Genomic DNA, 57,671 nt, shown 5'->3' with positions numbered 1-57,671 from the left:
AGCGTCGTCGCCGCGATGTATTTGCGGGGCTTCAGATGGGGCTGATCGACATTGTCGTTGGTACGCATGCGCTCATTCAGGAGACGGTCTTCTTCCGCAGTCTCGGTCTGGTTGTAGTGGACGAGCAGCATCGCTTTGGTGTTAATCAGCGCAGCGTTTTGCGGCGCAAAGGAATGAATCCCGATGTGCTGACGATGACGGCGACGCCGATTCCGCGAACGCTGGCCATTACCGCTTTCGGGGATATGGATGTATCGACAATTCGCGAGCGTCCGCACGGGCGCAAGCCGATCAAAACGTATTGGGTCAAGCATAGCATGATGGACCGGGTGCTTGGCTTTATTCGCCGCGAGGTAGGAGAGGGCAGACAGGTCTATATGATATGCCCGCTCATTGAGGAATCGGAGAAGCTGGATGTGCAAAATGCCATTGACCAGTATATGCAGGTGCAGCAAGCCTTTCCCGATCTGAAAATCGGTCTGCTGCATGGGCGCCTAAGCGCGGCGGAGAAAGAGCAGGTCATGAGCTCCTTCGGTGCGAATGAGCTGCATGTACTCGTAGCTACGACCGTTGTTGAGGTAGGCGTCGATGTTCCGAATGCGACGCTGATGATCGTTATGGATGCGGAGCGGTTCGGCTTGTCACAGCTGCATCAGCTGCGGGGCCGGGTTGGCCGTGGCGCCCATCAATCCTATTGCGTGCTAGTCGCTGATCCCAAGTCGGAGACAGGGCGCGAGCGCATGAAGGTCATGACGGAAACAGATGACGGCTTTGAGGTGGCACGCCGTGACCTCGAAATCCGGGGGCCGGGCGATTTTTTCGGAACGAAGCAGAGCGGTCTGCCAGAATTTCGTGTCGCGGACATGGCGGCGGACTTCGAAGTGCTGGAAATGGCGCGGGACGACGCGGCTGAACTGTGCGCCCGCGACGATTTTTGGGACAATCCGGCTTATGCAAGAATACAGGCGAAGCTGAATCGTGATCAACTTTTTCAAGGAGAACAGCTCGATTAGGAAATATCCGGTAACCTTTGGCATATAGTTAAACGTGAAAACGGTATGCCAAGATGGAGGTGTCTGGAACATTGAGCTACCAAAAGTACGGTATTCGCCCGCAACTGGTCGAACGTATTAAAGGCAAGCTGAAAAATCCGCTTATGAAGGATCGCGTGCGCTTGCTGCTCGCTAACGTAACTAAATTCGACCTGCAGGATCGCGTCAAAGTCAGAAAGCTGGTGAAATCGACCGCCAGTATCCTGCAGGAGCCGCTTACGGATACGCAGGAGGAGCAGATCGTCGCTTTCGTTCTCGCCCAGAAGATCGACCCAAACAATACGTTTCACTTGCTCAAGCTTTGGGGCATGTTTCGCTGACCGTCTGCGGTCAGCTTTTTTTTGTGTGGGTTGCTTTTAGGAGGTGATCATGCTTCTTATGCAACTCTATTTATCTGTTATTTTTCCCATATTTCCCGTTTTTTGAACTGACTAGTTCTATCTGCGGCGAACGATTATAGGACAGACGCCAATTGCATTGCAATAGTAATCAGTAACTCACATTTGGGGTGATTTAGAGGTTTGGATGATTATCGTTTGCTAGTCTGGATAATCACTAGATTGGCTCTTTAGAGTTTTGCGGTGACAGCCGTTGAGTTGGATTAGCATTCGCCCATAGAATGGAATCATGTACAGAAAATGCAAGAGAAAGGGGCGATCAGATGGTTAACAGATTGTGGAACGTGTGCAGGAAATGGACAGCGCTGACACTTGCGGGTGCTATGCTACTCGCTGCTGTGCCGTTGCCGGCGGCTGCCAGTGATATGAAAGAATGGGAGGAAGCAGTCTCCCTTGGAACGTTGTCGGAACCGGAGATTTCCAGCGCAAGCGAAGAGATTGAGTTAAAGAGCTGGGCGCAAAAGGATTTCTCGTTGAAGATTGGCAATGTCATTGTAAATGTTACTGGTGCACTGTCAGCCGAATCCGCTTCATCCCTTACAATTCCAACGGGCCTAGTGTATTACGCTAAAAGTGAAAGCGCTTCAATAAGTCTGGATCTGAGCGGCAACGAGCTAGACGACTCAGACCTGACCAATCTGAGTACAGCTGTCGTATCCAAGCTTGCCATCGTGCCGGGCACGAACGAGCTTGTTGCCACGTTTGCAGATCAGACCACTTATCCGGCTGAATACCGTGTCCATGTGAAGGATCAGAGCGTGTTTGAGACACCGTCTAGCTCCAGCGACTACTCCTTCGATCTGGTCGCCGACCATGCCGGAGCGCTGGGCAGCCCGCCTGATGTGAAAGTGCAGCCGGCCATGCCCGCTGAAATCGACCCGGACAATACGTTGACGGTTGCTCCTCAAGGACAGCGGCTTATTGTCGGGCATGCGAACGGCAATGCGAATATCGGCTCCCTGAGCGGCATCAGCTATTACGTCTTCGACGCGAGAGAGGATGCAGCCACGATTGAAGCGGATATTCAGATTAAGTCAGTCGGCAATTCAAGCAATAAGGGCGTATTCTTCGGCATGTTCGACAGCGGGAATAGCATCTCGCGAATCGCAACCATTGGGATGAGGGGGAACAAAACCCTCCGAAATGTGTACAGCAAGAGCGGAAGCCCGAATACGCCAAGCGCGGGAAGCATGGACCTTGCTTATCAAATTGGCGATACGATTCGCATGGTCAATCAGAAGCGGGCTGGCGGCTGGTATTCGGAGGCAACTCTTAACAAGCAAACATACAGCGCTTTAATTGAATATAGGAATATTGCGCTGGATGGTGGAGCAGCGGCAAATCTGAAATACGGCTTCGCTTTCTCCAATGTCGAGGTGGTTATTCGAAATCTTGTGTTCAAGGATGAGCAAGGGAATGTGCTGTATGACCAGAACGATGCTTATGCCGCCATCGGTGAAGCACCGACGGCAACGGGGATTGCACAGCCCGTGCTGTCTGAGGACAGAACGCAAATCTCCTTATCCTGGAACGGCGATACGCCAAGTGCTGATGATGATGCAGCCTACGTCGTCGAAATGTCAACCGACGGCGGAGCAACCTACAAGATTATCGCCGACCAGTTGAAGGACAACTTCTACACAGCAGCTGTAGAGGGAAGCGGCCTCTATCAGTTCAAAGTGTACGGCATAGCAGGCACTATCCTTACGGAGCCGGTCATATCCGCCACGGTTGCAGTAGTCGAGCCACTGGAAGCCCCCGTCGCCACAATCGAGAGCGGCGACGGAAAGCTGACGCTTCATTGGAACAGCGTGAATGAGGCCGCCACATACGCCATCTACCGCAGATCTTCCGATCAGAGCGAATATGTTCTGCTGGCCAATGAATTAATGGCAACAACCTATACAGATACAGATGTCATTAATGAAACGCCATATTATTACTACGTAGTGGCGAATTCGGCGATCAATTCCAGCAACGGCTCGGTACCGGTATTGTCCGTGCCTTCTGCGGGGCATACGGGAGAATACGTATATGAAGACGCAGCGGCTGAACTATTCATCACGAAAAAATCGTATGACACGGTGTTTGCGGACAAAGCAACGCTTGAGGGTGTCGTCGACCGCAGCGGCACGCTGAGACTGCTTGTCAACAGTGTCGAGCAGGAACAGGTCAAGCTGAACCCGAAGGAAGCGTTCGCCTTCCGAGCCCTGCTGAAGCAGGGACGCAATGATGTTACCCTCCTCTTCACGGATCAGAGCGGGAATACGACCAGATCGTCCTTTAACTTTGTATATTTAACTCATTACGATGCGATTGTCGATGCCGCCTATCAGGGTCTGCAAGGAGGGCTGTCGGAGGAGCAGCCCGGTGTCAAGCTGTACAGCACTGTGCAAGCAGCCGTTGATGCCGTACCTGCCGATAATTCGGAACGCGCCGTTATTCTAATCAAGGAAGGCAGCTACGACGAGCACCTTAGAATTTCTGCGCCTAACATCAGCCTGATTGGCGAGGATCGGGATCAAGTCAATATCAACTTCTACGATCCGGTTCTGTCGCCGGAAGGTGGCAGCACCGCAGATAGGAATGCGGTATATATTCTGGAAAGCGCTGCGAACTTCTCCGCAGAGAATCTGACCTTTGAGAATACGTACCGCTACTTGGGGGATGGCTCCAAATCCAACGAATCAGCCGATGCGTTACGGGTAGATGCGGATCAGAGCACCTTTGTCCATGTGAAGCTGCTCGGCTATCAGGATACGCTGTATGCCAGCAAAAATCGTCAATATTATTACAAAAGCTACATTCTTGGCAATGTAGACTTTATTTACGGAGATGCGCAGGCGTTATTCAATGATTCGGATATCGTGTTCCGATACCATGCCACGAAGAACAGCGGCTACGTAACCGCTCCGAGAACGGCTGCCGACAAGCCATACGGTTATATTTTCAACAATAGCCGGATCATGGCCGAGGAAGGAGCCTCCGGCACGAAATATTTGCTCGCTCGGCCTTGGGGACCGGATGGAGCCGCGACGTTCATCAACATGTATATGAGCGGGATTGTGAACAAGCAAGCACCGTATACCGATATGAGCGGGAACTTGGCGGTAAAGGCCCGCTTTAATGAATACTACACCTATGGGGACGGCTTTGCGATTCATAGCGGACGACCACAAATTTCAAAGACCCAGGCGGAGAATATGCTCACGTCCTCCTTTCTTGGGTGGGACCCTTATGAGACGGTTATTGCAAGAGCACAAGGCGACTACGTTGGGAATATGACAACCGTCACAGAGGAGAAGTTCATCGAGTCTACCTATGTGTTTGACAAAGCTAACCCTAACTCCTCCGACGATACCGGACTTGGCCGCTATGCTCTGGAGGGCTACGCAGCGTCTAGGCAGGTAACGGGCGGCGGACTGCTGCTGGAAACATCGGAGAACTACCATAAGGTTGCAACTGCCGAGCAATTGCTAAGTGCACTCGCCAGAGCGAAGAATACAGGTAAGGCAACAGTCATTGAGCTGCTCGGCGATATTGCGCTTGGCTCCGAGGAAATCGGGGATGCAATTACGAAATACGGCAGACTCATTCAGCCGGCCCAGCATCAGCCGCTGCTGCATCCGACACTGAAAAAATCTGGCATTTCTACACTCCGGCTTGAGGGAATGAGCGGTCTCACGATTTTTTCTCAGAATGGAGCAAAGCTGACACACGTCAAGATAGAAATCAACAGCTCAAGCAATATCATTATTCGGAATCTGGTGTTCGACGAGCTGTGGGAGTGGGACGAGCAGACGGGCGGCGACTATGACCGCAATGATTGGGATTACATTACTGTTCAGGAGGGCAGTACAGGCATATGGATCGATCACAGCACCTTCTATAAAGCATATGACGGCATCGTTGACATGAAAAAAGCCGTAGACACAGACACAACCGATGTTACGATTTCGTGGAGTCGGTTTTTACCAGAAAGCGAAGGCTCGTTCTTCAACGATATGATGGTGCTGCTGGAGGCGAGTCCAGAGCAATATCCTTATTACAACAAGCTGCTGACCGAGTTCGGCATGACCAAGGAGCAAGCACGCTCCTTTGCGGCGGCGCAGAAGAAAACTCACCTCATCGGCGCTTCGGATACGGAAGCCAATCAAAGGAATTTAAGAATTACGCTGGCCAACAACTATTACCTGAACTCCATGGACCGGATGCCCCGGCTCCGTGCAGGCTCCGGTCATGTATACAACACGATTATGGACGCGTCCGCGCTGCTGACGCTTCGCCAGTCACTTGCAAGCGAACAAGCACAATCAAAGGTCGTCAGCAATGGTGCGATCTCGACCGTAGGCGCTTCTGTTCTAATTGAGAATTCCGATATTCGCGGTATTGTCAAAGCGCTGCTAAGCGGCAATGGGGCGAGTCCAGCCGGTTATATAGGCGCTGTCGACACGTTATACACTCTAAATGGGATTCCAGCAAGCTTGACAGTAACTGACGAGTCCCAGGCCAGACTTACGCTGGATGCGACCGCATTTAAGAGCAAGCTTCCTTATCGTTATCAGCTGTATGAAGCAGAGCAACTGAACAGACTAGTGCTTCCGTATGCAGGAGCTGGCAAGCTGAAGCTGCTGCCGGTGCAGTGGGCGAAAACCTCCTACAACGATTCCTCTGATCCGACCCAGCCGACTACGCCGTCGTCAGGCGGAGGCCAACACGGAAATGATCAAGGAAACGGCAGCAGCAATACATCCGTCGGCACGAGCGGCGGCGAGCAGCCATCCATCGCTCAGGTCAAGGCCGCTTTCGAGAAGCTGAGCGACGCAGAGCAGCAGAAGCTGGCGACCTCTATAGAGGAATTTCTGCCGTATACCTGGTCCTCCGAGCAAGGGTTAACGATCAAGCTGCTTGCCTCGTTGACGAATCATGCGTTTACGAACGAGGAGCTGGCCGTCATTGCCGCGAATCCGGTAGAAGCGCTGAAGGCGCTGGGTATCCATATTGAAGGCCGCTATCGCGTGCTCAAGCTCCCGTTCACAACGAGCGCCAGCTTCAAAGACGCAGATGATCGACATTGGGCGTTAGCCTCTATCCGTGAGGCCGCTAGGCTTGGCTTAGTAAGCGGCATGCCAAATGGCACGATTGCTCCGAACCAGCCGCTCCGAACAGCGGATGCTTTCACCTTCTTGGACCGCGTGCTTATGAGAAGCGGTCTGGTCGCTAGCTCGCTGCCAAGAAGTACGGTCGAGCGGTACGTAACAGACGAATCGCACTGGTCCTTCTACGCCACAGCCTCGATCGGCGCAAAGCTCAGCGAGCAGACGCTGAGGGCTGCCAGCAGTCTGGGAGAGGAGCCGATCACCAGAGAGCTGCTTGCGCAGGTGATCTACGAAACGACCGGAGGCAGTCTTGAGCCTGTCAGAGATGCGCAGACATTTGCCGACATTGCTAGCTCGCCATACCGGGAAGGCATTGAATATTCTGTGAGGGCGGGACTGCTTTACGGCGTCTCTGCGTCGACAATGGAGCCTGACCGAGCGCTGACAAGAGCTGAGATGATTGCGATTATAGTCAGACTAAGCGAGCGGCTGTCTTAACCCCCAAGAAGGCATCTGCCCTTCAAACTAATTTAAAAGGTACAACCACTCGAGAAGCAGGAGTAGGTTGTACCTTTTTCTTTCCCTCTATTAAGAGGTTTTTTTTGTGCAAAACCAAAATATACATAATCATCTGATAAAAATAATACAACGCTTACCAGCGGGCCTGGAAGCGGATGGAACAAAGAAGTTTTTATTGGAATAAACGAGCATTCTCAAAAGGAGTCATGAAAAGCCCGTTGCTCCTTTATGCGGGGAAGGGGCCGGCTACAAGATGGAATCATCGGTGGAGTCGTTGGCGGATACTGCTGTTCTTTTCCGGCAAGACTATCTTTTTAGCATAATTGCAGCTTTTGGAATAGGAAGTTAGCGATAAAGGATGGAGGAGAGCTCATGGGAGGCGCGAGCGGAAAGCTTGGGAGCGGTTTTAGAGCGTGGCTTCTGCGCTGCATCCAGTTGCCGGCAGATGCTTGGCAGTATGCGGTTGGCAAGTGGCATAGCTTTGGCGAGTCGCAAAAAATGGCTGCAGAAGCGCACCCGCTTGTTATGCAGCCTTCAATCGTCTCTAAGCTTGCAGCCTCATGGACGCAGCTTGAGCAGAAGCAGAAGCAGAAGCAGGAAGCTGGTAGCTCCAATGCTAATGCTAATGGCAATTTTGACGCTGCCGAGAGCATGGCTGCGGCTGCGGTTGCGGGCCCAGCCGATCATGTGCTGCTTGCCACGATCCGAGCAGACGCTGTTCATCTGAACCGCAACAATGTGACGAGAACGGAAGCTTATTTGGCGATTTATGAACGTTGTCCGGAGCTGCACTGGGCGCTGCTTGCCCATTTGGTTTCACGCAATGGCGGCTGGAATATGACCGATTTACAAGGGGAGTGGCTGCCTTACTTACTGGGCCGATCCGCCCGCGAGGCTGTATTCCGCTTTTTGGAGCGCGCGAATGCGTTGATCTTTCAGGATGCTTATCCGCAGCTGCTGCTGTATGAGGCAAGCTGCAAAGCGGGGCGTCCTTTGTTTCATTTGCTGCCGCAGTTGGGTGTGTCCCGCTTTATGGTCCCGGTTTGGCAAATGTTTTGGGAGAGCGGCGATTCCGCCGTTTTGACGGTTGCCCTTATTGTAAATGAGCAAAATTACATTGAAATCCGAATTGTGCAGCATCCTTTTTTCCGCAAGGAGGTGCTGGATACGGTTTTTTTCGGCTTGCAGTCATTATTGCAGCTTAATGCGGTTCTGTTTTGCTATCGGTCCGCGGGTGAGGAAATGAAGCTTGCGGGGCTTGTTTTGGAAAGCTTCGACAATCTGAAGGAACGAATCGAGTTTGGCAAACGGCTGTATGCGCTGCTTTTCGCTGTGCCGGAGGTGCATGACGGCGCCTTTGCTTTCGCGCAGGCCATCCGTCACACGGGTTCACGAGCGGATTATGCCGCTCATTTGTTTGCAGCGATCAGGCGTGATCCGCCACAGAGGCCTTATAAGGAGCGGCTATCGGGGAGACGGCTAACATCTGGTGCTGCTCCATTATTCAGCCCGGAGCTAAGCAGCGTCTGGCCAGATCGGGAGTTTGAGGCGCCTGAGCCTGGCGATTGGTTCCGGCAGGCAGCACAGGTGCTTCCCTATTTTCAAAAGCTGCCGCTGCCGCGTTCTTTTGAAATGACCAATGAATACAGCCTGCTGCTGAACAAAATTGAACTGGCTGTGCTGGCTTCTCAGCAGTGGAAGCCATAATTCATCGTGTGAACGAATGGTTGAAAGGGTGAAGCTGATCCTATAAAATGAGAAAGGAGCGGCCGCGAATTCCACACTGGGAATACATAGGCAAGCTAGGGGATGTAGAGGCTGGTTTTCTTTTCTTATATGTAAGCGTTTTCTTTATCTGTTCATAGGGAGGTACGGAAGGGCGGGTCTGCTTGAAAAAAATAAAAGTGAACTTATTGGCCAAATTTCTAATTTCATATGTGCTGGTATTGCTGCTGCCGATCGTCAGCATTCTGCTCTACTATTATCCTTATTCCACCAAAGCGGCCAAGGAGAAGGAAATGGAATGGAACGCCCATGTAACGGAGCAGTTCATGACCTCTCTTGATATTTTTACCCGCTATGTTTATGATCTGCCCTCGGAATTAATGCGCAATGGGGATATGAGAATGTACATGGCGATGGAGGACGATTATCGGCGTATCGTTATTGCCAATGAAATGCGCAAATATAATGCAACCGATGCTTTTATCTACAACACGCTGTTATACGTCAAAAATATCGGCTACCTGTTCGCCAAAACGGGCAGTGTCTACAGTGTAGATGATTTTGCTAATCGTGGCGTCGGCTATTATTATGAATCATGGCCTCATGATGAAATGTTTCAGGAGCTGGACAAGCTCACCTTGCCTTCGGTCAGACCGGCCGAAAATGTCATTGTTCCGGGCAATAATGGTATCAGGATGCTAACCTTTATGCTGCCGATGCCGCTGGGCGGGGAGCATTCGCCAGCTTCGGTGCTCATTCTTGTGAAAGAGGAAACGATTATTCGCATGATGAATTCGGTATCTGAATCGTATAATGGCGAGTTTTATATTTTTGACCAGAAGGGGAATAAGCTCGTTGCGTCCAAAGAAGCGGCATACAGCGAGAAGGACGATTTCCGCCAGATGGTTAAGCAGCTTGGTGCAGGCGAAGCAGGTTCAACCATTCAGACGATTGACGGCAAATCCTATATCGTCTCACATAATGTATCGGACAAAAATGGCTGGCAATATGTCAGCATGCTGCCCGTCACCGAATCTTTGCAGGATATTCGCTCCATCCAGTGGAACACGATACTTATTCTTCTGCTGATCCTAATGGTAGAGGGGATCGTTATTTATATTTCGATTCGCAAAAACTATCATCCGATCAAGCGGCTTGTAGGCTTTGCCACAGAGGTGTTCAAGCATAAGGACAGAGGGCCAGGCGGAATGAACGAAGTCGATACAATTCGCTACGCCTTGGACGAGCTTTCCTTAACGAATACGAGGCTGGATGAACGGGTGCAGAGATCGCTGCCGATTTTGCGTGATAATGTGTTGTTCGAGCTCGTCAGTGGACATTATGCTACTTGGGAAGCTTTTCATTCGCGAGGGGCGGATTACGGGGTATTTAAAAACCGCGCTGCGGTAACAGCTGCTGTCCTCTCTTTCGATGCCAGTAAGGGGGATATGGAGGAGGTATCCGAATTTTTGCGGCAGGAGGAACAGCAACTGCCTGAAACATTTGCGGGTCATTTCTTCGCAAGCATTTACAATCAGGAATGGATATTTGTCTGCTCGCATCATGAGGGAGTTGCCGTCAAGGCTTACTTGGCCAGCTTGCAGAGCCAACTGAAGGAGCAGTTGGGGCGAGAGGTGTTAATTGGCATCGGCTTGGCTGAGAGCGGGCTATCGCCTGAAGGCGTACATTTGTCCTATTTGCAGGCGGTACGTGCCGCTGAATATTTGCGTATTCGCCAGCAGGACGAGCTGCTGGCGTTTGGCGACATCGAAATTTCGCAAAATGGGATGGTTTCTTATTTTGCCGAGCTGCTGCAATCACTGGAGATGGCGATTCTCAAAAACGAGCCTAACGTCGTGCAATCCGTGCTTGAGAAAATCATCGACTATCTCGTTAGCAGTGGCATGCCACCGCATATGATCAGAACGGTTTATTCGAATACGATCAGCATTATTTTGGGCGGGCTGCAAAGGTTTCGTCACGATGACGGCAATTTGCTCAGGCTTATGGATGCAGCCTTCCAGCACCGCTACACAATTGAGCAGATGGTGGGCATTATGCGAGAAAGCAGCAGCAAGCTATGCGATATTATTCGCGAGACGCTGCCTGCTGCCCGCACCGCAACCCAAGAGGAAATTTTGGCCGTCATTGCGGAAAAGGGCTTTGACGCTGATTTTTCTCTGCAAACGTTCGCCGACCACTTCAGCATGTCGCAGTCGGGCTTCAGCTATCATTTCAAAAAAACAATTGGCCATAATTTTAAGGAGTATATCGATAGGCTGCGCATTCAGAAGTCGATCCAATTGCTTCGCAGCACAGGAGGGACACTGGACTCTATTGCCCAGCAGACAGGCTACTCGAATACATCAAGCTTTATTCGATCCTTCAAGAAAATGGTTGGCACAACTCCAGGTCAATATCGGGACTCTTGCAAATAAGTGTGACAAAGCTGCTGCTGTGCCGTCTGGGCATGGTGGCAGCTTTTTTTTGAAACATACTTCCAAAGGGAGCTGTCTGGCGTAGACCATTTTTCAGGTAGAACGTACACTTTTTGAGCATATGCAAAATTTCAAAAAAGGTACATGCTCACTTTGAAATCGCTTACAAAATCAGTTATAAAGCGTTTTCAAAAAGTGTTGATTGGTCAAAAACTGTTTGTATACAGGCCCGCAGCAGAACGGTTAGAGTAAGGGGGCCGAGACGATGCAGGCAGCAGGCTTGCTCCTTGAATCGTGAGCAAGCAGGATAAACGGGTCGGCAGACTAAATGAATAACGGGGGTAATGCGCATGAAGAAGCAGATCATTACGATGTTGTCGGTGCTGGTGGTCGGGACGACGCTCTTGACGGCATGTTCCGGCTCTAATGAAGGAAACGCTAGCGACCCGAACGGAAGCGCGGGGGAAAGCGGATCGAAGGTTAAGCTGACTGGCGTTATCGTCAAGCATCCGCTAACGAAGCCGCTTGCCGAGATGGAGTGGCTTCAGCAGATAGAGGAAGCGGCTGGTGTAGACATCCAGTGGCAAGAAATAACTGCGGATTGGGGGCAAAAGAAAGGAACGATGCTCGCTAGCGGTGACGTCCCAGATTTGTTCGTTGGCCCGAATGTGATTACAGATGCCGATTTTGCCCAATTTAAAGGTTTATTTCAGGACATGAGCGAGTTAGTTGAAGGCGCTCCCCATGTTCAGAAAATGTTCGAGGAGAAGCCGGAAACCAAACAAATTTCCACGCAGCGTGATGGTCAAATTTATGGACTGGCGAAGTATCAGCGATTTTGGCCGGATACGGTTAACAGACAATACATTAATCAGAAATGGCTGGACAATCTTGGCCTAGAGATGCCTACTACATGGGATGAGCTGTATGACGTGCTGGTAGCCTTCAAGGAGAAGGATGCAAACGGCAACGGAGATCCAAATGATGAAATTCCGATGGACTGGTCGGGCGGGATCGGCGGCTTCTTTAACCCGGCTGTGCTGCTAGGCGGTATGGGCATTACGCTGTCCTCCGATGTGAGCGGACAAGGCTACTTCGTTGAGGACGGCAAGGTGAAAAATTTTCTAACCGATGATCGTTATAAGGAGCTCGTTATATTTTTAAACAAGCTGTACAAGGCTGGGCTTATTAACCCTGAGGTATTCACTCACGATTATACGAAGCTGCAGGCTGTGGCCCGCGGGGAAGGCGATACGGCCAAGGTTGGCTTTACGTGGGGCTGGGTGGCATCAGATCGATTCGGGGAGCAGCTTGCTCCGCAGTATACGTCGATGTCGCCGCTTAAATCCTCTGCGAGCTATTCGGGGCCAGTATCCTGGAGCTATGACAGCTATACGCTGAATTATGGCGCCAATAATATTGTGATGTCCGCCAAAACGAAAAACAAGGAAGCAGCTATGCGCTTCATTAACGAGCTGTATAAGCCGGAAATTGGCATTCAAGTGCTGTTCGGGTCGATTGGTCCTAACATTGAGGACAAGGGCAATGGCTCTTATGCGGTGCTTCCGCCAAAGGATACGAAGATGGACCCCGGCACCTGGAAATGGACGTCCACTTGGGCAGATAATGGCGCTTTCTATATTTCAGATTCAATCGACTTGACGCTCGGCAAGGATATGCAGGAGGTGCTGACCCAGTCGGAGCCGCTTAAGGATGCTCTCGCGCAAGTAGATTCCCAGATCGATATTTATCCGGGCACCTTTGTTAAATATACGAATGAAGACAATAATGCGATGAGCCTAAACAATACGAATGTAATGAACCTGGCCAATACGACGTTCGCCAAATGGGTTACGAAAGGCGGAATTGAGGCGGAATGGGATGCTTATGTGAAGGAGAGCCAGAAGGCCGGCCTTGATAAAAATGTTGAAATGATGCAGAAGTACTACGATGAATTTGTAAGCAAGCTGTAAGAGGCAAGCGGTAACGCAGGCTTACTCATGAAAGGAGGCGCGGCGATGCGTTCAGTAATGAAGCTTGGCGCCGTCAAGCGTGACTATCAACTGTGGCTGATGATTTTGCCGGCGCTTGCGACTATCTTTATCTTTAATTACATTCCGATGTATGGCGTACAGCTGGCCTTTCGCGATTACGATTTCAGCAAGGGGCTGACTGGTGGAGAATGGAAGGGGCTATTCTACTTTAAGCAGTTCATTGAAAGCTATCTGTTCAGCGATCTAATGCGAAATACGTTTTTAATCAGTTTGGCTACGATTATAATCGGCTTTCCCGCTCCGATTATTCTCGCGCTGGTGCTGAACCAGATCCGCCGGAAATCGTTCAAAAATGTCATGCAGACGACCGTCTATTTGCCTCATTTTATTTCGGTTATCGTGCTTGTCGGCATGTTGAACGTGCTGCTTTCCCCTGAGACTGGCATCGTCGGCCATTTAATGAAAGCGATTGGGCTGGGGCATATCAATTTGCTTGCCTCAAGCAACACTTTTGTACCTACCTATGTTATTTCGGATATATGGCAGCATTGCGGCTGGAATAGCATTATTTATTTGGCGGCGCTCTCAAGTGTCGATCCCCAGCTCTATGATTCATCCAAAATAGACGGAACAAATCGCTGGCAGACGATACGTTATATCGATTTTCCAGCGCTGATGCCAACGATCGTCATTTTGTTCATTTTAAGCATGGGGGGCATTTTGAGTACAGGCTTTGAAAAAATATTTCTGATGCAAAATGCGCTGAATTTGCCCGTATCTGAGGTTATAGCGACCTACGTCTACAAAATGGGGATCGTGTCCAACCAATTCAGCTATGCTTCAGCTATTGGCTTGTTTAATACGATCATTAATTTTATATTTCTGTATACGATGAACGCTATCTCCAGACGCGTGTCCGACACGAGTCTGTTCTAGCCTGCGGCGGAAGGAGGGACTGCAATGGAAAGAATACGCCCGCGTCTTGGCGGCGGTGAAATTTTGTTTAGAATCGTGTTGGTCGTTGTTTGTGCCGTTATTTTCCTGACGGTTGCTTACCCGCTCTATTTTATTATTATCGCGTCGGTAAGCGACTCGACACTTGTCTCAACCGGTAAAGTGCTGCTGTTCCCCAAAGGAACGAGCTTCTTCGGCTACGGGGAAATTTTTAAGGATGAACGCATATGGACCGGCTACCGCAATACGCTTTTTTACACATCCGTGGGTACGCTAGTCAATTTGCTGTTCACGCTGCCTGCTGCCTACGTGCTGTCACGCAAGGAGTTTAAGGCGAGAAAATATATTATGTTTGCGTTCGTGTTTACGATGTTTTTCAATGGGGGACTCATTCCGACTTATTTGCTGATGAAGGACCTGCATCTCACGAATACGCCTTGGGTATTTATCGTACCGTTTAGCGTTAATGTGTTTTATTTAATTATCGCCCGTACCTTTTTTGAATCGACGCTGCCTCCGGAGCTTTATGAGGCCGCCGCAATTGACGGCTGCTCGCATTTTGTCTATTTTGTAAAGGTGGCGCTGCCGCTGTCCAAAGCTTTGATCTCGGTCATTGGCCTGTATTATTTGGTCGGGCATTGGAACGATTTTTTCACGGCGCTAATTTACATTCGGGACAATGAGCTGAAGCCGCTGCAAATTATTCTTCGCGACATTTTATTGTCGAACCAAGTGTTTGCGAGTGGAGCGGGGACAGGCGGCGACTCCGGTGGCTACGCGCAGAAATACGCCGATCAGATTAAGTATGGCGTCATTATCGTGTCTACGCTGCCGATTTTAGTGCTTTATCCGTTTTTGCAGAAGTATTTTGAGAAGGGCGTTATGATCGGTTCGATCAAAGGGTAAAAGCGGGGGACCACTGCGGCAGGCTGCTGCCCGGTGGTCCTTTTGCCTGTTATCCCCTTAGCTCAGAAGATGGAGTTCAAACCAGCCATAACGAACCAGATGGCTGGTTTTCATTTGTATACGAATCCATTTTTTTAATTCTCAATCTGGAATATTTTTTTAGATATAAGAAAAAGATAATGAGGGGAATTTTGTTTTTAAAGGAGGGAGTATACCTATGAAAATAAACAATAAAATTGCCATTTTTCTAGTGCTAAGCTTAAGTTTTCTGATCATCGGTTGCAGGGCGGACTCCAGCCGACAGATCAATCAACAAAGTGTCAAGTTCCATATCGCTGAAAATCAAAATGCCAAACCTGTCATATTTATCTTGGTTGATTCTTTAATGGACAAGCCTTTGCAAGAGGCGATTAAAGAAGGCCGTGCACCCGCAATGCAATATCTCCTTGAAAACGGGCAATATTTCCCGCAGGTTGTGAGTTCATTTCCCACGATGTCCGTTACGGTCGACAGCACATTATTAACGGGAACGTATGCAGACCGACATCATGTGCCCGGACTTGTTTGGTACAGCGACAAAGAGAAACGCATGATTTTCTACGGAAATGGTGCCAAAGAAGCGTTGAAGATAGATCAACTGCAAGTATTTATGGAAGCTGTTTATCAGTTAAACCAAGTTCACTTGAGCAAAAAAACAAAAACGATTCATGAAGAGTTGGCCGACAAAGGAAAAGAATCCGCTTCAATCAATGCTCTTGTTTTCAGAGGGAGAACGGAGCATGTCTTAAACGTGCCTCACTTCATAACGTACAGCAACCGTGTGCCAGAACAATTGATAGTAACAGGACCTAAATGGTTTTCCTATGCAGCTCTTGCACAACTGGATCCGAACAATAGCTGGAACACTCTTTTGTGGAAAAAATACGGGATGAATAATGAGTTTTCCGCTCAAGACACTGCTTTTCTGATTAATCAAAAAAAACTTCCAAACGTAACCATCGCATACTTCCCGGAGAATGATCATTCGGTGCATAAAAAGGGCCCAGCTCAGTTGGGTGGAATTGAAAAAGCGGATCAAGCGCTGCAAGTCGTGCTTAACGCATACGGTTCGTGGGAGCAGGCTGTAAAAAATGCTATATGGATCGTCATGGGTGACAGTGCGCAAAGCGCTGTTTATGATGATCGGCAGGCAGCAACTGTTGAATTGATGCCGCTTTTGAACGATTACCGCATCGCAAAATTAAATCAACCTGTAAAAACCGAGGACCAAATTGTGATTTCCACTAATGAACGGATGGCTTATGTCTATGCGATTGATGCAAAAGTGGAGTTATCCGATGTCGTGAAGCTTTTGCAAAATGAGGACAAACTCGATATCATTGCCATGAAAGACGATAAAAATATCCTTGTTACATCGGGGAAAAATGGTAACACTTTTTCTTATCGTCCCGGAGGAAATCTCAGCGATGAATATGGGCAGTCGTGGACATTATCGGGCGAACCGGGAGACCTTGTGGATATTACGATAAATAACAAACGGATCAAGTATGGAATATATCCTGACGTTTTGGCGAGGTTATACGGGGCAATGCATTCTCATGAAGGAAGATACGTTGTCGTCACGGTCCAACCCGGATATGAACTCGTCAGTGAAAGTTCCACTACCCACATCGGAGGGGGATCTCATGGTTCACTGCATGAAAAAGATTCCCTTGTCCCATTAATCATTTCCGGAACGAATACACGGCCCAAAACACTGCGGATCGTTGATATCAAAGACTGGATTCTGCAATTGGTGAATGGGTAAGCTTTAAACTAATAAAACATAGCATCAATCATATTGTTTATGTTTATCCAAACAAAATCATTGCCTTGAGCGAGTCTGACGTTTTTTTGCTGCTGATCAATTTTTGTTACTACTCCTGTTAATTCCAAATTGTCAAATTCTCCGAATAAAACCAAGGTAACCTTCTTCCTGAACAGCATTGATTCAGCGATGATTCTGAATAGCCGTTCTGTTTCTTGATCATCCAATTGTGGACGTGAGTTCTTTCGCAAATTCTGCTGGTGTAGGATGTAAGCTTCCTTGTGCTGTGGAAGCATCATGCGGCTAGATTCCCAGAGCCCGTTCTTTTCAAGTTTTTTGCTCATTTGTAGTGCCCCCCGATTTTTATGGATCTATCCGCTGCTTGCCCTGCGGCAGTAAGGGATGAAGCTCTTACAATGGCGGTGCTTCCGTATCGATTTTTGATGCTGTCTGTCACTTTCTCCAGTGCTCTAAGCTTGATCTGATCATCAAAGAGGGTGAGCTGATAGCTTTGATCGTCCATGAGCTGGCTGATGGTCACACCGACCCGGCGTACAGGCATGCCATCCCAATATTTATAAAAGAGCTGCTTCACCGCTTCAAAAACCGTTTTGGTATGGTTTGTGGGATCGAGAAGCTTCATTTGGCGCGAAAATCCGGTAGGCGCTTCGTAGGGACTGCACATGCAGTTGACCGTGACGACATGGCCCATATATTTTTTGCGACGACAATCGCCGCAAACTTCCTCGGTCAGCTCTAATAAAACGGTATCTACCTCCCATGGCTCCATATAATCTCTGGGCAAAGTCATCATATGGCCAACCGATTTTGGCGGGGTGTTGAAGGTTTCAGGTGTAACCGGGCTGTCATCGATGCCGTTGGCCGTTCGCCACAGCACCTCGGCATGAATATCGGATTGCTTGCCAAAGCGAAAGCGAAGCCGATCCTTGAGACGCGGAAGCGGCGTTCTGGCAATATCGCCTATTGTATGCATGCCAAGACGAGTGAAATGGGTGGTCATGCGTGAGCCGACTCCAAACATTTTATGGACCGGCTGCGGCCACAGCAAAGCTTCGACTTCTGTTTTAGGGAGGGTAAAGATACCATCCTTATTCTTTTTTGCCCAGATGTCCGTGGCCATTTTAGCAAGCATTTTATTGGAGCTTATGCCTACCCTTATCCATACGCCTGTCTGCAGGAGAACCTTCTGTTGAAGGGCTTTGGCTATCGTAACAGGGTCTCCGAAAAGAGGGAGGCTTGCCGTAATGTCCAGAAACTGCTCATCAATGCTGAAAATTTCAACCAGATTCGTAAACTCCTGATAAATGCCCGTAATCATTATAGAGGCATCGATATAATGCTGCATGCGGGGGCGCAGGACGACAAGCTCCGGACATTTATTTAAAGCGATTCCGAGCCGTTCGGCTGTCGTTATGCCGTATTGCTTGGCAATGGGGCAAGCCGCTAAAATAATGCCCGATCGGCGCTCAACAGAGCCAGCCACAACAACGGGTTTATTTTTACACTCCGGATGGCTGGCTTTTTCAATGCTTGCGTAAAAACTTTGACAATCTGCGAGCAATATAACCCTTTCAGCTGTTTCCCTCATTCCAACCGCCTCCGCATATTCATCAGCATGGTCATTAGCTCAGCTTTCACTAAGCTTCTCAGCATGGTGAAATGGTGGATATAACCGCGAACTTTATATTCAACATGGACCCCCCGCGCATTCATCTCGGTGTTTAACGCTTTAATATTCCGTTCTTTCATTTGTTTCTTAATGCTTTGCAGTTCAAGATAGATGCTTTGTTCCATTTCATTGAGATAAAAAAGGATATGATTATAAATAATTTTGTTCCGATGCATTTTTAATTCGTTGATGTCCCTAGCTAACATTTCGAGAAGGATCGGCAGCAAGGTATGCTTTTTAATGATTAGCAAATCCTCTTCCGTTTCGATGATTGAATGGACACTCATAGCTACACCACCATGACGCGAACGTTTATTCGTATGCTGTATTATATACCGAATGTATGTTCTCTATGCAAGGTTTCGCAGGCAGGTAATTTCGACCAGCTTGGATTCTGCTTCGGGAAGTGAGAGGGGCTAACGTTTTGCGGGGTGGTTATAATAATGAAGCTTGTCCAATAAGGCAGAAGATGCGATGATAAATAAATCACATGCTTACATAAGGAGTTAGAACAAAATGAAACAGGCATCATTGCTGCAAGACAAAAAACAACGCAAATTGCTGTTCAGCGCCGGGCTCAGCTGGATGTTCGATGCGATGGATGTCGGCATGCTGTCCTTTATCGTGGCTGCCCTGAGCGTAGAATGGGGGCTTGGCACCGAGCAGATCGGACAGCTGACTGCAATTAATTCCATCGGCATGGCGGTGGGAGCGGCAGCGGCGGGGGCGCTGGCGGACCGCTACGGACGCCGGACGATTTTGCTGTGGACGCTGCTCATTTTCTCGGCGGCGAGCGGCCTGTCCGCGTTGGCGGGCACCTTTACCGTGCTGTGCCTCTTGCGTTTCGTAGGCGGCTTTGGACTCGGCGGCGAGCTGCCCGTCGCTTCGACGCTTGTGTCCGAGTCGGTTCCCGTGAAGGACAGAGGGAGAGCGATTGTGCTTCTGGAAAGCTTCTGGGCAGGCGGATGGATTGTCGCTGCGCTCGTCTCGTATTTTATTATACCGGCCTATGGCTGGCGAGCGGCGTTTATTATTGGAGCGGTTCCAGCACTGTACGCGCTGTATCTGCGCAGAGCAATAGAGGATTCACCGCGATATGTGGCGCAAAAGGGGAAAGTTTTGCCACTGCGCGAGCGGCTGGCGGCGATTTGGTCGCCGAAGCATCGCCGCTCCACGATCATGCTGTGGCTGCTGTGGCTAACGGTCGTTTTCTCGTATTACGGCATGTTTCTGTGGCTGCCGACCGTGATGGTGCTGAAAGGCTTCGGGCTGGTCAAAAGCTTTCAATATGTGCTGCTCATTACACTGGCACAGCTTCCGGGCTATTTTACAGCGGCCTATTTCATCGAGAAGCTGGGGCGCAAATTTGTGCTGGTCACCTATTTGCTGCTGACGGCGGTAAGTGCCATCTGGTTCGGCAGCGCGACGACAGAAGGTATGCTGCTTGCTGCCGGAGCTTGCCTGTCTTTCTTCAACCTTGGCGCTTGGGGAGCGATGTATGCTTACACGCCGGAGCAATATCCGACGGCGGTTCGCGCAACGGGAGCAGGCTTTGCCGCTTCCTTTGGCCGGATCGGGGGCATCATTGGCCCTTACATGGTGGGGATGCTCGTGGCAGGCGGCACATCGATTCAAACGGTGTTCATTATTTTCTTTGTGGCGATCGTATGCGGTGCGCTGGCGGTTGCTTTTCTAGGTAAAGAAACAAAAGGGATTGATCCTGATCTTTAAGCGAGCAAGAGCCAAGAAAAGCACCGTTCTCTAAACGAAAAAAAAGCCCCTCTCCTGAGCTATAGCAGTTTCGGCAAGCCGAACGCTGCTTGATCAGGGAGAGGGGTTCTTCTTTTGGAAAATATACAGCACGCAGCAGAATTTAGCGCACGCAGCTGTTATCTAAGCGGCGCGAAATGCTTCACTTGCTCCAAAATGCCTTCAATTTCTTGGACAACATCTGCCGAAAGCTCCAGCTCGACAGCTTTGACGTTTTCGACGATTTGCTGTGGACGGCTCGCGCCAATTAGAGCGGAGCTGATGCCCGGCAAGCGCAGTACCCATGCCAGCGCGAGCTGGGAAATGGAGACGCCAAGCTGGCTAGCCAGCCCGTCCAACTGTTCTACGCAGTCAAGGACATCGTCCCGTAAATAGCTTTTCAGCACATGGTTGATCGAATCATTGGCAGCGCGGCTATCTGTAGGCAATTGCTGGCCTTTTCTGTATTTTCCGGTCAGAATGCCTTGTGCCAGCGGCGAAAAGACGATCTGGCCAAGGCCTTCCCGCTCGCTGACAGGGATGACTTCCTGCTCGATATATCGCTCAAACATATTGTAGATCGGCTGGTTGGAAATGAGCGGACGCAGGTTCAGCCGCTTTGCAATGCCGGTCACATCAGCGATTTGAGCGGCGCTCCATTCACTGACAGCGGAATACAAAATTTTGCCTTGTGCCGTCAAATCGTCTAGCGCCCGCAGCGTCTCTTCCAGCGGAGCATTCTGATCATAGCGATGGCAAAAATAAATATCGATATAGTCCGTGCCCAGACGTTTCAAGCTGGCATCGCACTGCTCCATAATATGCTTGCGTGACAAGCCGCCATCATTGGGACCGTCACCCATATTGAAGAAGACCTTCGTCGAAAGCACATAGCTGGAACGCTCGAAAGGCCGCAGGGCAGCGCCGAGCGCCCGCTCGCCTTCGCCGCGGTTATAGGCATTGGAAGTGTCGAAGAAATTGATGCCGCTTTCAAAGGCTTGCTGAATGCAAGCGTCAGCCGCTTTCTGCTCGGTAGCTGTACCGTAGGTGAGCCAGCTTCCAAGACCGATTTCGCTTACTTTAATGCCGCTTGAACCAACGCGTCTGTATTTCATACCCTGATTCCTCCGTTTTCATTGAAAAAATAAATGCTCGTCTCTGGCAGCCGCCGTTATTGCTCCAGTGATTTTTGCGTAAAGATAGCCATGTACGTCACTTCGTCCGATACGGGGCAGAGGAGATGCTCCTCCAGCGAATTGAAATAAAGCGTATCCCCGGGATGCAGCGAATATTCAGTCGCACCAACCTTATACGTCATCTCGCCGCTGATCATATAAATAAATTCCTCGCCCTCATGGGAGAAGCCGTGCGGCTTGACCTCGCCTTTGCGGGCCGTAATCAAATAAGGCTGGACCAGCTTGTCTCTGCGCTCGCTGGCAAACGCGTAGAAGGAATACCCTCTGTCTGTCCGGAGCCAGCTGTCTTTATCGCTGTACTGCAGGCTAGAATTGAATACGGTCGCATTGGCGCTCTGCTCTTCAATAAGGTCGGACACCCGGACGCCTAAAGCTCCGGCAATTTTCATCAGTGTCGCCACCGGAGGAGCGGATAGATCGTTTTCAATTTTGGACAGGAGACTCTTCGTAAAGCCGCACTGTTTTGCAATTTCTTCCTGCGTTCGCTTCTGTTCCATGCGGATCAGCCGGATTCTTTTGCCGAGGCTCATCAGTCACACACCTTTATTTGTCATACTTGCCCTCTATCGTATCATAAAAGGACTGAGTTGAAAATGGTTCAATAAAGTTGTTGATAATTCAACTTGGTTGAATTAAAATAAACCTGCAATCACCTTGAGCTAAATGCTTGAAGTGTTGAGGTGTCAAGCAATTGAAGTGCGGAAAGCATGGAAGGCTTGCACGAAACAAGGAGGGACAGTATGGTTAAAGCGGCGGATTTAAATGAGGAGCAGCACGTGCTGGATATGGGCTGGGGCAAAATAGCATGGCTATATGGGCAAGAAATCGATCCTGCGGGCCAAATGACTTTTGGGCAGGTATACATTAATGCAGGCCAGGAAAATGGGCGTCATCGGCACCCAAACTGTGAGGAAATTATTTTTGTGCTGTCGGGCGAATGCGACCATTCGCTAGGGGATGAAATATATCATTTGAAGCCAGGCATGGCACTGCGTATTCCGCAAAATGTGCTGCATCATGCCAAGGTAACGAGCTGGGAGCCCTGCCGGATGATCATTGCGTATTCCGCAGTCGATCGGGAAACGGTAGGCGAGTAGAGCGGCCTTTCGAGCGTTGGGCGACCTAGTATGAGCAGAGCATAGACTTGTTAAAGCAGAAGGCAGAACGTAGAACGGACAATGCAGAACGTAGAAAGCAGGGGGGACGATAAGTGGGAATCCGGTATGCTTTTTCCCGGCCAACAGCGGGGACAGCGGAAGAGGAAACACTAATTCACAGCTATCAGGCTGCGGGCTACGAAGGCTTGCAGCTTAAATGGAATCAATATATGCCCCACGTGCAGGAGCCGGAGCGGTTTCTGGAACGCTGGGGACAGCGGCCGGGCCTCGCATCGGCGCTTATTACGGGAGGCACGCTGCTTAGCGAAGATAGCAAGGAAGAGCTGCGCCGCATTTTTCGCTTTGGGAAGCAGGTGGGCACGGAGCTAATTGTTTACTGCCACAGCGTCCCAAGGACGGGGCTGGACAAGGAAGCTATCGCTAGCTTTGCGCGTTTGTTCGCGGAGCTAGGCAAGGAGGCGCAGGACAGCGGACTCAAGCTGTCGCTGCATCATCATTATGATCAGCCGGTGATGCACCGTGCGGATTTTGATACCTTTTTCAGCGAGCTGCGGCCGGAGGACGGGGTTGGACTGACGGTCGATACGGCGCATCTGGTGAAGTCGGGCATTACCGATGTGGCGGAGGTTATTCGCAGCTTTGCGCCATTCATCAATAATTTTCATATGAAGGATTTTGCGGCTGGCGAATATCGGATTTTAGGAGAGGGCTCGATCGATTTTCAGCCGATTATGACGGAAGTACACCGTATAGGCTACGAGGGCTGGATATCGGCGGATGAGGAAAGCGGCGGTGAGATAGTGATGGGCATGCAGCAATGCTTGCCATTTATGAAATCAGGTATGGGGAGAGTGGCGGAATGAAAAAATATAAAATTGGATTTGTTGGTGCAGGGGCTGTCACGCGGCTGCATTTGAGAGGCTACGCCAATCATCAGGATCGCGTAGAGGTCGTTGCGATTTGCGACCCAAGCGAAGCGGCCGCTCAGGAGCGGGCGGATGAGTTCGGCATTGCGGGAAGATACACTGATCTTGCGGAAATGCTAGCGCATAGCGGGCTAGATGCCGCAGTGGTCTGTACGCCTTCGACGATACGTGGAAGCATCATGCGGCCGCTGCTGGAAGCGGGCATTCCGGTTTTTCTGGAAAAGCCTTTCGCCGACACATTTGCCGAGGCGCAGCAAATAGCAGAGCTTGCCAAGCAGCTGAACGTTCCAGTGTGCATTAATCAAAATTTCCGCAAGCATCATTCATTTGATTTTATTCGCGATTTGGTCAAGTCAGGCGCAATCGGCAAGCTGGAATCGATTCAATTTGATTCCTTGTTCTATCGGCAGGATGCAGGCTGGCGAGTGAATACGGAGCGTCACGCCTTATCCGTCATGGCCATTCATTGGTTTGATGGTATGCGCCGAATTGCGGATGCCAAGGCGGCTTCCATTTATTGCAGCGCCTACTCCTCGGAGGCGGTCGATTGTTTAGGGGAGACGGATGCAACCGTGCTGATGACGTTTGACAACGGCGTGCGCGCCCATTTTACCCAAAGCTTCTCCAGTCCGTTTCATAAAAATGATCTCGTCGTGCTTGGCAGCGAAGGCGTGCTCAGCACTTCGTCCAATACGATCGGGCTGTATCGCCGCGACCCGAGCGGAGAGCCGAACTGGAATCCGCAGCCGGTGCAGACATGGGAGCACGCGCTGCCGATTGAGGAGGCGATATTTGACGGCCTCAATCAGCTGCTCGTCTGGCTGGAGACTGGCGTGGAAGCCGAAAATAGTGCGTTTGACAATTTGCATACGGTTTCATTGCTGGCTGGGGCGTACGAGTCGGCAAAGAATAATCAGGTCGTTGCCTTTCAGGAAGGACTGCTAGGGTAGAGCAGGTAGAGCTTGCAACTGCAAAAGCTGCCCGAACTGAAAAGGCTGCAAAAGCAGAAAAGGCTGCAAAAAGACATCTATAGGAACTTGGTTATAATGGTAGTCAGTTAGGATTGTGGCCAGTTGAGGGGAAATAAATAAGGCGCGGGGTTTTCGCAGCAGCGAAAACCTCGTGCCTTATTTTGCCCGATAAGCCCTTCGAGTGTTGATTTGAAGAACAACCCATTTTGGCGGACACCCAATCCGCTATTTCCTCTAGCAAACGATTGAGGGGATGCCTCGCGGACACAGAAGCCCCTAATACTCCCCAAATCGCTGTTTTGCCGAGATATTGAGACCGATAAGGCATTTCCTGTCCGCCTACATACGTAAATCACAAAAAAAGCTAAAATAGCGGAACCCCAGTCCTCCAAAAAGGAGAGGTTCTACAAGGGGTCCAATCCGTGCTGACAAAATACGGAGGCTAAACGCATTTTCGCGGGCGAACCGTTACTGCTGAAAATGCTGCTGGCGGTAATGGAGCGGGCTCATGCCGGTCCAGCGTTTGAATTGCCTGCTGAAATGCGACAGCTGGGAATAGCCCAGCCGCAAACCAATTTCCTTCAGCGACAGCTCAGGCTGGCGAATGAGCACCTTAGCCTCCTGAAGCTTGAGCTCAGATAAAAACTGCCGTGGCGACAGGCCGTACACTTTGCGAAACACTTCAAGCCCATAGCCGGGGCTGATGCCCAGCGAGCCCATAATCTCTTCAATACGAAAAGTGCTCTCCGCCACCGGCTCCCCAGGAAGCTTATGCGGGTCAAAGTTCCCCTTGATCGCCTCGGCAATCGCTTTGGCATATTGAACGGATGCTGGCGGCATAGCTGCCAGCTCCTCCTCCGGCAAACAGATCGTACTGACTAATAGTCCGAACAGCTCAAACAAATCCGCTTGCAGCCGAAAGCGATCCGCCGTCGTATAACCGCCGCCCCGCCTAAGCATCGCAATCCATTGATTCAAAATAGGCAGCAGGCGCTCAGAATCAGCGCTTCCCGCGGGAAACAGCAGGCGGCCATTACGAATCATTTCTTGGCGAAAAGCCGGATCGTCCACATTAAAGTGGGCGCAAAAATAAGCCATGCCCTCCTCCGAAACGCAGCGGCTCTTATGCTTAAAGCCGGGGGGAATAAGCAGAAAGTCGCCGGCGCCCAGCTGATATTTGCTTTCGCCAATGATCGTTTCCTGCGCACCCTCCTGAATAAAAATCATTTCAAAGCCAATATGGGATTCCAGCGGCATCTGCCAATGCTTGTCTACACGCTGTTCATGTGCGCCGAAAAACTTAATGTTCCAGTCGATGGCAGGCAGAAAGCGCACATTTTGAATCCACGGCGAGAGTGTCACTTCATCATCCATTAGGCAGACCACCTTTGATTTGGGTAAATTTCACGTTGTTTGGACAATCGGCGATTTATTCTATTTAATTTATACTAAGAGGGTAAGCTAAAGCAAGAAGCAAAAGTGATGAAACGATAGGGGTTGTCGATATGGGACAAACGGCAAAATGGTTTTCAAGCACACAAACAGCGAGCTGGACGGAGAAAAGCACGGAATCACGCGCCTTTTCACCTGCTCTATCTAACTTGGCGATAACTGAAAGCGTATACCAAACGGTGGAGGGCTTTGGCGGCTGCTTCAATGAGCTGGGCTTCACTGCACTGAGCCACTTATCGGAGGAAGAACGTGCTGCGGTCATGCACGAGCTGTTCCATCCAGAAGGCGAGCAGCGCTTCAGCATTTGCCGCATGCCTATTGGAGCCAGCGACTACGCGCTGGAGTGGTACAGCTTGAACGAAACGGACGGGGACGTGGCGATGGAGCATTTTTCTATTGAACGCGACCGCAAGTATTTGATTCCTTATATAAAAGAAGCGCTGGCGCTCAATCCGGAGCTGAAGCTGTTCGCTTCGCCATGGAGTCCGCCGACGTGGATGAAGACGCCGAAGGCTTATAATTACGGAACGCTGCGCTGGGAGAAGGAAATTCTCGAAGCCTATGCGCTGTATTTCGTCAAGTTCGTTCAGGCTTACCAAGAGGAAGGCATTACGATCCATCAGGTTCATGTGCAAAATGAAGTCGTTGCCGATCAGAAGTTTCCTTCCTGCGTATGGACGGGCGAGCAGCTTAGGGAGTTCATCCGCGATTATTTAGGACCTGCCTTCAAGCAGCATGGGCTGGATACGGAAATTTGGCTCGGAACGATTAATGCCCCCGACCCATGGCTGGAGCTGATGAAAGGGACAACGAACGATTATGACGCTTATGCAGGTCTCGTACTGAGCGACCCTGAAGCTTATAAATATATTAAAGGCGTCGGCTATCAATGGGCTGGCAAATATGCAATCGCCCGGACCTCGCAGAGCTACCCGGAGCTGCGTTATATGCAGACAGAAAATGAATGCGGAGATGGCAAAAACACATGGGCGTATGCCAAATATGTGTTCCATCTATACCAGCATTATTTCAGCAACGGCGTGAACAGCTACATTTACTGGAATATGGCGCTGGAGCCGAAAGGACGCAGCACATGGGGCTGGGAGCAAAATGCCATGATCACAGTTGAACCGGATACGAAGCGGGCGATAAACAATCCGGAATATTACGTGATGAAGCATTTCAGCCATTTTGTGGCATCAGGCTCGCAGCGTATTGGGCTGCAAGGTCCGTGGAGCGGCCATGCCATAGCCTTCAAACGTGAAGACGGCTCGAGGGTCATCGTGATCACGAATCCTTACACGGATACAAGAGAGCTAAGGCTGTCCGATGGCGAAGCAGAGCATGCTTTTGAGCTGGAACCGGAATCCTTTCACACGATTGTACTTGCTTAAAATATAATTTCAATGAACAAACGCCTTTGCGCTCAAGCATGGCGTTTGTTTTGTCGTTATAAAAGTAAAGAGCAGGGAGGAAAAGGGAATGAGGCTGCTGTCTAAAATATATCGTGCCATTTTACACCCGTTTCGGCGCAGCATACGAAATAAGCTGATATTAATTATGGTTGTTGTGTCGGCGCTGCCAATTGTAGCCGTAACTGCGCTTGCTGTGGATAATAACCGAAAGTCGATGGAGGCCGAGCTTATTGGGACGAATGTGTCCAATATGAAATGGACGAGCATTTATCTCGGGGAACAATTTTCGCAAATGAACAGTCTGTTATATTCTGTTCTCATTAACCCGAACCTGAGTGATTATATTGCCAGCGAGGAGGATTCTGGGTTGTCGAGCCAGTTTTCAGCGCAGCGCAACATTGAGGATGCAATGGCTTCGCTGTTTTATTCGGGCAATCATTATATTTCGGGCATTGAGCTCTATTTGAAAAGAAGCGGCAAGCTGTTTACGATGAATGCGTCCCAGAACCAAATTAAAACGCTGGAAAGCATACCTGATCCTTACAATGAGCTGTTTAACCAGCAAAAGGATTTTATGATTAAAAACAGCCCGGAAGGCGATCGTTTTCAGCTGATACGCAGCATCAATCGGTTCGAAAACCGCGAAATTCTCGGCGGCATTACGCTGGAGGTGCGCTGGGCGATTCTCGACCAGACGCTCTCGCTGCTTAATCCGGCCAAAGACCAGACCGTGCTTATTGCCGGCCCAGACGGAGAAATTTTGTACCGAATGGGCAGCGAAGCCCTTTCGCCCGAGCAGGTTGCGGAAATCGTGAAGGGCGGTACAGAGCCCGGCTATGAGCGCAAGGCGGATGAATATGTATTTTACAATACGATTGATCCGATGAAGCTGAAGCTTATCAAAATTATTCCAATGAGCGCTATTAACCAAAGCGCGCAAGCAACGATGCATTATGGAATATTGGTTGGAGCGATAACGGTTGCGGCGGCTATTATTATTGCCGTGCTGCTTGCTTGGCGCACAGCAAGGCCGATTGTGCTGCTTGCTCGCTCTATGCAAGGGCTGAGCCTTATTAAACAGGGAGATAAGCCGCTGAGTGGACGCATGGATGAAATTGGCTTGCTGGAGACCAAGTTTTATAATATGTCGCATCGCATTAGAGAGCATATTAAGAGCGAATACAGCATGAATTTGGAAAAAAAGACAGCGGAGCTCAAGGCGCTGCAGGCGCAAATCAATCCGCATTTTTTACAAAACACGCTGCAAATGATCGGCAGCATGCTGTTTTCCAAAAAGCCCGCTGAAAGCTACGAAACGATTCGCTCGCTCAGCGAAATGTTCCGTTATGTCATTCGCGAGCCGGATGCCCTGGCTACGCTGAAGCAGGAGCTGGAGCATATGAACAATTACATGGTCATTCAGCAGCAGCGTTTTCAATCACGGCTGCAGTACAGCTTAGAGGTGGACGAGCAGCTGCTGCAAAGCCGCATTCCCAAGCTGACGCTGCAGCCCATCGTGGAAAATGCGTTTATGCACGGGCTTGATTCGCAGGCTGGAGGCTGGGAGCTGGGCGTGAAGGTAGCTCAAGCTACATCCTCTGACGTCATTATTACAATCAGAGATAATGGCGTAGGGATGAGTGCTGAGCGGCTGAGGGAAGTACGCCAAAGGCTCAGCTATGCGGATGGAGAGGTTTGGACACATGGAGAGCGGATTGGGCTGGGCAATGTGGCCTCAAGGCTGCAAATGCATTTTGGCAAAGCGTATGGACTGACGATAGATAGTGAAGCCGGGGTTGGCACGCGTATAACCATTCATATACCTGGTGACATGCAAGGGGGAGAAATACATGATTAAAGTCATGTTGGTTGATGATGAAAGCTGGGGACGGGATATTGTAAGGACATTCGGCCGTTGGGAGGAGCATGGCATGGAGATTGTGGCCGAGGCGCAGGATGGGGAAGAGGCACTGCGGCTTGCGGAGAAGCAAATGCCGCAGGTCATTATTACCGATATGAGAATGCCCGGCATGGATGGCGTCAAGCTGCTGAATGAGCTGCATGAACGTTTGCCTCATATCCAAATTGTCGTCATTAGCGGCTATGATGACTTCAAATACATGCAGCATGCGATTCGCTGCCAAGCGGTAGATTATTTGCTCAAGCCGATTGATCCGAAGGAGCTGAACGCGGTACTTTCAAAATGTGCGTCGGGGCTCGCGGCTGCAAAGGAGAGCCGGCGCTTGCTAACGCTGGATCTCGAATGGCTGCTGTCGCTGACATCGCTGAAGCAGCGGCTGCGCGCTAGGTTCAATGAACTGGACCGCGAAGGTCTGCTGGAGCTTTTCGGAGAGCTGGCGAGTGATATGGAGAGCAGTGTCGCTGGCAAGCCGCTGCTGCTGGAGCGCGTCGTCCAAGAGCTGCTGCTCATGCTTAAGGAGCTTCTGCTGACTAATTCATTGGAGGCAAATGCGATAGATGGTGCCAGAGACGGGGCGGAGCTCGCCTCGAGCGCGAATGCAGTCGCTTTTCTGGCTGCCCGTTATGAGGATGCGCTGGAGCAGCTGATTCAGCAGCGAAAATTCAAGAAACGGCTTAATTTGGACGAGATCAGGAAGTATATGGAAGTGCGGTTTGCCGAGCCGATTTCACTGGAGCAGGTAGCTCGCGCTTTTTTCGTTAGCAAGGAGTACTTGAGTAAAACATTTAAACAGGAATACGGCTGCAATATGACCGATTATATGCTGCAGCTTCGCATGGAGAAGGCGCGGGAGTGGCTGCTTGATGAGAAATTGCCGATTAAAACCGTTGCAGAAATGGCAGGCTATGAAGATGTAACGTATTTTTACCGCGTATTTAAAAAGCATTTCGGCATTGCCCCAGGAGAAATGCGGCGTGGCAGCGAGAATTGATGCGGGCACATTGGACAGGTTAGACAAGCCGGGCAGGTTGGACAAATTGGACCACATTCAAATTGGTTTAAAAATGTCCAAGCGAACAGTCTAATTCTGTCCAATTAAACGCTTTCATAAATCAGATACAATGAAAGCGTAAACAAACAAGCTTACGGGAGGTCATTACAGATGAAAAAGAAGCTTTGGAAATCAGCGCTAAGCGCAGCATTAATTACAACACTGCTGGCAGGCTGCGGCTCGAACAGCGGTACGGCAACCGATAATGGCGGAGAAACGACAGGTGAAGGCGGCGCGAAAACGGTTAAGCTCAAAATGTTTATCCCTCAGCCAAGGCTCAAAGAAAGCTACGATAAATACATTGCGCAATTTGTAGCGAAGGAAAAAGCCGAGAAAAACATTGATGTCCAAATACAGCTTGAAATGCCGACAGCCGACACGGCTCCGCAAATTTTGAAAACAAGACTGGCATCCAATGATGCCCCGGACGTGTTCACCGTGCATGCGATTAATGAAATTCCTTCCTTTTACAAAGCAGGCTACTTAGAAGACTTGTCTGGACAGCCTTTTGTAGACAAGCTGCTCGATAGCGTGAAGCCTTCCGTTACGACAACAGACGGTAAAATCGTTGCCGTTCCTATGGAAACGCTGTCATGGGGATACATTTATAACAAAAAGATTTTTAAAGACCTTAGCTTGACGCCGCCAACCACTTTAACAGAAATGAAAGCGGTTATCGCGAAGCTGAAGGAAAACAATATAGCGCCATTCCTACTGTCCTACAAGGAATCATGGATTCCGCAGCTGTTCCTGCCGCTGGCAGTAGGTGCTATCTCGAATACAACAAATAAAGATTTCGTGGAAAAAATGAACAAGGATGAAGGCTCCTTCAGCGACATGAAATCGATGTTCGAGGTTATTGATCTGGTTAACCAGAACGGTACGGATAAAGCGATGGAGCTGGGCGGTGACGATGGTTCCGCCGCTTTCGCATCAGGCAAAGCGGCCATGTGGGTACAAGGGCCATGGTTTGCAGAATCGATTCTTAAAGCGAATCCAGATATGGAATTTGGCGTAGCTCCACTGCCGATCAATGATGATCCTAATGCAACGATGATCAACCTCAGTACATCTACTTCGCTCGTTGTATCGAAAAACAGTGCGAACAAGGAAGTGGCGCTGGACTTCGTCAACTACGTGCTGGATGACAAAGACTCTAATGCCTTTTTCGAAGAGCTTAAATTTAATCCGGTTGCCAAAAATCATTCGTTCTCCACCTATCCTTGGGTAGAGGATGCAATGACTTACGTTAAAGAAGGCAAATCGTATTTGGATCCTGCCGTTCCACAAGCGGTTAAGGACGAGTCAGGCAAAGCGCTGCAATCGTACTACGCTGGACAGCTGTCGCAGGACGGTGTTATAGCGGCACTCGACAAGGCATGGAAATCGTTTAACAAAGTTAATAAATAAATAAATAAAGAAAGAAGGAATGGCGGCAGGGCGGATAAGGCGCGAGGCGCGTCTCCCACCCTGCCATGCCTTCCCATCATCATCTTAGGAGAGGTGAGCAACCGTGCCAATGAAGGGTGTTTTAAAAAGATATGTATCGCTGCTGGCCTTCGTCGCGCCTGCATTTATTTTGTACGCCATTTTTCTGCTAATTCCGACTCTTGGCGGTATGTATTACAGCTTTACAGACTGGAATGGACTGAATACCAACTATCAATTTATCGGTCTCGAAAATTTTGTGGAGGCGCTGAAGGACGACCCGGATTTTGTCCACTCGCTGCTGTTCACATTAAAATATGTGCTGTATATGCTTGTGCTGCAAAATGTAATCGCGCTGCTGCTTGCTGTTCTCATTGAATCGCGGAGCAAAAGCAAAGGATTTTTCCGCACGATATTTTTCATGCCGAACATGATTAGTATTATTATTAGCGCCTTTATGTGGACATTCGTGTTCACTCAAGTACTGCCGCAGCTGGCGGAAAAAACAATGTTTACCTTCCTGGATCAATCCTGGGTTGGCGATCCTAAGTTTTCCTTCTATGCCATTCTGATTATCTCGCTATGGAATGGCGTCGGCTACATGATGATTATTTATTTGGCGGGTCTGCAAGGAGTGCCGCAAAGCTTGATGGAGGCGGCCATTATTGATGGAGCGAATCCGCTGCAGCGCTTTATGAAGGTTACGCTGCCGATGATTACACATGCGATCACGATTTGCTTCTTCTTGACGCTGAACGGGGCTTTTAAGGTGTTCGAGGTCGTATATGGCTTTACGGGCGGAGGTCCGGGCCGGTCGACGCAGGTGATTACGATGAATATTTATGAAGAGGCCTTTTCGAATAATTTCCGCTATGGCTATGCCAGTGCGAAATCGGTCATTTTATTCATTATCGTCTTGATTTTCACACTCATCCAAATTGCAGTCATGAAAAGAAAAGAGGTGGAGGCATGAGAAACAGAAGCGCGAGCTCGTTATTTATTACGCTGTTTCTTACGATCGGAGCCGCCATTTCCTTCTTCCCGATTTATATGGCCATTGCCAATTCATTTAAATCGCAGGGAGAAATGTTTCAATCCTTCGTAGCTTTGCCGTCAGCGCCGACCTTTGACAACTACGTGCAGGCTTTTCACAAAATCAATATGCTTAGCAGCACGCTGAATTCGGTAATTGTATCGGTGCTGGGCATCGGCGGCATCGTGTTCTGCGCGGCGCTAGCGGGCTATAAGCTGTCAAGGACACCAGGCAAGGCGAGCGCAGCGATCTTTTTCCTATTCGTCGCTTCGATGCTCGTGCCGTTTCACTCGATTATGATTCCGCTTACCCGCATGGCGAACAGCTTGTCTGTGCAGGGCACTACTTATGGCTTGGCACTCATTTACATTGGACTAGGCGTCAATATGGCCGTTTTTCTATACCACGGCTTCGTAAAATCGATTCCGCGCGAGCTGGAGGAAGCGGCTCATATGGACGGCTGCGGCGAGTTTCAGACGTTTTTCCGGATTATTTTTCCGCTGCTGCTGCCGATTACGGTGACGATTGCCATTCTCGATTTCCTCTGGATTTGGAATGACTTCCTGCTGCCGATGCTGATGCTGACGGATTCGGATCATTATACACTCATCTTGTCCACGAACACATTGTTTGGCGAATACAACAAGGAATGGACACTCATCCTCGCATCGCTTGTACTGACGGCGATTCCTGTTATTATTATATATGCATTCTTCCAGCGCTTTATTATGGAGGGCATTACAGAAGGAGCAGTGAAGGGCTAATGGATAAATTATTATACGGGGTTGCTTATTACGATGAATATATGCCTTACGACAGACTGAATGAAGATATTCGCATGATGAAGGAAGCGGGCATTAACGTAGTCCGCATTGCCGAATCGACTTGGAGCACGCATGAGCCGCAAAATGGCATATTCGATTTTAGCTCGGTAGACCGCGTGCTGGATGCCATGCATGAGGCGGGTATCCATGTTATCGTTGGAACGCCGACGTATGCGATTCCGACGTGGATGGTCAAGGAGCATCCAGATGTGCTTGCGGTAACGGCGGCGGGGCCAGGCAAATACGGCGCGCGTCAAATTATGGACATTACGCATCCGGTATACTTGTTCCATGCTGAGCGAATCATTCGCAAGCTAATTGAGCGCGTTAGCAAGCATCCGGCGGTTATCGGCTATCAAACAGATAATGAGACGAAGCATTACGGCACGGCTGGACCGAATGTACAGCTGCGTTTCGTCAAATATATGCGTGATACTTACGAGACGCTTGACCAGGTTAATGAACTGTTCGGTCTCGATTATTGGAGCAACCGCATTAACAGCTGGGAGGACTTTCCGTCCGTTGTCGGCACGATTAACGGCAGCCTGGGTGCGGAATTCGCCAAGTTTCAACGCGGGCTGGTCAATGAGTTTCTCGCATGGCAGGTAGGCCTTGTCAATGAATACAAGCAGCCAGGGCAGTTCGTGACGCAAAACTTCGATTTTGAATGGCGCGGATATTCCTTTGGCGTACAGCCTTCGGTCAATCATTTTGAAGCAGCGGTGCCATTCGATATTGCTGGCGTGGACATCTATCATCCGTCACAGGATGAGCTGACGGGCATTGAAATTTCCTTCGGCGGGGACATGACGCGTTCACTGAAGGGCAGCAACTATTTGGTGCTGGAAACGCAGGCGCAGGCATTCCCGCATTGGACGCCATATCCAGGGCAACTGCGGCTGCAGGCGTTCAGCCATGTGGCATCCGGAGCAGATATGGTCGCCTATTGGCACTGGCACTCGATCCATAACTCGTTCGAGACGTATTGGAAAGGGCTGCTCAGCCACGATTTTCTGCCTAATCCGGTTTATAACGAAGCCGGAACGATCGGACGGGATTTTGCCCGCCTAAGCGATGAACTGGTGCATTTGCGCAAGCAAAACAACGTTGCCGTTATGGTGAGCAATGAAGCGCTGACGGCGATGGAATGGTTCAAGCTGCCGGACGGCAAATTGTACAATGATGTTGTGCGCTGGCTGTATGATGAGCTTTACAAAATGAACATCGGCTGCGATTTCATTACGCCAGCTTGCGAGCGGCTGGATGATTACAAAGTGGTTGTTGTTCCGGCTTTGTATGCGGTACCGGATGCGACCCTTGAGCGGCTAAATGCTTTTGTGGAGCAGGGCGGACATGCCGTTTATTCGTTCAAAAGCGGCTTTGCGGACGAGCGGATTAAAGTACGGACCTCGCAGCAGCCAGGTATTATTGGTAAAGCTTGCGGTGTTGGCTATAGCCTGTTTATCGATCCGAAAAATGTAGGACTGAAGGGTGCAGCGCTTTCGGCAGCGCCAGGAAGCGTTACAAGCTGGATGGAGCTGTTGACTCCGCTCACAGGCGACGTCGAAGTGCTGGCGCATTACGACCATCCGCAGTGGGGCGAATATGCGGCCATTACCCGCAACCGTTACGGCAAAGGTACGGCGACGTACATCGGCTGCCTGACGGATGGAGCTTCTGCCCATGAGGTGCTGAAGGGCACCGTTCAAGAGGCGGGACTATGGGGTGAAGATCAGCAGGTCAGCTTCCCGATTATCGTGAAGCATGGGGTTAATCAGCAGGGAGCACAGCTGCGCTACTATTTCAACTACTCGGCTGAGCCGGTATCCTTCGTTTATCCACATGCTGCGGGGCAAGAATTGCTGGAGGGCCGTGCGGTTAGCAGCGGCGAGCAGCTTACGCTTGCGCCGTGGGGCGTGCAAATTATTAAAGCAGGTTAGGTAGAGAAAAGAAGTAAAGCTGGCGTGACGTCTTGGCATTTGCGAAGGCGTCACGCCTTTTATGGTTCGGGTTCTTTTTATGAAAAATGGTGTTTTGCCCGATGCCGACATTCCTCTTGTATTCATAAGATAGTGGAATAGGATAGCCATTATCCAAATATGAGAGAATGCGGAGGGAGCCATGAATAAGGTCGCCTTCATTACAGGTGTGACAGGACAAGACGGCATGTATTTAACCGAACTGCTGCTGGCGAAAGGATACATCGTTCACGGTTTGAGACGGCGCAGCTCGCTGGCGAATACGGGGCGAATCGACCGGATTGTGGACGAAGCGAATCGTGTAGAACAGCGGCTCCATCTACATTATGGGGATTTGACAGATTCAACGAACTTGGTAAGGCTGGTGCAGGACATTCAGCCGGATGAAATTTATAATTTGGCGGCGATGAGCCATGTGCATGTCAGCTTTGATATGCCGGAATATACGGCGAATGCCGATGGTATCGGTACTTTGCGCCTGCTCGAAGCCATAAGGCTGCTTGGTCTGACCGATAAAACGAAAATTTATCAGGCATCCACTTCGGAGCTGTACGGACTTGTGCAGGCGGTTCCGCAAAGCGAGACGACACCGTTTTATCCACGCAGCCCTTACGCGGTCGCCAAGCTGTATGGCTATTGGATTACGGTCAATTACCGGGAAGCCTACGGCATGTATGCCTGTAACGGCATCTTGTTCAACCACGAAAGCCCGGTACGTGGAGAAACGTTCGTCACACGAAAAATAACCCGTGCCGTCGCCCGCATTGCCTCTGGCCTTCAGCAGACGCTGGAGCTGGGCAACTTGTCGGCCCAGCGCGACTGGGGGCATGCGCGAGATTATGTAGAAGCGATGTGGCGCATTCTCCAGCAAAACGAGCCGGAGGATTATGTCATAGCCACTGGGCAGACAACAGAAGTGCGTGAGTTTGTGCGGCTCGCTTTTGCCGAGGCAGGCATCGAGGTTGCTTTTACCGGCGAAGGAGCGGAGGAGCTGGGCCATGTGGTCAGCTGCAAGCGTCCGGAATACCAGCTTCCAGTTGGCCAATTGGTTGTCCAGGTTAATCCGCGATATTACCGCCCGACCGAGGTGGAGCTATTGCTTGGCGACCCGGGAAAAGCGCAGGCGAAGCTTGGCTGGACCCCAGCCAGCAGTCTTGCTGATCTCGTCAAGGATATGGTCGCAGCCGATTTGGAGGAGACGCAGCGCGTAGCGGATTTGCGCAAGTTAGGCTATGATGTAAGTTTGGATTTGGAATAGATGTGACAATAGCCCGCCGGATCACTGCAGCAAGTCAGCAGCTTCCGGCGGGCTATTGATTTGAGGAGTCGATTAGAGGAGACTCAGATTTTTTTCAATTGGGTGATAAACAAGATGGCGTGTAATATCGCCAGGATGCTGCACGAGAAGCGGCCCCCAAGAAGGATTTGTATCATGCATCAGTTTGAGCAGTGAAAGCATGCGATCAAATACTAACTGGACATCCGCTTCGCTAGACAAGCCTTCGGTTAAGGCTGCCGCTACGATATGCGCAGCATAATAACCAGAGCGGAATTCGTCGGAAAGCGAGCCTGTAGTGCGCATCAAGATGCGCAATGAAGAGGTAATGCGTTCATCCTTGTTTCTCCAATTTTGAATTTCATCGAGCGAGTGATTTTCAAGACTTCTAAGTTTGGTTTTCATAATGGTCCAAGCGACTATTCGGGCAGAGCGCTTAGCTGTATCTGCATCAATTCGGCTGCCTCCTAATTGAATATCGGAAAGATCCTTGTCAGATTCTGCTTCAATGATTTTCTCCCAATCACCTGCTTGATCGAATTCAAGCAGACCAGAAGCATAAGCACCTAAATATCCACGTAAAATGTCAGCTGTATGAGGATCACCAGAAGGCCCTTCATTTCGCAGCAGGGCTTGTCCGGTAAAAGCGGCGTTCATGCCGCGAAAATAACCGACAAGACCAATGGCCGCAGCAGGTCCCAAATTTAAAATGCCTAGAACATCCGAAGCGGTTTCGTCCATGCGGGATGCCCAGTAATCGGGAAGGCCTTGGCCGATATTTTCTTGGGTCAGGCTGGTGCGAACAGCATCTGCCAGTTCCTCCAACAGCCCAACATCTGCGTGCAGAATATCGTGGCCACATACCTCATGAGGGATGCTGGACCATGCCAGCAAGCCAGCAGCCGCATGGGCAGGAGGAAGACTGACAATCGCAGCTTCCAAACCAAACACAGATGTAGCGTCGATAGGCCAAGTATAAGGGCCGGATTCGGGTTCTCCCCACTTTACCAAGGCCGGAATAACACTAAGATCCGGTGGCTTGATGCCTATCCGGTCACCTGCACTTAGATAACCGTCATAAAGATCGCTGACCATCTCCTGAAAGCCATCGCTTGCCAGTGCATGAAAGCCTTCGCCATTCTGGAGAATGCTATGGGCAATATCCAGCATGAGTCTGGCTGTATTATTTCTATTTGGGTCCCGTAGTAAAATTTCCATGAAGCCCTGCTGGCCCAGATTATCCAAGGTGCGAATAAACGGAACGGCAACCGCCTGTTGATACAGCATCGGGAGCTTGCTCTTTGCTGCCTCAAGTCTCCCTCTCAATTGATGATAATCCGTCGGATCAGGCGGCCCCTGGATGTTAGAAAGCACAGCTTTCTTCACATCCTGAATGCATGCAGGCAAATTGGTGATATCCGGTATTACATGGGTAGCCGTGCGGCTTCTTTCAAGTGTTGTTTGCATAGTTAGGTTACCTCCTGAAAGTTATAAGAGCCAAAAGTTCTTGAACCAGCCTTGAACAAGACGTGCATCAAAAGTAAAGGTTTAAGTGTCATAAACAGAAATCTTCTATTGACCTAAGTGTTAATCAAATGATGACCCTCAGGGCTCCATAGTCGTTTTTGAAAGGCTGTTCCGTTTTTAAAGCGGAGTTCATAAAGATCAGGGTTTGTCATTTGTTCTCCCTGTTGATCGGTGAAATCGGGCACGTAATGCTGAAGCAGCAGTGTTAAGGCCAACCGATGGCTGACTAGAAGAAATGTTTGAGCGTCACTTTTCAATAGTTCGTTTGTGAATGCAACAATACGTGTGGATACTTCTTGTGTGCTTTCTTCTTTGTCGATACCGGTTACTCCTTGCTCTCGAAGACGGTTTTCCGCTGGCTCTAGCATGAGGTTCAGCCGTTTTTCAATAATTTGCGCTGTTTGCCAAGCACGCAGATAAGGGCTGGAGATTAACTTCTCCATGTGCAGGCTGTCCATGCCTGCAAGAGCATCTGCCAGTTGTTCAGACTGAGTTACTCCGACTGGACTAAGGGGAGCATCTGGCTGGTTTCCAGTAGCGAGTCCATGTCGAACCAAATACAAGGTTACTTCATCCTGCATCAGCTAATGTCACCTTCTGAGTAAGATTTTAAGCTTCTGTTCCAGGCAGGAGAATTTCTGCCTCGACTATAATGTGTAATATTTCATAACTTAATCCATTCCATAATTTGTGAGATGGAAACGATAAGCAATGTACTTCTGATACTTTAGCTTTTGGGCAGGGTATCATTGTTATGAATGCTAGATAAGAAAAAGATATTCCCTACCTGCTAGGGAATTGAACGAACATTTCTGAACAAATAAGCTTCCGACCCCACCCGAAGTGTGGAGCCGGAAGCTTATTGTCTTGGAGCAGAATGGATGGGGGGTGGAGAGGGGCCAGCAATCAGCCGCTTTATAACAGGCTTTCCCGCAGGCAATCGCAAATGTAGGCGATATCCTGCTCGGTTAAGCCGCCGTAGGTCGGCACATTCAGTCCTTGCGCTGCAATGCGGTTTGCGACGGGAAATTCCTCGCTGCGCTGCATGCCTTGATACGGCGGGAGCACATGCATCGGATAAAAGAACGGACGCGTTTCAATGCCGCGTTCTTTCAGGCGCTCCATGAAAGCGCCGCGCTGCTCTTCGTTATAGCCGTTTAGCAGGATGCTGAACATCCAGTAAACGTTTTTCGCCCATGGCTGCTCGGCAGGCAGCGTGAAGGCGCTGTTTCCTTCGAGCTGCTTGCGGTAAAGCGAGGCGACGCGTATCCGTTCGCCGACATGCCAGTCGATGTTTTCCATTTGTGCGCAGCCAACCGCCGCTTGCAAGTTCGTCAGGCGATAGTTGTAGCCAATGACGGGAAACCAATATTTGCGGGCGGGATCGATGCCCTGTCCGCGCAGAAGCTGCATTTTGCGGGCAAGCTGCTCGTCATTGGTCGTAATCATGCCGCCTTCGCCCGTCGTTATAATTTTGTTGCCGAATAGGCTGAACGTTCCCGTATGGCCCAGCGAGCCGGTCCGCTTGCCCTTGTATTTTGCACCGGGTGCTTCCGCAGCGTCCTCCAGCACAAATAATCCATGCCGCTCCGCAACTTCTGATATAGCGTCCATATTGGCAGGATGCCCGTACAGATGGACGGGAATGATCCCCTTCGTGCGTGGCGTAATCAGCCCCTCCAGCAGCTCAGGGTCCATGTTCCACGTATCCGGCTCGCTGTCAACGAAGACGGGAGTGGCTCCGCAATACGTGACGGCATTTGCCGTGGCGATAAAAGTCAGCGTCGGGACGATGACCTCATCTCCTGGGCCTACCCCGTGAGCGAGCAGCGCCAAATGCAGAGCAGTTGTTCCATTGCTGCACGACACGGCAAATTTCGTCCCGCAAAAGTCCGCGAAAGCTTCCTCAAACGTATGAATATATTTGCCTGTCGAGGAAATCCACGTGGAATCTAGGCAATCCATGACGTATTTTTTCTCATTTCCATTAAAAATAGGAACGGCAACCGGATAAAATTTGTCGCCCAACATTATGCCTCCTCCGTGTTACGTTCGCTCTTGGTTCAAAAGACGCTTCACTGTGGCGGGAACGCCAGCAGCAAGCGTTTGGTCCGGAATATTCCGAATGACGGCCGCACCAGCGCCAATCATGCAGCCTGCTCCTATGCGGATGCCGTCGATGACGACAGTGCCTGTTCCGAGAAAAGAACCGTCGCCGACCGTTACACCGCCGGACAGCGTGGAGCCAGGCGCCAGATGGCAAGCCTCGCCAATCATGCAATCATGGTCAACCGATGCAGCCGTGTTAATGATGGTGAGGGAGCCAATTCGAGCATCCGGCTGGATGATGCCTCCCGGCATAACAGCAATGCCACAGCCAAGCGTGGCGCTGGGAGCAATATAAGCTAACGGGCTTATGGCATTAATCAGCTCGAAGCCAAGGCTTTGCACATGGCGGGCGACCCGCAGCCGCGTTGCATTATCGCCGATAGCGATAAAAGCATGGCGTACCCCCTGCTCCAGCAGCAGAGGAAGCATGGCATCGTCGCCAAGCACGGGGACATTCAAAACCTGCCCGCCTGGCTCGCGGCCGATGCAGCCAATGACCTTGTATGTCCGGCTGGTACGAAGAATATCAACGACAACTTTGGCATGTCCGCCGGCCCCAACAACAACGGTGCGATAAGGATTCGCAGAAACAGCATTCATGCCGTATAGGCTCCTTCAACAATAAAATGAGGGGGTGATGCAGCTACTCCCATCATATTCAAATGGCAGAAAATTGCTTCACTTGCAGCCGGGCAGTCGTCCATTTATTCAAATATAGTTGAAATCCCTAGCAGGCGGGGGCATGTGCCGTTGCTTTTTGTGAGCGGGACAATACGCTATGGAGAAGGCAGAGCGATTGGAGGCGTGATATGAAACGCAAAAGAGCTCGTAAACAAGGAACAGCGAAGCGCGGCTCGCATAGCCGCATATCGCGAAGAAAACGCGGCAATAGAGCGCGAGTCGGAAAAGTAGCAAGGACAAGAAGACGCAAAGGCAGACGGGGCGGCAGGAAACTGCGCGGATCGAAAAGAAGCAGGAACAGGCAGAAGGCAGCCGAGCAGGCTCAGCTTGTAATTGAGCCTCCAGCACCGGTCGAGCCGCCTCCAGCACCAATAGATACGGAGCAGTTAAAAGCAAATAATGCAGCGTTCCGTCAGGGGCTGCCTGCAGGAGCTCCAATTGTAGAGCTGCTGCGCCGGGTATTCCGGCTGGGAGATGAGGATTTTTTATGGGAGCTGTATCGTCAGGTGCTCCAGCGCGAGCCGGATCACGAAGGCTTTAACGGCCATCGCAGCCATCTGGCCAATGGCACGCCGCGGGCGGTTATTGCTGCGGCTCTTATCCAGAGTCCAGAGGCGGATGCTATTTTCTCCAGAGTGCCATCTGGAGAAGCGAATACGACAGCCCATCTGATTCAGCATTTGTTCCCCGCTGCGGATTTGGATTTTATTCACGGCATCCACGTACAAATAATGAATCGTGCGCCGGATAGCAATAAGGTAGGACGATACACGACGGCCTTGAAGCAAGGACTGCTGCGGCGCGCATGGATAGCGAGCCTTGTCATGTCGGAGGAGTTTGGACTGCTCATTGGGGCGCCGTATTTACCTCCGCTTGCGGCGAGTGCGGCCCGTATAAACAGCCGGCAAATCGGCATGTTCCTTTGCTTTGGGGTGCAAATTGCGATGGATGGCGAAGGCATCGGTCGTTTCATCGTCCGCTTGTCGGAAGGCTTGCTTGCGCTGGAGAATGATTTTACCCTTCATGTGGCGACAACGGAAGCGAATTTTGCCGAGGCTGCTGCTGTGTATGCCCCGCTGCGCGCGGCTTATGGTGATCGTTTGAAGCTGCACCGCACGGACAGCATGGATACGGTGAACCGCAGCGTGCCTGCGGACATATGGATTGTGCCATATGTTGGGATGGCGCTCGCGCAATATTTGGAAAAACCTTATATGGTTTGTCTGCATGATCTCGTATATTTGCATTTGCCTGAGCTGTACAGCGCGTATACCCAGCATTACCAATATATCCATTCTGTAGCGCAAAAGGTGACGGAAAAAGCGGCGAAGGTAGTCTTCGCTTCGGAGTTTACCCGCAATCATGAGGGATTGGAGTTTCTCGAGCTGGCTGTCCACAAAACGGCTGTCGTGCGCTTTGCAGCGCCGCATGAGGAATATGCGGTGTTTCAAACGCATAGCGAGGAGAAGTTCCGCAGCGCCTACAAGCTGGATGGTCCATATTTGACCTTCCCGTCGGTTGTAAGGCTGCATAAAAATCATGAGGGCCTCATCAAAGCTTTTGCGCTGTTCAAGCAGACGGAAGCAGGAAGAGCATCTGGCATGAAGCTTGTTTTTACAGATGATCTTGGGAACCGCCCGCGGCAGCAGGAAATTTTGGCAGCGCTGAGCGAAATTGCCGATCCTGTTATTTGCAGTTCAATCGTGTTTATGGGGCGCATAGCTTCAGTAGATTTACCTTCCCTATACCGCTATGCCGCAGGCACAATCGTTCCAACGCTCTTCGAGGGCAGCTGCCCATTCCCTATATTGGAGTCGCTGCTGATGAATACGCCGGTCGCCTTCGGAAGGCTGGAGGTGGTGAAGGAGGTTATTAGCGACATGAGCTGCTTCGCAACCTTCCATCCGCATAATATCCAGGAGATGGCGGACGCTATTGCACGGCTGTCACGGGAGGGAGAAGAGGTTGTCCCACGTCAGCAGGCCGCACTTAGCGGCGCGTTGAGCAGGAGATGGCTGGATGTCGCAGGAGATTATGCAAACGTCATTGAAGAGGTGCAAGCAGCTGCCGACTAGGGCAGCTGCTTGCCGTAATACCGCCAATACGTATCGCGAAAAACGTTCAAATAACGCTTTGCCACATCATCCCAGCTTTCCGCTGGATCATGAATGCCCGCCATGGCGGAGCTTTTGTATTCATCATAATTGGCAGTCAAATCTTCAAGCGCTTGAACGATGGAATCGGGGCTGTGGGGGTTGAACCAGGCGATTTTGGCACTATGCCGCGCCAGATGCTCTCGCATCACCGGAATGTCCGAGCAGAGCACCGGAGTACCGAGGCGAAGCGCTTCTTCGACCGGGTAGCTTCCGCCACCTTCCGAAAGGCTGGGCATAATGAGCGCCCAGGCATTTTTAATGAGTGCGGGAATATCCTCATCTCCTACAAAGCCGAGCGGGTAAAGATCACGATTGACGACAAGGCCTGTTCGGCGAATGGTGGAGATGAGCGTTGGAATCCAACTGTGCTGCGGCGTGCAATCCGGAAAAGGCTGCCGCAGCGTATCGGTTAAATAACCAGTGAGCACTAGCGGGCATTTGGTGCGCCCCTTCCAATGGGACAAGGCCTCGAGCAGATTGTTGTGGTTTTTATGCGGCGATGTATTGGATGGATAAATGATGTATTTGGACGGAATGCGGGCAGCGGTGGCAGGAGAGACCTGGCTTGCATATTGTGCGGCAATCGGTGTAATGGCATGGGGCACGACAGTAGCCGATTGATGGCGAGGGCCGAAATGAGCAATGAGGCGATTTTTCACATGCTCCGAAGAAACGACGACGGACGTGACGTGGTCCAGCCATTTTTTCGATAAAATCCAGTGGCCCTTAAGCTGCTCGCCATTTGTAAAAGGCGGGACATAATCGAACATCGTCGTATCGTGAAAGGTGCAGACGGTTGGACGATCAAGGGCGTGGTAGGGGTGGGTGTGCGGCCAGTAGTAATAGACGATGTCGATACCAGCGAGCAAATAGGAATTTTGGTCGGAATCGATGCTGTGCTGGGTGGTTACCATCTCAACCTTGCCTAATGCTTTCAGTTCCGCGACGTTGCGAATAAGGGAATCGGGCGAGAGGACGAGCCTGATCTGCTCCACATCTGGCTGCCTGGCCATAGCCGAAATCAAATTATGGAGCAGTCTCATCCCGCCGCCGATGGAAAAATGGACAGACCATACAAGAATTCGCATTGTTACAAACCTCCTGCCAAGGGCGAGGCTGTCTCCTGCCTAACAGGAAGGATGCCAGCCGTTGCTCCGTGAATTATGAAAAATGTTGCGCTTGCGAATTCAATATATGTGGGGGCACGGGCAGTTATTCGCAGCATCGGCGCAGGATTTGTGGGCAGCGGGCTAAAGGCCCGCTAGCTTAAGCACATGTTCAAGCTTATTTATATTAACGACAATATTATCCGTTCCGACGAAAGGCTTGGGTGGCTGCTCCACTTCGCATACGATTTCATAATAGTCTACGCCAGCATGTGCGCATAGCTTCCAGAAATAGGGGTCGACGAAGGTGGAAGGAGCAAGCTCCAAAAGAGCTGCGCCCGGCTCGCAGAAGGCAATGTTGATGCTGCCGCTCCCGAAGGGGGCGACAATATGCTGCGCTGACGAGAAAATTGCGATTTTCTCTGCGGTAGAGAGCGGAGTGAGCACGATTTCCCTGAAGCCCTTGCCTTTCAGAAAACGGAGAACCTCTTCCTCGTTGGCGACAAAGCGGGCCTGGGCATCCTTGCGGGTAATATAGAGGCGCTCGAAGCCTTTTTTGGCTTTTACGCGCCGGTCAGCTTTAAGCCGCTTGGCCATGAAATGCGACGCCCACGGCGGACATTTGCCGACCATCAGCGGCACCGCCGGCACGATCAGGCGGTCGGCAAGCAGATGAAAGTCCGCATCCTCGACCTGAATGCACTTATGGAGCGGAATGCCTAGCATGGCAAGCGATTCATAGTGAAAAGGGTGAAACAGCTTGCCGATGACATATTTGTCAATCGGAATGCCGCTTTTCTCCAGCAAATGGAGCCTCGGCAGCAGATCGAAAAACCAATGTCCGAAAATGTTTTGCGTACATGCCTTGATATGCGGCATGTTCCAGCCCCAAATGAGCGTGGCGACCGTTCCCTTGAAATGCTGCGGCTCCGGCAGCTGCGTGAAATCAATGAGCGGGCAGTCGAGCTCGACATCGCGCAGCCGCTTATTGTCCGGCGTAACAACATATGCGTTGCTCGTCACCAGCCTCCCGCCAGGAATGGCCGCTACAAAAGCTTCATCAAAGGCAGAAGCCGTCACCCAGCGTGGCTGATCGATGCCTTTGCCGGCGGGGAGCGTCAACGTTTCAGCCGGGTAAATGACCTGATAATAATAGGAAAGCAGATCGGGAGGGACAGCCGCTTGCTGCGCCCAATCTCTCGTTTTCTCATAAAATTGCTGAGGGATAGTGTAGATAGGGATCGCCTCCTTCAATCCGGATCATGCAGCGCACCTGGTGCGGCGTATCGTTCTGCACGCTGCATAATGCTTGAAATTGCTAAATATGCTTCCATCGCTAAGCGTAATGATCAGCAAGCTCCTGCTGCCGCCCAATGATCGGCTGGAAGCTGGCTGGGCAGCCTTTAGGAAACAGAACGCCCAAACCGTTGGAATGCTCGAAATGCAGGTGAGGCATCGCCGAAAGCTCCGCCCAGAGCCGGTAAACGCCAAAATCCGCGAGCCGAACCACGGTGTCATGAAATAAAATAATGCCACCCTCCGCAAGCTTGGGAAGCCAAGTCGTATAGTCATGCAGAACAGCTTCATAAACATGGTAGCCGTCAATATGCAGCAGTTGAATCGAACCGTCGGGAAAGGCGGCCAGCGCCTGGTCAAAGGTGCCGCGCAGCGGTGTTCCGATACCAGGAAATTCACGGGCGCTTACTGCATTGACCGCAGCGTACATCGAATCATCCAGCGTGCCATAAGCTCCGGTATGGGCATCGCCCATCCAAGTATCCACCGCATAACATGCGCTTTTCAACTTAGCATCCTTAATCGCTTGGCAAAAGCTGAAATAAGATGTACCGTACAGCGTTCCCAGCTCTACAATCAGGCTCGGGCGGGCAAAACGGACAAGATCATAAGCAAATTTTCGATGCCCGGACCAGGCTCCGCCAGCCATAAAGCTTGCGGGCAGCTCAGGTGCCGCATCTGCAATAAATTTCGGGTTGTAAAATGTCCAGTCCATAACATCCTCCTGCCTTGCAAAATAGAAGCATAACTACACTATCCTATGTGGAGCTTGCCAGATAGGATAGGGCAGTTGCGCCAAGTAAAAGCGCACATTTCTCCTTCTCATAAACGTACAGCCGCCGTTGCGTCCGCCTTATCCCTACATACAATGACAACATAAACGAATATATCCGAATGGATGCGAGGTGGAATAGGTTGAGGAGCCGCAGTAGAAAAAGCGGCCGTGCGGGGAAAAGAAGCCCGCGCAGCTCACAAGGCGGCATTCGCCGCCGCACAGCCAGACGCCTTGCGGCCCGCGGGCGCAGACATCGCAGGAGCCAGGCGAGGCGCGGAGGGGCGCTGCAGCCTGCCATTATCCGAGGGCAGTGTGCAAAAGCGCGAAATGGCGGGCTCGCAGCGGGTTTAACGGCGAGGCAGGAGCCTGAGCCAGCCGATGAGCTGCAGCAGTTGCAGCGGCTATGGCATAGCTACTGTCTGGCGACGGGCGGGGCAGCTTCCAAATCAGCATATTTGGCCTGTATGAAGGCCTTCATAGAAGGATATTTTTCCGCTACGGGAACCCCGGCGCCGAATTGGGTGCTGCTGCCGACGAACCAGGCAGTTGCGGCAGTGGTGATGGCGATGAATGAAGAGGAATCCATGGCCTCCATGATTCAACAATTGGAGAGGCTTCCTCTACATGAAATCGTCGTCGTGGTGAACGGCTCAACCGACACGACGGCCAGCAAAGTGCGGGAGAGCGGCAAAGCCGTGCTCATTCATTACGCTGGGGCACTCGGTCATGATGTGGGACGGGCGGTAGGCGCAAGAACCACGGTCTCGGATATTGTACTGTTCGTCGATGCGGATATTCCGGTTGCTGCGGAGCAATTGCTGCCTTTTATTGAGGCAGTCGCTGGAGGGACGGATATGGTGCTCAATAATTTATCTTCCTATATGGGGAATTTTTCAGGAAGAGATGAAGTCATGATGATGAAGGAGTTCGTGAACCGCTCGGTGAATCGGCCCGATCTTACCGTTAATTCCTTGACTGCCGTTCCGCATGCGCTCTCGCGTAAAGCGATTGAGGCTATTGGAGCAGCCCAACTGGCCGTTCCGCCAAAGGCGCAGGCGATTGCACTCCGATATGGCCTTAAGGTAGGTACAGCGAGCATGGTAGATGTCATTCGACATAATCGGCTGCGTCCGGGAAATGTAGGCATGGGCAATCATGTGGCGAGGCTCATCGTAGGCGACCATCTGGAGGCGCTGGAGTGGATGATGCAGGCGGGAAATGCCCGCCTGCAATATGCGGACGGAGTAAGGGATCGCAAAAGTGCTGGCCGAGGAGGGGAATAGATGCTGACCAGTATTATTATTCCGACCTACAACCGTTTGCCGCTGCTGCAGGAAGCGATTTATTCCATTCGCAGCAGTACACCGGAAGACCATGAACTAATCATCGTCGATAATGGCTCAACAGACGGAACGATTGAATATTTGCGCGAGCAGCAAATCACATTCATCGGCCTGCCGCGCAATCAAGGCTTTCCCGCCGCCTGCAATTGGGGGCTGCGTCTGGCCCGCGGTGATCAATTGGTGCTGCTGAACAATGATGTGCTGGTGGCACCTGGTTGGCTGGGCAAGCTGCGGCAGGCTTTAGGCAGCAGCAAGCAGATTGGCATCGTGGGGCCGATGTCCAACTTTGTAAGCGGCAAGCAGCAAATCGAAATGCGCGGCAATTATAAGGAGATGGCGGAGCAGCTTGCGGCAGAGTCCGCAGGCGATTATGAGGAGGTCAGCCGATTGGTTGGCTTTTGCCTGTTATTTTCGCGGGAGCTGATGGATCAAATTGGTCTGCTGGATGAGCGCTTCTCGCCAGGACATTATGAGGATGATGACTATTGCTACCGTGCGCGGCAAGCAGGGTACCGTCTGCTGATGGTTAAGGATACATTCGTCTTTCATCATGGCAGCGCAAGCTTCAAGCAGGAGGGCCAGGATGCTGTAGAGCGTCTGCTCGCCCGCAACCGGAAGCTGTTTACAGACAAATGGGGCGTGGACCCGCAGCAGTTTATTTAAAATATAGGAAAGGATATCGTAACGCTATTCTTTCTCTCTATTTCTCGGAATGAAACGCGCTGCGCCGCCAAAGGATGGCAACAGCCGTTTACGCTTGAAATATAGGAAAGGATAAGCTAACGTAATCCTTTCTCTATATTTCTACGCGAAACGGAAGCTTTGCCGCCAAAGGACAGCTTCAGCCGTTTACGCTTGAAATATAGGAAAGGATAAATTAACGCTATCCTGTCTCTATATTTCTCGGAATGAAACGCGCCGCGCCGCCAAAGGAAGGCGCGAGCCGTTTCACCTTGAAATATAGGAAAGTATAATTTAACGGTATCCTTTCTCTATATTTCTACGCGAAACGGAAGCTCTGCCACCAGAGGATGGCAAAGCCGTTTACGCTTGGCCCACACGCAAATTTTGCACCAATGCAGGAGGTGTTCAGCATGAAAATGGCGAGAAGACGAAAAACGGCCAGCCTTCCGTTTAAGCGGCGGAAGAGACGTGCTGTTTCAAAGAGGAAAAATCGCTCGGCAAAGTCCGCCAAGCCGCAGGCGGCTAAGGGACCGTATGAGGATGGTTATCAAATCGGTCATGAAGAAGGATACAGCAGAGGCTACGAAGATGGAACCAAGCAGGCAGAGGGACAAAGGGCAGACCACTCGCACAGCTGGGAGTCGGCCGAGAAGGCAGGCTACGAGAAAGGGCTGAAAATCGGACGCTACGAAGGCGGCGACGCCATCATCGATGAGCAGCTGCCGGAAGCTCATGTCCTCCCAGATACATCCGTAGCGCAGGTTATTGCATCAGGCATCGCTGCGCTAGGAGAACGCATCGTCCACCTTTTGACTGCGCAGCAGGTGGCTGAGCGATTGATGGAAGCGCTGGAGCAGCGCAAGCCGCTATCTATCGTGCGACTTGGAGATGGCGAGCTGTTGACGCTGGCACAGGAAACTGTGCTGCCAACTGAACAGGTTCGCCACGAGGGCGGTTTTTTAGAGTATGCCGGAGTGAAGGTGCCGGACATTGCCGCCCGCGACCGCTTGCTGGCAGCGGTAAAGCGGGCCGACATTGTCGGCATTCCAAAGCTGCGGCAGCCGAACTACCAACGGCTGGCTACGGCCGTTTTTCAAACGTATGGCATTGATTTTCGCAGTAAGGTGCTGACAGATTCGCTCGTCAATTACCGTTTGTATCAAGACGGACATTTGTCCCGCCTGATGAGAGGACGGAGAGTGCTTGTCATTGGGAATTTGGCGCAGCCGCTCGCCAAAGTGCTTGCTGAGAGCGGCGTAACGGTTGTGGGAGCTGTAGCCCAGGTTCAGGGAATCCATGATGTGGACCGGGCGATGGGGGAAATCAGACAGCATGATTTTGAACTGGCGTTAGTATCAGCAGGCATTGCGGCTGTCATCCTTGCGGATGCGATCGCAGCAGAAATGGGCAGGGCTGCGCTTGATTTCGGCCATATGGCTAATTCAATCGTCAAAGGGGAAGCACCGATTCAGGCTTAAATCGAAGGCAACCAATTTTATGTAGCCGTCCCGTGAGGGACGGTTGTTTTGCTTTAATGACCGCAGCAGCTTAGGAAGGAATAGTGCCAATCGTAGCAGTAAGCGACGAGTAAGTGATGTCTGCAGTAGTGCCTATCGCGATGACAATGCCCGATACTGTAACTTGCAGTGCGTACGTGTGATTGCCAGCCGCTAGACCGCCGTTGAAGTACGTGATCGGAATGGCTCTTTCTAAAGAGAACAATCCGAGCAGCGTAATCGCAAGCAAGTCGGAGCTTGTGACTGTAGCTACAATGACGCCATCTTGCAGCAGGTCGACTGTAATGGTTGGGTTGAGCGCTACAACCAGAAGAGCAGTAAAGTTAATGGATACATTAACGGTACCTTCAATAATCACCTGGTTGGAAGTGGCCGTTACCGGAACAATCAGAGTTGCGGCAGTGACAGCAGTAGCAGCAGTTGGGATAGAAGTCGGAACAGCACCTTGGATACCTACAACAGCAGAACCAGGGCCAGCAGGGCCAGTTAATCCCGTTAGACCAGTAGCACCCGTAGGTCCTGTTGGTCCGGTGGGACCAGTAGCACCAGTAAGTCCTGTAAGACCAGTTAGTCCAGTTAAACCAGTTAATCCAGTTTCACCCATAATTGATTCATCTCCTTTCAATCGTATACCACATCATATGTTGGTAGATAGAGATAGCAACGGTATTTGTCCAAGGATAATCGTATATTTTCTAAATTGATAGATTATACCGCGAAAAAAAGCACACACCTCCGCACTCCTCCTTCTATTGCAATACAGGCGGCGATAAATGCCCGATTTGCAGCAAGGGCAGGCAATTCGTCCACTATGAAAGCTCTAGCAAAGCATACGATGTTGAAGAGACGATACTATACTTTCGGAGCCGGCTATGGTAGGAAGGAGCTGCATATTGGCTACACGCACATGTATAATAGAAAGCTATTTATTTTGGGGTGAACCGGTATGAAGGCAGTCATTATGGCAGGAGGAAAAGGAACGCGCTTTTGGCCGAGAAGCACGACGGCAAAGCCGAAGCAGTTCCTTTCCTTAACATCTGGCGAGGCTACGATGCTGCAGGAAACGTACAGCCGTTTTCGCAGCTGCATGCCGGAGGAGGATGTATATGTAGCAGTAAGCCGCAACTATTTGCCGCTTGTTCGGGAGCAGCTGCCACAGCTTAGCGAGGAACAGCTCATTATTGAGCCGGAGCAGCGAGATACGGCGCCTTGCATTGCGCTGACGGCGAGCTTTTTTCAGAAACGGGGCTTAAATGAAGTGATTGTAACGGCTCCCTCGGATCAATATATTCCAGATGCTGCCGAGCTGATGGAGGCGCTGCGGGCAGCAGAGCAAGCGGCGCGCGATGAAGGCGTTGTTGTAACGATGGGAATTGTGCCGACAAGGGCAGAGACGGGATACGGCTATATTGAAGCGGGTGAGCATGAAGATGGCAAATATGGGCCAGGCATTAAGACGGTAAAAGCTTTTATCGAGAAACCGACGCTCTCGCGGGCGGAGGAACTGATTGCGATACCGAATATGTACTGGAACAGCGGTATTTTTATATGGAAGCCGTCAACTATTGCAGGCTACATGCAGCTGTACCAGCCGGATATGTGGCGTGTTTTTGAGCTTGAAGGGGAGCAGCTGGCACATGCGTATGTGCAGCTGCCAAAGCTTTCTATTGATTATGCACTGATTGAAAAGCTGGAACGCCTGTACACGCTGCCGATTGCTTTTACTTGGGACGATGTCGGCGTGTGGACCTCGCTTGAACGAATATTCGGGCAGGACAACGAGGGCAATATTTTGCTGGGCAGCGTCTATCCTACGGCAACGACCAACAGTATTGTTTATACGGAGCGGCAGCGGGTGCTGGTCATTGGCATTGATAATCTAATCGTCGTATCGACAGACGAGGGACTGTTGATTTGTCATAAAACACAGGAGCAGGCGGTAAAGCAAGCAATAGCCGCAATGGATGCTGATCGGGAAGGAGGCATGCCGTGAAAGCATTGATTACAGGCATAACCGGCTTTGCCGGAAGCCATTTGGCAGAGCATTTGCTGGCGCATCAAATGGAAGTGTCAGGCACCGTTAGGAAGACCAGCAGTATTAAGCATATCGCTCATTTGCTGCCGTCTGTTAAGTTATACGAATGCGAGCTGACTAATGAAGCCGATGTGGAAAAAATGATAGCGGACGTTAAGCCGGACATGATTTTTCATCTAGCAGCGCAAAGCTTCGTGCCAAAGTCTTGGGAATCGCCGCTGGCGACGATATACAACAATATTGCCGGGCAAATTCATTTGCTGGAAGCGGTACGAAAAGCAGGCCTTAACTGCAAGCTGCTGCTCGCCTGCTCCAGCGAGGAATATGGCCAGGTAGAAACGCAGGATATTCCGATTAAGGAAACGACGCCGCTGCGGCCGCTCAGTCCCTACGCCGTCAGCAAAATTACGCAAAATTATTTAGGCTACCAATATTATCGCAGCTATGGCATGCATATTGTATGCATGCGTACTTTCAACCATACAGGACCGCGGCGCGGCGAGCAGTTTGTAACCTCCAATTTTGCAAAGCAGATCGTCGAAATCGAGCGGGGACTGAAGCCGCCCGTTCTATATGTAGGCAATTTGGAGGCGAAGCGTGACTTTACCGATGTGCGCGATGTGGTGCGAGCGTACCGCTTGGCCATTGAAAAATGCGAGCCTGGAGAAGTGTATAATATTGCGTCGGGAAGCTCCCGGGCGATTAGGGAGATGCTGCAGACGCTCGTTGGTCTTAGCAGCAGCACCATTTCGATTCAGGAGGACCCGGCACGGCTGCGGCCTGCGGATGTACCCGAGCTGATTGGCGATTATTCTAAATTTCATCATCGTACAGGCTGGCGTCCGGAAATTCCCTTTGAGCAGACGATGCAGGATTTGCTGAGCTATTGGCGGGCGGAATTAGGTTAGGCTGCGCGCAGGATGACCCAAGCTTGCTGCATACCGCACGCGCTAGAAGAGCTTTTTAGTTCATACCCTCTAGACTGAAAATCGGACGATGGCTTAATCGTTGTCTGATAGAGGTTCAGAGGGTATTTTACGCTGCTGCTATGTTTTTGCTAAGGAGGCCTGAGAGAGAACGGCTGGAAAAAGCAAACTGCCCCAGCTTTCACGCCAGAGGCAGTCCGTGTTTCGTTTGATTTTCCAGTTATTATAGAAGCGCAAGCTCGGTCAGGCGTCCCCGGATCATGCTGCCAACCGCCTGCGGTGAATAGGAAGTGTGAATCGTATGCTGCCCCTTCGCTGCAATGGCTGCGCGCCACTCTGGCTCTTGCAGAAGCCTTTGCATATACAAGGCGGCATGATGCACATCGGGTTCGGCCCAAATTTGATACCCCTGATACGGTCCCCAATCGGTACCGACCTGAACCAGCTCATAATTGACGGGACAGGAGTTGGTCTCGTTCATAAAGTCGGTATTGCCGGACCAGTTCGTGCCGATGACCGGCTTACCCAAATACATTGCTTCTGCGAGGCCCAGTCCAAAGCCTTCGGCGCGATGCAGCGAGACAAAACAATCCGTGACACCCAGCAGCGAGTTGACTTCCACGCGGGAGAAAATACGATCAATAATATAAATATTGTTATGCTCGGCAGCGAGCTGACGCAGCGCCTCCATATCTTCCGGCCGGAAGTTCGTATTGTTGACCTTGAGTACGAGCCCGACCGTTGGATCATTTTTCGGAAAAGCGAGCCGGAAGGCTTCTACGACGGCTTGTGGATTTTTACGATTCGTATAGCTCTGTACATCATACATCATCGTGAACAGGAACTGGCCCTCTGGCAGGCCAAGCGATTCTCTCGTAACCTCTGGAGAAGTCTCCACCTCTACGCCATGAGGAATGATGACGACAGGGACGGGAGATTTCTGCACAACCGAATCAAGCACGAAGCGGCTGGATACCCATACCTCCTGCACCAGCTTGAACGCTGGAACAAACTCTTCGGGAAAATCAGGCAGCTCCCAGTGCCAATAGCCAATATTGTAGCGGTTGTGGAATAGGCTATGTCCAAAATGGTCCTTAGCCGGAGCCATATAATCCGCATTCATATGAAACAGGTTGGTGTTATAGGAGCGTTCCTCCGTTTTCTTATGCTCCCAGCTCATATCCGACATCCGGGTGGCGACCTGAAGCGGGAAGTTTAAAATGCCGAAAGGAATTTCGGCTCGTTCAATCGCTCGCGCTGCGAGTCTGGCCGATTCGCCAATGCCCATTTCCGCATGAATAAAACCGACAAGATTGATGCCCTGTGCGGTCCAAGGCTGCGGATCATGTACCTCTTCGGCAGCAGAATGCTCTTCTGCTTGGCGGGTCTGTTTGGCGTGTTGCGATAGGCTAGAGAAGGCGCGATTTTTTGTTTTTCGAAGGCTGCCGTTACTTTTTCGTCTGCGTTCAGCCCGCCGTTTAGCGCGCGGTTTGACCGCTTTGCGTTTACGGCGTTTGGCCAGCAGCGTTTTATTGGAAGAGCTGTGCTTCTTGCGTTTGGCGGACGTTTGATGTCGCTTGCGCTTAAGTGATTTGGCCACTTGTTTCCTTCCTTTCTCGTCATTTGCATGTGGAGAAATCGTTAGCGGATACGCGCTTGACTATATTGTATTCACGATGTACCTCAGATTCATGGACAATGACCTAATGGATAGTAAAAAGCGGCGTATGACTAGAAGCAGGGGCGGCAATAGAGGAGAGATGCCGATCGAGGGCGCGTTGCTTTCCGCAAAGAGCGCGGGACAGTGTGCGTAGGCCGTGCCGCAATAGAGGCTTGCTGCATAAGAAATAATAGATGGACAACTTGCGAAAAAGAAGGGGGAGGGAGCGATGGTGGCTATGACAAGACAGCAATTTATTGCGGCATTGGCGCCTGCCGTCCTACAAGTACGGCGCGAGGGCTCACCGATGCTGCCATCTGTACGGCTGGCGCAATATATTTTGGAAACCGGAGGTGTCATTCATTCCTGGTACAATTTAGGGGGCATTAAAGTAGGAGGAGGTTCGCCGAATGCCTACTGGCAGGGGCAAGCCGTCGTTAAAGGAACATGGGAGCATATCGATGGCCGAAATATAAATACGAGCGCGGCCTTTCGCGCATACAGCAGCGTGTATCATTTTATGAAGGATCAGGATCTGTTGTTTATGAAAACGCGATATGATCGGGTGAGGCTTGCGAAGACGCCAGAGGAACAGGCGCAAATGCTGCTGGCCTGCGGCTATGCAACCGATCCGGCTTATGCGGCCAAGCTGATTGCCATCATAAACAGCAATGGGCTGCGGCAATATGATGATCAGGCTGCGGCAGCTGTCAAGACGACGGTATTTCAGGGAGCGAAGACGGTTCCAATTTTACAAAATGGGATGGTGGAGTTAATTGGCTACGAGCGTAGCGGCACCGTATGGGTGCCGGCGAGAGCGCTTGGCAGCCGCCTCGGCGGGAAAATTGGCTGGACGGGTTCAAAAGTAACGGTGAATGGCCAGGAGCTGGAGTCGCTGCTGGATGAAGGAACGGGGTATGTAACGATACGTGCGCTGGCTGCTTCCATGAATAAAAAAATCGAATGGGAGCAAAGCACACGCACCGTGACGATTATATAAGGGCGAGGCAGCTATTTTTTGCGTTGGGAGGCTGCCCAGAAAGCAAGCACAATCAGCGGAATCGTTATAAACCACGGAATGTGAATGGCTCTGCCAGCAACAAAAGCGAAAATAAACAACAGCACGAAGCCGATTATAATATACAGACAGCCTCTTCCGAAAGTATTCATAAAACTGCGCACCTCCTACCATAAGGAACTCATCCCTTATCATACGAAGCAGTCTTTAGCTGGTTGCATGAAAAATAGGAGCTGCGCGAAATTATGCGTTACAGCCAGGTCGTTTTCTCGGAATAAGGCTTGCGCGCAGTAGCAGGCGCTTCTCCTTGCGGATAGCCGATGAAGACGGTGCCAATAATTTTTTTGCCCACTGGGGCTCCGATAAACTCAAACATCCGCTCGTCGTGAACGAGGCCGATGCCGCGTGTACGCCATACAAGACCAAGTCCCAGCGTTTCGGCGGTCAGCCACATGGAGTGAATGGCGCAGGCTGCAGCATATTCATTGTCCTTGGAGGAGGCTTCGTCTCCTTCAATGATATCGGCTGTTACGACTATGGCAAGCGGCGTCGTTTCCAGCACTTTGATTGATTCTTTTACTAAATGCGGCTTGGTAGGGAAACGCTCCTCCAGATAGGTGCGTGCCAATTGCTCATAACGCTGCTTCGCTTCGCCGCGAACGACATAAAAATGCCAAGGCTCCCGCAGGCGGTCGTTAGGGGCGAGGGTTGCAGCTTCCAGCAAAGCGGCAATCTTCTCTTCCTCTACTTCCTGTGGCAAATAGTTGCGCACTGCGCGTCTTTGTTTCAAAGCATCAAGCAAGGTAAGGGTAGTCATTATTATCTCTCTCCTTCTATATGGTGCTACAGCATCTTCTTCGTATAGCAGGCTGATCCGTTCTCTATAACTATACAGCGGAATAAGCGATGTGGAAAGGCTGAAACGGTTCTCGCTGCAAGATCCGCCCTCGGCATCATTCATTTTTCCATCTGTTGGAGTTGGGATATAATAGGGATAGAGTTACATAAGAAGGGGTTGAGCATAATGGGGAAAGCATTTGAAAAATTATTGCCGGAGCACGAGGAGTTTATCGGGCGACAGCATATGTTTTTTGTAGGATCGGCTCCGTTGACGTCAGAGGGCCATGTGAATATATCTCCGAAAGGCTACGATACTTTTCGCATATTGTCGAACCAGGAGGTCGCTTATCTCGATTTGACGGGGAGCGGCAATGAAACGAGTGCGCATGTGCTGGAAAATGGCAGGATGACGATTATGTTTGTAGCCATGGAGGGAAAGCCCGTTATTATGCGGCTATTCGGCACAGGAAACGTTATATTGCCAGGAACCGAGCGCTGGAATGAGCTGATTGGGCGGTTTGAGCTGCTGCCAGGCGCTAGGCAAATGATTGTGCTAAATATTCATAAGGTAACGACAGCGTGCGGTTTCAGCATCCCGTTTTATGACTATCAGGGCGAGCGGGAACAACTGAAGGATTGGGCGGAGAATATAGGTGATCAGAAGCTTGCAGCCTATCAAAATGAAAAAAACAGCTACAGCCTTGATCGGCTGCCTACCCCGCGCTTGGCATACAGAGGCAGACAACCGAATCGTAAGCGGCAAGCTGCCTGCTTGTTCATTCGTTATTGATTCATTCATTCGTATAAAGATTGTAACGGGAAAAAAGCTTCCAAATCAGCTCTCTGCGGCTGGACACTTCTGTTTTGGCAAAAATAGATTTGAGATGATCCTGCACCGTATACGAGGAAATATGCAGGGAGCTGGCCAGTTCCTTCGTGGATAGGCCCCGCCATAACCGTTCGACCAGCTGCTTCTCGCGCGAAGTCAGCGCGTAAGCTTCGGCAATGATTGGCAAAATATCGCCGGGCTTCGCAAGCTCGAACCAAACCGCAAGCTGTACCGAGCGATCAGCAGCC

General features: G+C 50.7%; 47 protein-coding genes (2 of these 47 cut by a window edge). 29 read left to right on the top strand and 18 right to left on the bottom strand.

Annotated features, from left to right (window positions below):
• The 9 genes from recG to ACSR9A_RS21695 form a co-directional block, all read left to right on the top strand.
• On the top strand, positions 1-1,013 hold the end of the coding sequence (gene recG, locus ACSR9A_RS21735; RefSeq protein WP_473760215.1) for an ATP-dependent DNA helicase RecG. It extends 1,039 nt beyond the left edge of the window; 1,013 of the gene's 2,052 nt are visible here — the last part of the coding sequence; its start codon lies beyond the left edge, outside the window; the stop codon is at positions 1,011-1,013.
• 71 nt (positions 1,014-1,084) lie between these two features.
• The gene (locus ACSR9A_RS21730) at positions 1,085-1,372 is read left to right on the top strand and encodes a stage VI sporulation protein F (RefSeq protein WP_338555831.1); all 288 of its coding nucleotides are present in this window, start codon (positions 1,085-1,087) and stop codon (positions 1,370-1,372) included.
• Between the two features lie 341 nt (positions 1,373-1,713).
• Positions 1,714-7,047, top strand: a complete 5,334-nt coding sequence (locus tag ACSR9A_RS21725; RefSeq protein ID WP_473759432.1) for a pectinesterase family protein — start codon at positions 1,714-1,716, stop codon at positions 7,045-7,047.
• A 393-nt stretch (positions 7,048-7,440) separates the two neighbouring features.
• Positions 7,441-8,775, top strand: coding sequence for a DUF2515 domain-containing protein (locus tag ACSR9A_RS21720; protein WP_473759431.1), 1,335 nt, complete (start codon positions 7,441-7,443; stop codon positions 8,773-8,775).
• Between the two features lie 182 nt (positions 8,776-8,957).
• Complete coding sequence (locus ACSR9A_RS21715; protein WP_473759430.1) at positions 8,958-11,231, top strand: helix-turn-helix domain-containing protein; 2,274 nt, start codon at positions 8,958-8,960, stop codon at positions 11,229-11,231.
• Positions 11,232-11,581: 350 nt separating this feature from the next.
• Entirely contained in the window at positions 11,582-13,204 is a 1,623-nt protein-coding gene (locus ACSR9A_RS21710) for an ABC transporter substrate-binding protein (protein WP_473759429.1), read from the top strand.
• 45 nt (positions 13,205-13,249) lie between these two features.
• Entirely contained in the window at positions 13,250-14,161 is a 912-nt protein-coding gene (locus ACSR9A_RS21705) for an ABC transporter permease (RefSeq protein ID WP_473759428.1), read from the top strand.
• Between the two features lie 24 nt (positions 14,162-14,185).
• Positions 14,186-15,085: a carbohydrate ABC transporter permease gene (locus ACSR9A_RS21700; protein WP_473759427.1), complete on the top strand. Its 900-nt coding sequence runs from the start codon at positions 14,186-14,188 to the stop codon at positions 15,083-15,085.
• Positions 15,086-15,302: 217 nt separating this feature from the next.
• Entirely contained in the window at positions 15,303-16,892 is a 1,590-nt protein-coding gene (locus ACSR9A_RS21695) for an alkaline phosphatase family protein (protein WP_473759426.1), read from the top strand.
• A gap of 8 nt (positions 16,893-16,900) precedes the next feature.
• Here ACSR9A_RS21695 and ACSR9A_RS21690 read toward each other — a convergent pair whose 3' ends face one another.
• From ACSR9A_RS21690 to ACSR9A_RS21680, 3 genes are read right to left on the bottom strand one after another with little or no spacing between them, the layout of a single operon-like run.
• Entirely contained in the window at positions 16,901-17,236 is a 336-nt protein-coding gene (locus ACSR9A_RS21690) for a YolD-like family protein (protein WP_473759425.1), read from the bottom strand.
• A complete protein-coding gene (locus tag ACSR9A_RS21685) occupies positions 17,233-18,501 on the bottom strand; it encodes a DNA polymerase IV (protein WP_473759424.1) in 1,269 nt (422 codons plus the stop codon). Before ACSR9A_RS21685 ends, ACSR9A_RS21690 begins: the two co-directional genes overlap by 4 nt.
• Positions 18,498-18,869, bottom strand: coding sequence for a YhjD family protein (locus ACSR9A_RS21680; protein ID WP_473759423.1), 372 nt, complete (start codon positions 18,867-18,869; stop codon positions 18,498-18,500). Before ACSR9A_RS21680 ends, ACSR9A_RS21685 begins: the two co-directional genes overlap by 4 nt.
• Before the next feature lie 229 nt (positions 18,870-19,098).
• Here ACSR9A_RS21680 and ACSR9A_RS21675 point away from each other — a divergent pair, with 229 nt between their 5' ends.
• Entirely contained in the window at positions 19,099-20,313 is a 1,215-nt protein-coding gene (locus ACSR9A_RS21675; RefSeq protein ID WP_473759422.1) for an MFS transporter, read from the top strand.
• Between the two features lie 158 nt (positions 20,314-20,471).
• On the opposite strand, the gene ACSR9A_RS21670 is transcribed toward ACSR9A_RS21675, so the two are convergent.
• Both ACSR9A_RS21670 and ACSR9A_RS21665 read right to left on the bottom strand, forming a co-directional pair.
• On the bottom strand, positions 20,472-21,446 hold the full coding sequence (locus ACSR9A_RS21670; protein ID WP_473759421.1) for an aldo/keto reductase family protein: 975 nt from the start codon (positions 21,444-21,446) through the stop codon (positions 20,472-20,474).
• Positions 21,447-21,502: 56 nt separating this feature from the next.
• Complete coding sequence (locus ACSR9A_RS21665; RefSeq protein WP_056038465.1) at positions 21,503-22,057, bottom strand: helix-turn-helix domain-containing protein; 555 nt, start codon at positions 22,055-22,057, stop codon at positions 21,503-21,505.
• A 210-nt stretch (positions 22,058-22,267) separates the two neighbouring features.
• Between ACSR9A_RS21665 and ACSR9A_RS21660 the strand changes: the two genes are divergently transcribed.
• The 3 genes from ACSR9A_RS21660 to ACSR9A_RS21650 all read left to right on the top strand — a co-directional run bounded on the left by ACSR9A_RS21660 (position 22,268) and on the right by ACSR9A_RS21650 (position 24,521).
• Entirely contained in the window at positions 22,268-22,624 is a 357-nt protein-coding gene (locus tag ACSR9A_RS21660) for a cupin domain-containing protein (RefSeq protein ID WP_473759420.1), read from the top strand.
• A 113-nt stretch (positions 22,625-22,737) separates the two neighbouring features.
• Positions 22,738-23,508, top strand: a complete 771-nt coding sequence (locus ACSR9A_RS21655; RefSeq protein WP_473759419.1) for a sugar phosphate isomerase/epimerase family protein — start codon at positions 22,738-22,740, stop codon at positions 23,506-23,508.
• Positions 23,505-24,521 carry a Gfo/Idh/MocA family protein gene (locus ACSR9A_RS21650; RefSeq protein WP_473759418.1) on the top strand — a complete coding sequence of 339 codons (1,017 nt, stop codon included), beginning with the start codon at positions 23,505-23,507 and terminating at the stop codon, positions 24,519-24,521. Before ACSR9A_RS21655 ends, ACSR9A_RS21650 begins: the two co-directional genes overlap by 4 nt.
• A gap of 489 nt (positions 24,522-25,010) precedes the next feature.
• Here ACSR9A_RS21650 and ACSR9A_RS21645 read toward each other — a convergent pair whose 3' ends face one another.
• Positions 25,011-25,916, bottom strand: a complete 906-nt coding sequence (locus tag ACSR9A_RS21645) for a helix-turn-helix domain-containing protein (protein ID WP_473759417.1) — start codon at positions 25,914-25,916, stop codon at positions 25,011-25,013.
• 131 nt (positions 25,917-26,047) lie between these two features.
• Here ACSR9A_RS21645 and ACSR9A_RS21640 point away from each other — a divergent pair, with 131 nt between their 5' ends.
• From ACSR9A_RS21640 to gmd, 8 genes are all read left to right on the top strand, one after another.
• Complete coding sequence (locus ACSR9A_RS21640) at positions 26,048-27,388, top strand: glycoside hydrolase family 30 protein (RefSeq protein WP_473759416.1); 1,341 nt, start codon at positions 26,048-26,050, stop codon at positions 27,386-27,388.
• A gap of 88 nt (positions 27,389-27,476) precedes the next feature.
• Positions 27,477-29,267 (top strand): sensor histidine kinase, encoded by a 1,791-nt coding sequence (locus ACSR9A_RS21635; RefSeq protein ID WP_473759415.1) that lies wholly within the window; start codon positions 27,477-27,479, stop codon positions 29,265-29,267.
• The gene (locus tag ACSR9A_RS21630) at positions 29,260-30,321 is read left to right on the top strand and encodes a response regulator transcription factor (RefSeq protein WP_473759414.1); all 1,062 of its coding nucleotides are present in this window, start codon (positions 29,260-29,262) and stop codon (positions 30,319-30,321) included. The genes ACSR9A_RS21635 and ACSR9A_RS21630 overlap by 8 nt, the downstream gene beginning before the upstream one ends.
• A gap of 171 nt (positions 30,322-30,492) precedes the next feature.
• On the top strand, positions 30,493-31,791 hold the full coding sequence (locus tag ACSR9A_RS21625; protein WP_473759413.1) for an ABC transporter substrate-binding protein: 1,299 nt from the start codon (positions 30,493-30,495) through the stop codon (positions 31,789-31,791).
• Positions 31,792-31,900: 109 nt separating this feature from the next.
• Positions 31,901-32,782 (top strand): carbohydrate ABC transporter permease, encoded by an 882-nt coding sequence (locus ACSR9A_RS21620; RefSeq protein ID WP_445933815.1) that lies wholly within the window; start codon positions 31,901-31,903, stop codon positions 32,780-32,782.
• The gene (locus ACSR9A_RS21615) at positions 32,779-33,606 is read left to right on the top strand and encodes a carbohydrate ABC transporter permease (protein WP_473759412.1); all 828 of its coding nucleotides are present in this window, start codon (positions 32,779-32,781) and stop codon (positions 33,604-33,606) included. Before ACSR9A_RS21620 ends, ACSR9A_RS21615 begins: the two co-directional genes overlap by 4 nt.
• Positions 33,606-35,606, top strand: coding sequence for a beta-galactosidase (locus ACSR9A_RS21610; protein ID WP_473759411.1), 2,001 nt, complete (start codon positions 33,606-33,608; stop codon positions 35,604-35,606). The genes ACSR9A_RS21615 and ACSR9A_RS21610 overlap by 1 nt, the downstream gene beginning before the upstream one ends.
• A 181-nt stretch (positions 35,607-35,787) precedes the next feature.
• A complete protein-coding gene (gmd, locus tag ACSR9A_RS21605) occupies positions 35,788-36,903 on the top strand; it encodes a GDP-mannose 4,6-dehydratase (protein WP_473759410.1) in 1,116 nt (371 codons plus the stop codon).
• A 72-nt stretch (positions 36,904-36,975) separates the two neighbouring features.
• On the opposite strand, the gene ACSR9A_RS21600 is transcribed toward gmd, so the two are convergent.
• From ACSR9A_RS21600 to ACSR9A_RS21585, 4 genes are all read right to left on the bottom strand, one after another.
• Positions 36,976-38,388, bottom strand: a complete 1,413-nt coding sequence (locus tag ACSR9A_RS21600; protein ID WP_473759409.1) for a hypothetical protein — start codon at positions 38,386-38,388, stop codon at positions 36,976-36,978.
• 113 nt (positions 38,389-38,501) lie between these two features.
• Complete coding sequence (locus ACSR9A_RS21595; RefSeq protein WP_473759408.1) at positions 38,502-39,029, bottom strand: histidine phosphatase family protein; 528 nt, start codon at positions 39,027-39,029, stop codon at positions 38,502-38,504.
• A 334-nt stretch (positions 39,030-39,363) separates the two neighbouring features.
• A complete protein-coding gene (locus ACSR9A_RS21590; protein ID WP_473759407.1) occupies positions 39,364-40,479 on the bottom strand; it encodes a DegT/DnrJ/EryC1/StrS family aminotransferase in 1,116 nt (371 codons plus the stop codon).
• Positions 40,480-40,494: 15 nt separating this feature from the next.
• Positions 40,495-41,157 (bottom strand): acetyltransferase, encoded by a 663-nt coding sequence (locus tag ACSR9A_RS21585; protein ID WP_473759406.1) that lies wholly within the window; start codon positions 41,155-41,157, stop codon positions 40,495-40,497.
• A 209-nt stretch (positions 41,158-41,366) separates the two neighbouring features.
• On the opposite strand from ACSR9A_RS21585, the gene ACSR9A_RS21580 reads away from it, so the two are divergent.
• Positions 41,367-43,313 carry a DUF4214 domain-containing protein gene (locus ACSR9A_RS21580; RefSeq protein WP_473759405.1) on the top strand — a complete coding sequence of 649 codons (1,947 nt, stop codon included), beginning with the start codon at positions 41,367-41,369 and terminating at the stop codon, positions 43,311-43,313.
• Here the strand turns inward: ACSR9A_RS21580 and ACSR9A_RS21575 are convergent.
• The 3 genes from ACSR9A_RS21575 to ACSR9A_RS21565 all read right to left on the bottom strand — a co-directional run bounded on the left by ACSR9A_RS21575 (position 43,310) and on the right by ACSR9A_RS21565 (position 46,511).
• Positions 43,310-44,482, bottom strand: coding sequence for a glycosyltransferase family 4 protein (locus ACSR9A_RS21575; RefSeq protein WP_473759404.1), 1,173 nt, complete (start codon positions 44,480-44,482; stop codon positions 43,310-43,312). The genes ACSR9A_RS21580 and ACSR9A_RS21575 overlap by 4 nt on opposite strands.
• 162 nt (positions 44,483-44,644) lie before the next feature.
• Positions 44,645-45,754, bottom strand: a complete 1,110-nt coding sequence (locus tag ACSR9A_RS21570; RefSeq protein ID WP_341282417.1) for a glycosyltransferase family 61 protein — start codon at positions 45,752-45,754, stop codon at positions 44,645-44,647.
• An 82-nt stretch (positions 45,755-45,836) separates the two neighbouring features.
• Positions 45,837-46,511: a class I SAM-dependent methyltransferase gene (locus ACSR9A_RS21565; protein WP_473759403.1), complete on the bottom strand. Its 675-nt coding sequence runs from the start codon at positions 46,509-46,511 to the stop codon at positions 45,837-45,839.
• Positions 46,512-46,711: 200 nt separating this feature from the next.
• Between ACSR9A_RS21565 and ACSR9A_RS21560 the strand changes: the two genes are divergently transcribed.
• From ACSR9A_RS21560 to ACSR9A_RS21550, 3 genes are all read left to right on the top strand, one after another.
• Positions 46,712-47,854: a glycosyltransferase gene (locus tag ACSR9A_RS21560; RefSeq protein WP_473759402.1), complete on the top strand. Its 1,143-nt coding sequence runs from the start codon at positions 46,712-46,714 to the stop codon at positions 47,852-47,854.
• Positions 47,855-48,577: a glycosyltransferase family 2 protein gene (locus ACSR9A_RS21555; RefSeq protein ID WP_473759401.1), complete on the top strand. Its 723-nt coding sequence runs from the start codon at positions 47,855-47,857 to the stop codon at positions 48,575-48,577.
• Positions 48,578-49,008: 431 nt separating this feature from the next.
• Entirely contained in the window at positions 49,009-50,076 is a 1,068-nt protein-coding gene (locus ACSR9A_RS21550) for a GT-D fold domain-containing protein (protein WP_473759400.1), read from the top strand.
• Positions 50,077-50,146: 70 nt separating this feature from the next.
• Here the strand turns inward: ACSR9A_RS21550 and ACSR9A_RS21545 are convergent, their stop codons facing one another.
• On the bottom strand, positions 50,147-50,719 hold the full coding sequence (locus ACSR9A_RS21545; protein ID WP_473759399.1) for a hypothetical protein: 573 nt from the start codon (positions 50,717-50,719) through the stop codon (positions 50,147-50,149).
• Between the two features lie 342 nt (positions 50,720-51,061).
• On the opposite strand from ACSR9A_RS21545, the gene ACSR9A_RS21540 reads away from it, so the two are divergent.
• On the top strand, positions 51,062-52,108 hold the full coding sequence (locus ACSR9A_RS21540; RefSeq protein ID WP_473759398.1) for a mannose-1-phosphate guanylyltransferase: 1,047 nt from the start codon (positions 51,062-51,064) through the stop codon (positions 52,106-52,108).
• The gene (locus ACSR9A_RS21535; protein WP_473759397.1) at positions 52,105-53,058 is read left to right on the top strand and encodes a GDP-mannose 4,6-dehydratase; all 954 of its coding nucleotides are present in this window, start codon (positions 52,105-52,107) and stop codon (positions 53,056-53,058) included. The genes ACSR9A_RS21540 and ACSR9A_RS21535 overlap by 4 nt, the downstream gene beginning before the upstream one ends.
• Before the next feature lie 241 nt (positions 53,059-53,299).
• Here the strand turns inward: ACSR9A_RS21535 and ACSR9A_RS21530 are convergent, their stop codons facing one another.
• Positions 53,300-54,676, bottom strand: a complete 1,377-nt coding sequence (locus ACSR9A_RS21530; protein WP_473759396.1) for a glycosyltransferase family 4 protein — start codon at positions 54,674-54,676, stop codon at positions 53,300-53,302.
• 289 nt (positions 54,677-54,965) lie between these two features.
• Here ACSR9A_RS21530 and ACSR9A_RS21525 point away from each other — a divergent pair, with 289 nt between their 5' ends.
• Complete coding sequence (locus tag ACSR9A_RS21525) at positions 54,966-55,736, top strand: glucosaminidase domain-containing protein (protein WP_473759395.1); 771 nt, start codon at positions 54,966-54,968, stop codon at positions 55,734-55,736.
• Positions 55,737-55,747: 11 nt separating this feature from the next.
• On the opposite strand, the gene ACSR9A_RS21520 is transcribed toward ACSR9A_RS21525, so the two are convergent.
• Both ACSR9A_RS21520 and ACSR9A_RS21515 read right to left on the bottom strand, forming a co-directional pair.
• Entirely contained in the window at positions 55,748-55,906 is a 159-nt protein-coding gene (locus ACSR9A_RS21520; protein WP_341282427.1) for a hypothetical protein, read from the bottom strand.
• Positions 55,907-56,004: 98 nt separating this feature from the next.
• Positions 56,005-56,571 carry a nitroreductase family protein gene (locus ACSR9A_RS21515; protein WP_473759394.1) on the bottom strand — a complete coding sequence of 189 codons (567 nt, stop codon included), beginning with the start codon at positions 56,569-56,571 and terminating at the stop codon, positions 56,005-56,007.
• 207 nt (positions 56,572-56,778) lie between these two features.
• Here ACSR9A_RS21515 and ACSR9A_RS21510 point away from each other — a divergent pair, with 207 nt between their 5' ends.
• Positions 56,779-57,384 (top strand): pyridoxamine 5'-phosphate oxidase family protein, encoded by a 606-nt coding sequence (locus tag ACSR9A_RS21510; RefSeq protein ID WP_473759393.1) that lies wholly within the window; start codon positions 56,779-56,781, stop codon positions 57,382-57,384.
• Between the two features lies 1 nt (position 57,385).
• Here the strand turns inward: ACSR9A_RS21510 and ACSR9A_RS21505 are convergent, their stop codons facing one another.
• Positions 57,386-57,671 carry the end of a helix-turn-helix transcriptional regulator gene (locus ACSR9A_RS21505; RefSeq protein WP_473759392.1) on the bottom strand. The gene runs 800 nt beyond the window's last position, so only the last 286 of its 1,086 coding nucleotides appear in the window; the start codon falls outside the window, past its right edge; it ends in the stop codon at positions 57,386-57,388.

It is taken from the genome of Paenibacillus sp. R-74696 (genome assembly GCF_055814915.1).
The sequence above is the reverse complement of the archived record's forward strand: the minus strand, read 5'-3'. Positions and strand labels throughout refer to the sequence as shown.

Coding starts and splice junctions, on each gene's coding strand:
- ACSR9A_RS21725 (WP_473759432.1), top strand. CDS start 1,714: ATGGTTAACAGATTGTGGAACGTGTGCAGGAAATGGACAGCGCTGACA.
- ACSR9A_RS21720 (WP_473759431.1), top strand. CDS start 7,441: ATGGGAGGCGCGAGCGGAAAGCTTGGGAGCGGTTTTAGAGCGTGGCTT.
- ACSR9A_RS21710 (WP_473759429.1), top strand. CDS start 11,582: ATGAAGAAGCAGATCATTACGATGTTGTCGGTGCTGGTGGTCGGGACG.
- ACSR9A_RS21705 (WP_473759428.1), top strand. CDS start 13,250: ATGCGTTCAGTAATGAAGCTTGGCGCCGTCAAGCGTGACTATCAACTG.
- ACSR9A_RS21700 (WP_473759427.1), top strand. CDS start 14,186: ATGGAAAGAATACGCCCGCGTCTTGGCGGCGGTGAAATTTTGTTTAGA.
- ACSR9A_RS21695 (WP_473759426.1), top strand. CDS start 15,303: ATGAAAATAAACAATAAAATTGCCATTTTTCTAGTGCTAAGCTTAAGT.
- ACSR9A_RS21690 (WP_473759425.1), bottom strand. CDS start 17,236: ATGAGCAAAAAACTTGAAAAGAACGGGCTCTGGGAATCTAGCCGCATG.
- ACSR9A_RS21685 (WP_473759424.1), bottom strand. CDS start 18,501: ATGAGGGAAACAGCTGAAAGGGTTATATTGCTCGCAGATTGTCAAAGT.
- ACSR9A_RS21680 (WP_473759423.1), bottom strand. CDS start 18,869: ATGAGTGTCCATTCAATCATCGAAACGGAAGAGGATTTGCTAATCATT.
- ACSR9A_RS21675 (WP_473759422.1), top strand. CDS start 19,099: ATGAAACAGGCATCATTGCTGCAAGACAAAAAACAACGCAAATTGCTG.
- ACSR9A_RS21670 (WP_473759421.1), bottom strand. CDS start 21,446: ATGAAATACAGACGCGTTGGTTCAAGCGGCATTAAAGTAAGCGAAATC.
- ACSR9A_RS21665 (WP_056038465.1), bottom strand. CDS start 22,057: ATGAGCCTCGGCAAAAGAATCCGGCTGATCCGCATGGAACAGAAGCGA.
- ACSR9A_RS21660 (WP_473759420.1), top strand. CDS start 22,268: ATGGTTAAAGCGGCGGATTTAAATGAGGAGCAGCACGTGCTGGATATG.
- ACSR9A_RS21650 (WP_473759418.1), top strand. CDS start 23,505: ATGAAAAAATATAAAATTGGATTTGTTGGTGCAGGGGCTGTCACGCGG.
- ACSR9A_RS21645 (WP_473759417.1), bottom strand. CDS start 25,916: ATGGATGATGAAGTGACACTCTCGCCGTGGATTCAAAATGTGCGCTTT.
- ACSR9A_RS21640 (WP_473759416.1), top strand. CDS start 26,048: ATGGGACAAACGGCAAAATGGTTTTCAAGCACACAAACAGCGAGCTGG.
- ACSR9A_RS21635 (WP_473759415.1), top strand. CDS start 27,477: ATGAGGCTGCTGTCTAAAATATATCGTGCCATTTTACACCCGTTTCGG.
- ACSR9A_RS21630 (WP_473759414.1), top strand. CDS start 29,260: ATGATTAAAGTCATGTTGGTTGATGATGAAAGCTGGGGACGGGATATT.
- ACSR9A_RS21625 (WP_473759413.1), top strand. CDS start 30,493: ATGAAAAAGAAGCTTTGGAAATCAGCGCTAAGCGCAGCATTAATTACA.
- ACSR9A_RS21620 (WP_445933815.1), top strand. CDS start 31,901: ATGAAGGGTGTTTTAAAAAGATATGTATCGCTGCTGGCCTTCGTCGCG.
- ACSR9A_RS21615 (WP_473759412.1), top strand. CDS start 32,779: ATGAGAAACAGAAGCGCGAGCTCGTTATTTATTACGCTGTTTCTTACG.
- ACSR9A_RS21610 (WP_473759411.1), top strand. CDS start 33,606: ATGGATAAATTATTATACGGGGTTGCTTATTACGATGAATATATGCCT.
- gmd (WP_473759410.1), top strand. CDS start 35,788: ATGAATAAGGTCGCCTTCATTACAGGTGTGACAGGACAAGACGGCATG.
- ACSR9A_RS21600 (WP_473759409.1), bottom strand. CDS start 38,388: ATGCAAACAACACTTGAAAGAAGCCGCACGGCTACCCATGTAATACCG.
- ACSR9A_RS21595 (WP_473759408.1), bottom strand. CDS start 39,029: ATGCAGGATGAAGTAACCTTGTATTTGGTTCGACATGGACTCGCTACT.
- ACSR9A_RS21590 (WP_473759407.1), bottom strand. CDS start 40,479: ATGTTGGGCGACAAATTTTATCCGGTTGCCGTTCCTATTTTTAATGGA.
- ACSR9A_RS21585 (WP_473759406.1), bottom strand. CDS start 41,157: ATGAATGCTGTTTCTGCGAATCCTTATCGCACCGTTGTTGTTGGGGCC.
- ACSR9A_RS21580 (WP_473759405.1), top strand. CDS start 41,367: ATGAAACGCAAAAGAGCTCGTAAACAAGGAACAGCGAAGCGCGGCTCG.
- ACSR9A_RS21575 (WP_473759404.1), bottom strand. CDS start 44,482: ATGCGAATTCTTGTATGGTCTGTCCATTTTTCCATCGGCGGCGGGATG.
- ACSR9A_RS21565 (WP_473759403.1), bottom strand. CDS start 46,511: ATGGACTGGACATTTTACAACCCGAAATTTATTGCAGATGCGGCACCT.
- ACSR9A_RS21555 (WP_473759401.1), top strand. CDS start 47,855: ATGCTGACCAGTATTATTATTCCGACCTACAACCGTTTGCCGCTGCTG.
- ACSR9A_RS21550 (WP_473759400.1), top strand. CDS start 49,009: ATGAAAATGGCGAGAAGACGAAAAACGGCCAGCCTTCCGTTTAAGCGG.
- ACSR9A_RS21545 (WP_473759399.1), bottom strand. CDS start 50,719: ATGGGTGAAACTGGATTAACTGGTTTAACTGGACTAACTGGTCTTACA.
- ACSR9A_RS21540 (WP_473759398.1), top strand. CDS start 51,062: ATGAAGGCAGTCATTATGGCAGGAGGAAAAGGAACGCGCTTTTGGCCG.
- ACSR9A_RS21525 (WP_473759395.1), top strand. CDS start 54,966: ATGGTGGCTATGACAAGACAGCAATTTATTGCGGCATTGGCGCCTGCC.
- ACSR9A_RS21520 (WP_341282427.1), bottom strand. CDS start 55,906: ATGAATACTTTCGGAAGAGGCTGTCTGTATATTATAATCGGCTTCGTG.
- ACSR9A_RS21515 (WP_473759394.1), bottom strand. CDS start 56,571: ATGACTACCCTTACCTTGCTTGATGCTTTGAAACAAAGACGCGCAGTG.
- ACSR9A_RS21510 (WP_473759393.1), top strand. CDS start 56,779: ATGGGGAAAGCATTTGAAAAATTATTGCCGGAGCACGAGGAGTTTATC.